Source organism: Sinomicrobium halophytocola, assembly GCF_052983395.1.
On the sequence record NZ_JBRKIT010000002.1, the window covers coordinates 1 to 57,671 of the forward strand.

General features: G+C 41.1%; 52 protein-coding genes and 2 pseudogenes (1 of these 54 running past the window's edge). 31 read left to right on the forward strand and 23 right to left on the reverse strand.

Going from position 1 to position 57,671, the window contains the following annotated elements; translation table 11 throughout:
- The 5 genes and pseudogenes from ACVBDY_RS00545 to ACVBDY_RS00565 form a co-directional block, all read left to right on the forward strand.
- Positions 1 to 852, forward strand: a pseudogene (locus ACVBDY_RS00545) (hypothetical protein); the annotation flags it as partial.
- Between the two features lie 99 nt (positions 853 to 951).
- Positions 952 to 1,776 carry a phage tail-like protein gene (locus ACVBDY_RS00550; RefSeq protein ID WP_123217825.1) on the forward strand — a complete coding sequence of 275 codons (825 nt, stop codon included), beginning with the start codon at positions 952 to 954 and terminating at the stop codon, positions 1,774 to 1,776.
- Between the two features lie 137 nt (positions 1,777 to 1,913).
- Positions 1,914 to 3,149 (forward strand): T9SS type B sorting domain-containing protein, encoded by a 1,236-nt coding sequence (locus ACVBDY_RS00555; protein WP_123217826.1) that lies wholly within the window; start codon positions 1,914 to 1,916, stop codon positions 3,147 to 3,149.
- Positions 3,150 to 3,236: 87 nt separating this feature from the next.
- Positions 3,237 to 4,148 carry a PorP/SprF family type IX secretion system membrane protein gene (locus ACVBDY_RS00560; protein ID WP_447173538.1) on the forward strand — a complete coding sequence of 304 codons (912 nt, stop codon included), beginning with the start codon at positions 3,237 to 3,239 and terminating at the stop codon, positions 4,146 to 4,148.
- 23 nt (positions 4,149 to 4,171) lie between these two features.
- Positions 4,172 to 6,100, forward strand: a complete 1,929-nt coding sequence (locus ACVBDY_RS00565; RefSeq protein WP_123217828.1) for an OmpA family protein — start codon at positions 4,172 to 4,174, stop codon at positions 6,098 to 6,100.
- Between the two features lie 211 nt (positions 6,101 to 6,311).
- Here the strand turns inward: ACVBDY_RS00565 and ACVBDY_RS00570 are convergent, their stop codons facing one another.
- The 4 genes from ACVBDY_RS00570 to ACVBDY_RS00585 form a co-directional block, all read right to left on the reverse strand.
- A complete protein-coding gene (locus ACVBDY_RS00570) occupies positions 6,312 to 6,932 on the reverse strand; it encodes a response regulator transcription factor (RefSeq protein WP_447173539.1) in 621 nt (206 codons plus the stop codon).
- An 8-nt stretch (positions 6,933 to 6,940) separates the two neighbouring features.
- A complete protein-coding gene (locus tag ACVBDY_RS00575) occupies positions 6,941 to 9,904 on the reverse strand; it encodes an ATP-binding protein (RefSeq protein WP_447173540.1) in 2,964 nt (987 codons plus the stop codon).
- A gap of 145 nt (positions 9,905 to 10,049) precedes the next feature.
- A complete protein-coding gene (locus ACVBDY_RS00580) occupies positions 10,050 to 10,769 on the reverse strand; it encodes a helix-turn-helix domain-containing protein (RefSeq protein WP_123217831.1) in 720 nt (239 codons plus the stop codon).
- Positions 10,770 to 10,974: 205 nt separating this feature from the next.
- On the reverse strand, positions 10,975 to 11,592 hold the full coding sequence (locus ACVBDY_RS00585; RefSeq protein WP_123217832.1) for a response regulator transcription factor: 618 nt from the start codon (positions 11,590 to 11,592) through the stop codon (positions 10,975 to 10,977).
- 161 nt (positions 11,593 to 11,753) lie between these two features.
- Between ACVBDY_RS00585 and ACVBDY_RS00590 the strand changes: the two genes are divergently transcribed.
- The 11 genes and pseudogenes from ACVBDY_RS00590 to ACVBDY_RS00640 all read left to right on the forward strand — a co-directional run bounded on the left by ACVBDY_RS00590 (position 11,754) and on the right by ACVBDY_RS00640 (position 19,245).
- The gene (locus ACVBDY_RS00590) at positions 11,754 to 11,873 is read left to right on the forward strand and encodes a lipoprotein N-acyltransferase Lnb domain-containing protein (protein ID WP_447173541.1); all 120 of its coding nucleotides are present in this window, start codon (positions 11,754 to 11,756) and stop codon (positions 11,871 to 11,873) included.
- Between the two features lie 14 nt (positions 11,874 to 11,887).
- Positions 11,888 to 12,214: a hypothetical protein gene (locus ACVBDY_RS00595; RefSeq protein ID WP_447173542.1), complete on the forward strand. Its 327-nt coding sequence runs from the start codon at positions 11,888 to 11,890 to the stop codon at positions 12,212 to 12,214.
- A gap of 114 nt (positions 12,215 to 12,328) precedes the next feature.
- Positions 12,329 to 12,784, forward strand: a pseudogene (traM, locus tag ACVBDY_RS00600) (conjugative transposon protein TraM).
- A gap of 298 nt (positions 12,785 to 13,082) precedes the next feature.
- The gene (locus tag ACVBDY_RS00605; protein WP_447173543.1) at positions 13,083 to 13,922 is read left to right on the forward strand and encodes an AraC family transcriptional regulator; all 840 of its coding nucleotides are present in this window, start codon (positions 13,083 to 13,085) and stop codon (positions 13,920 to 13,922) included.
- A 101-nt stretch (positions 13,923 to 14,023) separates the two neighbouring features.
- On the forward strand, positions 14,024 to 14,674 hold the full coding sequence (locus ACVBDY_RS00610; RefSeq protein ID WP_123217837.1) for an NAD(P)-dependent oxidoreductase: 651 nt from the start codon (positions 14,024 to 14,026) through the stop codon (positions 14,672 to 14,674).
- A gap of 745 nt (positions 14,675 to 15,419) precedes the next feature.
- Positions 15,420 to 16,271 carry a vitamin K epoxide reductase family protein gene (locus ACVBDY_RS00615; protein ID WP_447173544.1) on the forward strand — a complete coding sequence of 284 codons (852 nt, stop codon included), beginning with the start codon at positions 15,420 to 15,422 and terminating at the stop codon, positions 16,269 to 16,271.
- Between the two features lie 487 nt (positions 16,272 to 16,758).
- Entirely contained in the window at positions 16,759 to 16,914 is a 156-nt protein-coding gene (locus tag ACVBDY_RS00620; RefSeq protein WP_447173545.1) for a DsbA family protein, read from the forward strand.
- A gap of 115 nt (positions 16,915 to 17,029) precedes the next feature.
- Positions 17,030 to 17,230, forward strand: coding sequence for a hypothetical protein (locus ACVBDY_RS00625; protein WP_447173546.1), 201 nt, complete (start codon positions 17,030 to 17,032; stop codon positions 17,228 to 17,230).
- A 104-nt stretch (positions 17,231 to 17,334) separates the two neighbouring features.
- Complete coding sequence (locus tag ACVBDY_RS00630) at positions 17,335 to 18,078, forward strand: GLPGLI family protein (protein ID WP_447173547.1); 744 nt, start codon at positions 17,335 to 17,337, stop codon at positions 18,076 to 18,078.
- A gap of 94 nt (positions 18,079 to 18,172) precedes the next feature.
- Positions 18,173 to 18,643 carry a M23 family metallopeptidase gene (locus ACVBDY_RS00635; protein WP_447173615.1) on the forward strand — a complete coding sequence of 157 codons (471 nt, stop codon included), beginning with the start codon at positions 18,173 to 18,175 and terminating at the stop codon, positions 18,641 to 18,643.
- A 50-nt stretch (positions 18,644 to 18,693) separates the two neighbouring features.
- Positions 18,694 to 19,245 carry a hypothetical protein gene (locus tag ACVBDY_RS00640; protein ID WP_447173548.1) on the forward strand — a complete coding sequence of 184 codons (552 nt, stop codon included), beginning with the start codon at positions 18,694 to 18,696 and terminating at the stop codon, positions 19,243 to 19,245.
- A gap of 1,860 nt (positions 19,246 to 21,105) precedes the next feature.
- On the opposite strand, the gene ACVBDY_RS00645 is transcribed toward ACVBDY_RS00640, so the two are convergent.
- Together ACVBDY_RS00645 and ACVBDY_RS00650 are read right to left on the reverse strand one after the other, a co-directional pair.
- The gene (locus ACVBDY_RS00645) at positions 21,106 to 21,414 is read right to left on the reverse strand and encodes a hypothetical protein (protein ID WP_148044301.1); all 309 of its coding nucleotides are present in this window, start codon (positions 21,412 to 21,414) and stop codon (positions 21,106 to 21,108) included.
- A gap of 48 nt (positions 21,415 to 21,462) precedes the next feature.
- Positions 21,463 to 21,612, reverse strand: a complete 150-nt coding sequence (locus ACVBDY_RS00650) for a hypothetical protein (protein WP_447173549.1) — start codon at positions 21,610 to 21,612, stop codon at positions 21,463 to 21,465.
- A gap of 324 nt (positions 21,613 to 21,936) precedes the next feature.
- Between ACVBDY_RS00650 and ACVBDY_RS00655 the strand changes: the two genes are divergently transcribed.
- Positions 21,937 to 22,569, forward strand: a complete 633-nt coding sequence (locus ACVBDY_RS00655) for a response regulator (RefSeq protein ID WP_447173550.1) — start codon at positions 21,937 to 21,939, stop codon at positions 22,567 to 22,569.
- A 516-nt stretch (positions 22,570 to 23,085) separates the two neighbouring features.
- Positions 23,086 to 23,844 (forward strand): MBL fold metallo-hydrolase, encoded by a 759-nt coding sequence (locus tag ACVBDY_RS00660; RefSeq protein ID WP_447173551.1) that lies wholly within the window; start codon positions 23,086 to 23,088, stop codon positions 23,842 to 23,844.
- Between the two features lie 393 nt (positions 23,845 to 24,237).
- On the opposite strand, the gene ACVBDY_RS00665 is transcribed toward ACVBDY_RS00660, so the two are convergent.
- The 8 genes from ACVBDY_RS00665 to ACVBDY_RS00700 all read right to left on the reverse strand — a co-directional run bounded on the left by ACVBDY_RS00665 (position 24,238) and on the right by ACVBDY_RS00700 (position 33,193).
- Positions 24,238 to 24,978: a DUF6263 family protein gene (locus tag ACVBDY_RS00665; protein ID WP_447173552.1), complete on the reverse strand. Its 741-nt coding sequence runs from the start codon at positions 24,976 to 24,978 to the stop codon at positions 24,238 to 24,240.
- A gap of 407 nt (positions 24,979 to 25,385) precedes the next feature.
- Complete coding sequence (locus ACVBDY_RS00670) at positions 25,386 to 26,312, reverse strand: siderophore ABC transporter substrate-binding protein (protein ID WP_447173553.1); 927 nt, start codon at positions 26,310 to 26,312, stop codon at positions 25,386 to 25,388.
- 24 nt (positions 26,313 to 26,336) lie between these two features.
- Entirely contained in the window at positions 26,337 to 27,098 is a 762-nt protein-coding gene (locus ACVBDY_RS00675) for an iron ABC transporter ATP-binding protein (protein WP_447173554.1), read from the reverse strand.
- A gap of 1 nt (position 27,099) precedes the next feature.
- Positions 27,100 to 28,041, reverse strand: a complete 942-nt coding sequence (locus tag ACVBDY_RS00680) for an iron chelate uptake ABC transporter family permease subunit (protein WP_447173555.1) — start codon at positions 28,039 to 28,041, stop codon at positions 27,100 to 27,102.
- Positions 28,038 to 29,030, reverse strand: coding sequence for an ABC transporter permease (locus ACVBDY_RS00685; protein WP_447173556.1), 993 nt, complete (start codon positions 29,028 to 29,030; stop codon positions 28,038 to 28,040). Before ACVBDY_RS00685 ends, ACVBDY_RS00680 begins: the two co-directional genes overlap by 4 nt.
- Positions 29,031 to 29,052: 22 nt before the next feature.
- Positions 29,053 to 29,361, reverse strand: coding sequence for a cupin domain-containing protein (locus ACVBDY_RS00690; protein WP_123216741.1), 309 nt, complete (start codon positions 29,359 to 29,361; stop codon positions 29,053 to 29,055).
- Between the two features lie 103 nt (positions 29,362 to 29,464).
- Positions 29,465 to 30,724: a DUF4374 domain-containing protein gene (locus ACVBDY_RS00695; protein ID WP_447173557.1), complete on the reverse strand. Its 1,260-nt coding sequence runs from the start codon at positions 30,722 to 30,724 to the stop codon at positions 29,465 to 29,467.
- Between the two features lie 24 nt (positions 30,725 to 30,748).
- Complete coding sequence (locus tag ACVBDY_RS00700) at positions 30,749 to 33,193, reverse strand: TonB-dependent receptor (protein ID WP_447173558.1); 2,445 nt, start codon at positions 33,191 to 33,193, stop codon at positions 30,749 to 30,751.
- A 230-nt stretch (positions 33,194 to 33,423) separates the two neighbouring features.
- On the opposite strand from ACVBDY_RS00700, the gene ACVBDY_RS00705 reads away from it, so the two are divergent.
- The gene (locus tag ACVBDY_RS00705; RefSeq protein WP_447173559.1) at positions 33,424 to 34,431 is read left to right on the forward strand and encodes a helix-turn-helix domain-containing protein; all 1,008 of its coding nucleotides are present in this window, start codon (positions 33,424 to 33,426) and stop codon (positions 34,429 to 34,431) included.
- A 243-nt stretch (positions 34,432 to 34,674) separates the two neighbouring features.
- Here the strand turns inward: ACVBDY_RS00705 and ACVBDY_RS00710 are convergent, their stop codons facing one another.
- Positions 34,675 to 35,265 carry a hypothetical protein gene (locus tag ACVBDY_RS00710; protein WP_447173560.1) on the reverse strand — a complete coding sequence of 197 codons (591 nt, stop codon included), beginning with the start codon at positions 35,263 to 35,265 and terminating at the stop codon, positions 34,675 to 34,677.
- Between the two features lie 327 nt (positions 35,266 to 35,592).
- The gene (locus ACVBDY_RS00715) at positions 35,593 to 35,787 is read right to left on the reverse strand and encodes a hypothetical protein (RefSeq protein WP_123216746.1); all 195 of its coding nucleotides are present in this window, start codon (positions 35,785 to 35,787) and stop codon (positions 35,593 to 35,595) included.
- 334 nt (positions 35,788 to 36,121) lie between these two features.
- Here ACVBDY_RS00715 and ACVBDY_RS00720 point away from each other — a divergent pair, with 334 nt between their 5' ends.
- The 4 genes from ACVBDY_RS00720 to ACVBDY_RS00735 all read left to right on the forward strand — a co-directional run bounded on the left by ACVBDY_RS00720 (position 36,122) and on the right by ACVBDY_RS00735 (position 39,013).
- The gene (locus tag ACVBDY_RS00720) at positions 36,122 to 36,739 is read left to right on the forward strand and encodes a hypothetical protein (RefSeq protein ID WP_447173561.1); all 618 of its coding nucleotides are present in this window, start codon (positions 36,122 to 36,124) and stop codon (positions 36,737 to 36,739) included.
- A complete protein-coding gene (locus ACVBDY_RS00725) occupies positions 36,667 to 37,695 on the forward strand; it encodes a hypothetical protein (RefSeq protein ID WP_447173562.1) in 1,029 nt (342 codons plus the stop codon). The genes ACVBDY_RS00720 and ACVBDY_RS00725 overlap by 73 nt, the downstream gene beginning before the upstream one ends.
- A 22-nt stretch (positions 37,696 to 37,717) precedes the next feature.
- Positions 37,718 to 38,293: a hypothetical protein gene (locus tag ACVBDY_RS00730; protein WP_123216814.1), complete on the forward strand. Its 576-nt coding sequence runs from the start codon at positions 37,718 to 37,720 to the stop codon at positions 38,291 to 38,293.
- A 195-nt stretch (positions 38,294 to 38,488) separates the two neighbouring features.
- Positions 38,489 to 39,013 (forward strand): hypothetical protein, encoded by a 525-nt coding sequence (locus ACVBDY_RS00735; RefSeq protein ID WP_447173563.1) that lies wholly within the window; start codon positions 38,489 to 38,491, stop codon positions 39,011 to 39,013.
- Positions 39,014 to 39,114: 101 nt separating this feature from the next.
- Here ACVBDY_RS00735 and ACVBDY_RS00740 read toward each other — a convergent pair whose 3' ends face one another.
- The 4 genes from ACVBDY_RS00740 to ACVBDY_RS00755 form a co-directional block, all read right to left on the reverse strand.
- Positions 39,115 to 39,351: a hypothetical protein gene (locus ACVBDY_RS00740; protein WP_447173564.1), complete on the reverse strand. Its 237-nt coding sequence runs from the start codon at positions 39,349 to 39,351 to the stop codon at positions 39,115 to 39,117.
- A gap of 154 nt (positions 39,352 to 39,505) precedes the next feature.
- On the reverse strand, positions 39,506 to 40,189 hold the full coding sequence (locus ACVBDY_RS00745) for a DUF4276 family protein (protein WP_123216752.1): 684 nt from the start codon (positions 40,187 to 40,189) through the stop codon (positions 39,506 to 39,508).
- On the reverse strand, positions 40,186 to 41,289 hold the full coding sequence (locus ACVBDY_RS00750) for an AAA family ATPase (RefSeq protein WP_447173565.1): 1,104 nt from the start codon (positions 41,287 to 41,289) through the stop codon (positions 40,186 to 40,188). Before ACVBDY_RS00750 ends, ACVBDY_RS00745 begins: the two co-directional genes overlap by 4 nt.
- Positions 41,290 to 41,326: 37 nt before the next feature.
- A complete protein-coding gene (locus ACVBDY_RS00755) occupies positions 41,327 to 41,719 on the reverse strand; it encodes a hypothetical protein (RefSeq protein WP_447173566.1) in 393 nt (130 codons plus the stop codon).
- A gap of 657 nt (positions 41,720 to 42,376) precedes the next feature.
- Here ACVBDY_RS00755 and ACVBDY_RS00760 point away from each other — a divergent pair.
- The 4 genes from ACVBDY_RS00760 (at position 42,377) to ACVBDY_RS00775 (ending at position 50,140) form a co-directional block, all read left to right on the forward strand.
- Entirely contained in the window at positions 42,377 to 42,619 is a 243-nt protein-coding gene (locus ACVBDY_RS00760) for a hypothetical protein (RefSeq protein WP_447173567.1), read from the forward strand.
- 117 nt (positions 42,620 to 42,736) lie between these two features.
- On the forward strand, positions 42,737 to 45,784 hold the full coding sequence (locus tag ACVBDY_RS00765) for a SusC/RagA family TonB-linked outer membrane protein (protein WP_447173568.1): 3,048 nt from the start codon (positions 42,737 to 42,739) through the stop codon (positions 45,782 to 45,784).
- A gap of 11 nt (positions 45,785 to 45,795) precedes the next feature.
- A complete protein-coding gene (locus ACVBDY_RS00770) occupies positions 45,796 to 47,199 on the forward strand; it encodes a RagB/SusD family nutrient uptake outer membrane protein (RefSeq protein ID WP_447173569.1) in 1,404 nt (467 codons plus the stop codon).
- 22 nt (positions 47,200 to 47,221) lie between these two features.
- The gene (locus ACVBDY_RS00775; RefSeq protein ID WP_447173570.1) at positions 47,222 to 50,140 is read left to right on the forward strand and encodes a M16 family metallopeptidase; all 2,919 of its coding nucleotides are present in this window, start codon (positions 47,222 to 47,224) and stop codon (positions 50,138 to 50,140) included.
- A 98-nt stretch (positions 50,141 to 50,238) separates the two neighbouring features.
- On the opposite strand, the gene ACVBDY_RS00780 is transcribed toward ACVBDY_RS00775, so the two are convergent.
- Both ACVBDY_RS00780 and ACVBDY_RS00785 read right to left on the reverse strand, forming a co-directional pair.
- Positions 50,239 to 50,541: a DUF6520 family protein gene (locus ACVBDY_RS00780; protein ID WP_447173571.1), complete on the reverse strand. Its 303-nt coding sequence runs from the start codon at positions 50,539 to 50,541 to the stop codon at positions 50,239 to 50,241.
- Between the two features lie 327 nt (positions 50,542 to 50,868).
- Positions 50,869 to 51,807, reverse strand: coding sequence for a helix-turn-helix domain-containing protein (locus ACVBDY_RS00785; protein WP_447173572.1), 939 nt, complete (start codon positions 51,805 to 51,807; stop codon positions 50,869 to 50,871).
- A 670-nt stretch (positions 51,808 to 52,477) separates the two neighbouring features.
- Between ACVBDY_RS00785 and ACVBDY_RS00790 the strand changes: the two genes are divergently transcribed.
- On the forward strand, positions 52,478 to 52,588 hold the full coding sequence (locus ACVBDY_RS00790) for a transposase (RefSeq protein ID WP_447173573.1): 111 nt from the start codon (positions 52,478 to 52,480) through the stop codon (positions 52,586 to 52,588).
- On the opposite strand, the gene ACVBDY_RS00795 is transcribed toward ACVBDY_RS00790, so the two are convergent.
- The gene (locus tag ACVBDY_RS00795; RefSeq protein WP_447173618.1) at positions 52,543 to 52,683 is read right to left on the reverse strand and encodes a hypothetical protein; all 141 of its coding nucleotides are present in this window, start codon (positions 52,681 to 52,683) and stop codon (positions 52,543 to 52,545) included. The two genes, ACVBDY_RS00790 and ACVBDY_RS00795, sit on opposite strands and share 46 nt — an antisense overlap.
- A gap of 899 nt (positions 52,684 to 53,582) precedes the next feature.
- Here ACVBDY_RS00795 and ACVBDY_RS00800 point away from each other — a divergent pair.
- From ACVBDY_RS00800 to ACVBDY_RS00810, 3 genes are all read left to right on the forward strand, one after another.
- A complete protein-coding gene (locus tag ACVBDY_RS00800) occupies positions 53,583 to 54,587 on the forward strand; it encodes a terpene synthase family protein (RefSeq protein WP_447173574.1) in 1,005 nt (334 codons plus the stop codon).
- A gap of 27 nt (positions 54,588 to 54,614) precedes the next feature.
- On the forward strand, positions 54,615 to 55,613 hold the full coding sequence (locus tag ACVBDY_RS00805; protein WP_447173575.1) for a terpene synthase family protein: 999 nt from the start codon (positions 54,615 to 54,617) through the stop codon (positions 55,611 to 55,613).
- Positions 55,614 to 55,974: 361 nt separating this feature from the next.
- On the forward strand, positions 55,975 to 57,671 hold the beginning of the coding sequence (locus tag ACVBDY_RS00810) for an alpha/beta fold hydrolase (RefSeq protein ID WP_447173576.1). It continues 3,061 nt past the right edge of the window; the window shows 1,697 of its 4,758 coding nt (coding positions 1-1,697); its start codon is at positions 55,975 to 55,977; its stop codon lies beyond the right edge, outside the window.

Genomic DNA, 57,671 nt, shown 5'->3' on the forward strand with positions numbered 1-57,671 from the left:
ATAGCGACCACGATCGACATCAACAGCATCGTGGATGATGAGACCGTGACCAACCTGGTGGACAACGGCGACGGTACGATCACCTATACCAACGAGGAAGGTATAGCCCAGACGGTGGACATGGCCTCGATCATTGCGGCCAATGAAACAAATACCATATTGGCCCTGACAGACGGCGAGTTGATATATACTAATGAAGGTAATGACAACCCCAATATACCACTGATTTCAACAGATGCCGACAATGCCATTACAGTCGGCACGGATGGATCACTGTTTACGGATACTTCTGCTTTAACTGTAGAACCCTGGTTGGTACAGGGCACTACCGACAAGGCCACCGAAAATGACCAGGACATTTACCAGATGGGCAAAGTGGGTATTGGCACGGACGACATGTTGGGTACGGAGAACCCGGATGTAGCACTGGCTGTTAACGGGGCCATACTGACTACTTCTGCCATCTATGCTGACTATGTTTTTGAAGATTATTTTGAAGGTTTTTCAGAACTGAACAAAGACTATACGTTCAAATCGCTGAAAGAGGTCGAGGACTTTATCAACAGGAACAGGCACCTACCGGGCATTACCAAAATAGATGCCCTGTGCAAAAACCAAAAAGGGGAGTATGTGATCAATCCTTCGGAGCTTTCGGTGCAGTTGCTCGAAAAGGTAGAAGAACTCTATCTCCATACCATCGAACAGCAAAAAGCCCTGGAGGGCAAGGACAGGGAAATAAAAAGGCTCAGGCAACGGCAGGAAGACAAAGACCATGAAATAGAAAGGCTCCAACAACAGCAGGAAGCCATGGAAGAGCGGTTGAGCAGGTTGGAGAAACTTTTTAAGGAATAATCATAATGCCTATGTACAGGCCTATCGGCAGGCACTAAAAACGCAAATGCCGGCAGGCTTATCAAAATAGTCTAAAGGAAAAATAAACAGCAGAAAGAAATGAAACGAATTGTATTAATACTATTGCTCGGGCTTGTTTTTAAGGTTGGATACGCCCAGCAAACGGGAATAGGCACAACAACCCCCGACTCGTCATCCGTACTCGATATCACAGCTACGGATAAGGGAATATTGGTGCCAAGGATAGACCTTACTTCCGGGACATTGGATCTGGATGGGCAACCGGGGCAGGCCACCGGGCTGTTGATCTTTAATATCGGGAATACTTTTGAACAGGGGTTCTATTTCTGGAACGGTACCGAATGGAAGGCCATAGGCGGCACGGCCGGTAATGGCAGTGGTGGGGGTGAAGACCCTTTCAACCCGAATGAAATACGATCGATAAGGTATATAGTGCCTGCAGCCGATTTTATAGAGGATGTATGTTGTATAAATGAGATGACCGGAAAAAGCTTAGGTGATACCAGCAATTTTAGACAGGACAAATCGGCTTATGAAATGGTGGGCGATTCTCAGGGGGAACCTATTATTATCAACGGATTGCGGATGGATTTTCTGGCATATGACGCTACCCGAGTGTCCCCAAAACTGTTCAATACCACCGCCAATGCCATCGTATACAATATATCCTCGTTATCTACCAATGACGCTTATATTGATGGTATCGGTACGACCATTGCTTCGAATCATTATAATTATTTGGTGGATGGAGATGATATTTTTGGGGCATCACCAAATGGTAACGGTGAATATGTGAATGTAATGTTGACCTTTGATACCGGCGAATGGTACCAGTGTACTTGGTTTGCTACTCAGGATGCCAACAATTTTTATTTATATATGACCGCTCAAAGGTTAAATTGATAAAGGAATTTAAATGTTATCATAAATTAAATAGCCTCTTTAAGAGTGATATTGTTATCACTACTGACGCTTTGGCTCTTTTTTCAAACAGGTAAGTTATACCTCCTTAGTCCCTCATATAAGCAAAACATTTAAAAATGGAAAAAATTACAACGATAAGAATAATAAGTGTCTTTACGGTGTTGAACCTGGCTTCTTATGTGTGTGGCCAGACCGTCAATACAGGGGAGCTGGTTATTGCTCCCGATACCCAGGTATCCACTCTGGGCGATTTTGAGAACACGGAAACCGGCGATGTTATCAACGACGGGGAGTTATTTGTTTACAACAACTTCCACAATGATGGCATGGTGAGCTTTAGTCCCGGCCAGGCCACCGGCCTGACCCTTTTTGAAGGAATACATGGCCAGCAGGCCATATCGGGTGACATGCCTTCCGGTCTTTTTCATGTGCTGTTCAACAACCCGGCCTCACAACCGGCCTTTGCGCTTTCCGGGGATATTTCCATTTCCGGGAAGGCCGAATTTCAGGACGGCATCGTGGACGGCGATCAGCACGGCGGGCTGGTCACCTTTGAGCAGGGGGCTTTCCACGCACTGGTGTCCGACCACAGTTTTGTCGACGGCCAGGTCCGGAAAACAGGGAACGAGGCTTTTGATCATCCCATAGGGGATGAGGGCTATTACCGGCCGGTACTCATGTCCGCCCCTTCCGGTAACGCAGACCATTTTACCTCGCAATACCTGCTGGAAAATTCCAATTCCCTCCATCCGCACGCCGACAGGGCGAAAAGCGTAGAACTGATAGACAATGCGGAATATTGGGAAATCAACAGGACCAACGGGGCCTCCAATATCGTACTGACCCTGACGTGGAACGAAGAGACCACCCCTTTGGATATCTTAAGCGAAGAAGAGGGTAAGGAAATACACATTGTACGCTGGGATGACATCAACGAAACATGGAAAGACGAAGGCGGTGTGGAAAACCGCGATGAAAAGACCGTGACCACGGCAGTATCCGGGTATGGCATATTTACCCTGGCCAAGGTCATGGCCGAAGAAGAGCCGGACGGCAGCCTGGAGGTGTATAACGGGGTGTCTCCCGACGGGGATGGCCGGAATGATTTCTTTTACCTTAAGGGCATAGAGCACTACCCGGACAATACCGTGACGATCTACAACCGCTGGGGCGTAAAAGTGTATGAAGCCAAAGGGTATAACAATACCGACGTTCGTTTTGAAGGTTATTCTGATGGCCGTGCCACTATAAACACAGGAAAATTACTGCCTGCGGGAACCTATTTCTATATCCTGGAATACACCAGTGACAACCGTGTCAAAGACAGGTCGGGGTACCTGTATATCAATTAGTGCCCTGAAATAGAAAACAGGAATGTGAAAAAACAAACAAGCCGCCGGGGACACGAGAGGGCTCCGGCAGTACTAAAAACAAGACAGATGAAGAAAACTATCATAGTATTGGCGTTGTTGGGTTCCTGGATCAGCTACGGGCAGCAGGAATCGCAATATACGCAGTACATGTACAATACCATGAGCGTAAATCCCGCCTATGCCGGGACCCGTGGGGTGATGAGCATCTTCGGCCTATACCGTTCGCAATGGGTAGGTCTGGACGGGGCGCCCAAAACGGCGCAGCTATCGGTCCATTCTCCCATTAGTAGACAGGGGCATGGCCTGGGGTTGTCCGTGATCAATGATGAGATCGGCCCCTCCAGGGATACCTATGTCAATGCCAGTTTTTCCTATAAGCTCCAACTGGATCCTTTTACCTGGCTGAACCTGGGGATTATGGCCGGGGGAAGTTTTCTGGAGGTGAACTATGACAAGCTGAACGTTCATGATCCGGATGACCCGTCGCTTAGCGGGAGGCTGAGCAGGTTCTCTCCCAATATAGGGGCCGGCGCCTACCTGCATTCCGATCACTGGTATGTAGGGCTGTCGGTACCTGCACTGCTGGAAACCCGTTTTTATGACGACATCCAGCAATCCATGGCTAAGGAAAAAATGCATTTTTACCTGATCGGAGGCTATGTGTTCGATCTGGATCACAACTGGAAGTTCAAGCCTGCAGCACTGATCAAGGCCGTATCCGGGGCACCTTTGGCGGTGGATGTCTCTGCCAATGTCCTTTATAACGAGAGCTTTACCGTTGGGGCGGCCTATCGCTGGGATGCAGGGCTCAGCGGATTGGCAGGGTTTCAGGTCAACGACAACCTGATGATCGGTTATGCCTATGACTTTGATACCTCCAGGCTGGGGAATTACAATTCGGGAACGCACGAAGTATTTATCCGGTTTGAGTTTGTGTCCTCAGGGCGAAGCAGGATGCGTTCCCCCAGGTTTTTTTAATCTAACCCGACAAATCACAGGATATGTATAAAAAATTACTCATTACTCTAATATTTGTTATCACGGGAAGCCTGTATGCCCAGGAAGCCAGGAAAGCCAGGGCCGATGCGAATTACGAAAAATTCGCCTATATAAAGGCCCGTGAGCTGTATAAAAAACTCCTGGACCAGGACAATGCATCCCGGGACCTTTACGGCAAACTCGCCGATACCTACTACTTCAATGCGCAATATCCGGAAGCACTTGAGTATTATAAAAAAATGTTCGCCCTCGACGGAGAAACAGGCCCGGAGTATTATTTCAGATATGCCCAGTGCCTGAAAACATCCGGGAACCATGAGGAGGCAGAAAACATATTGAACCGGTTTTACGAATTGACCGGCCGGGAAAACGTAGCTAAAATGTCCCTGACCGAAAAACTTGAGGAAGTCGGACGTTTATCCGCGAGATATGAAGTCAAGGATGCAGGCATCAATACGGAATATACAGACTTCGGCCCTGCTTTTTACGGTAAGGACAAGGTGATCTTCGCTACGGCAAGGGATACGGGGATATTTGTAAAGCGGACCCATCAATGGAATGAAAAGCCCTTTTTAAAACTCTATAGTGCCGCGATAAACAGTGAAGGTACGCTGGAAAACCCGGAAGAGCTCCGGGGAAGCCTCAATTCGAAGTATCACCAATCCACTCCAACCATGAGCAGTGACGGCAGGACCATGTATTTTACCAGGAACAATTATATCCCCGGAACGTATGGAAGAGGGGAAGACGGTGTCAATCATTTAAAAATATACCGGGCCACATTTAAGGATGGGCAGTGGAAGGATGTTGAAGACCTGCCCATTAACAGTAATGATCATTCATCCGCTCACCCGGCCCTGAGCCCGGACGGCAAACAGTTGTATTTTGTGTCCAACCGTCCGGGTACGCTGGGATTGTCAGATCTGTTTGTCACAGAGATCCGTGAAAACGGTAGCTTTGGCCCGGTACAGCACCTTGGAGACACCATAAACACCAAAGGAAGGGAAACCTTTCCCTTTATAAGTGATTCCGGGGTGTTGTATTTTGCTTCTGACGGGCATCCAGGCCTGGGGGGGCTGGATATTTTCGCCACGATAAAAGATCCCTTCGGACAGTATCATGTGGTGAATGTCGGCAGTCCGGTAAACTCATCTTCAGACGATTTCGGATATATTATCAATGAGGATACCGGGCGTGGCTTTTTTTCATCAAACAGGGAAAATGCTATGGGTTTTGACAATATATACAGCCTGTTGGATAAAGAGCCTGTTTCCCTTAGGGCAGCCTTATGCGGGCATGTACAGGATAGTATGACCAGGGCGCCTTTGGCCGGCACCAGGATCACTCTCTATGATGAACAAAACAGGGTGTTGAAAGAAGACAGTACCGATCATAAGGGCGATTTCTGTATGGAAGTGCTAATGGCAAAAAATTATAATCTCCGCGCTGAAAAGCAGGACTATCAGACCGCAGAAGAGTTTGTCGACAAACTGGCCGAAGGCGAGAAACGGAAGTTGGTCGTAGCACTGAACAAGGAAAATATTGCCGTAACTACGGGAGATGATCTAACGGAAAAACTGAGACTGAAGTCCATCTATTTCGATTTTGACGGCTCCGCTATACGTAAACGTTCTGAAATAGAACTGGCCAAAGTCATCGAAGTGATGCGCAAGCACCCGGATATTGATATAGAGGTACGATCCCATACCGACAGCAGGGGCAGTGATACCTATAACACGCAATTGTCAGAGCGTAGGGCCAAAGCCACGATAGATTATATTGTTAATAAGGGCGGTATTTCCCGGGAGAGGGTTTCCGGAAGGGGGTATGGAGAATCGCAATTGACCAACAGCTGTTCCGATGGCGTAAAATGCAGCGAGGGAGAACACCAGTTGAACCGGAGAAGTGAATTTATAATCATTAAGATATAAAGAAAAACCTTATTTATTGTTTTCTTACGATTTGTTTAGATCAGGTTGTTTGGTAAATTCAGAGGGGCGGTCAAAGATTGAGATGATCTGTTAAAATACCGCCTCCTGAATTGATTTTGTGGAAATGATCTGAACAGGGTTAAAAGTGTAGAATGTGTAATTTCCCGGAAAAGCCGCTTTGAGTGTGTAGTGTTGACAGGCCCTGACCCCATTATAAATATTCTTTATTTCGCAAGGCCCAGAATAATAAGGAATTGTAAGAAGAGGTGAGGTTCAGCTTTTTTCTCATTTTGGTCTTTATTCTTTCGATATTTTTTTCACTGCAGAACAGGTTTTGTCCCAATTCCCTGTTCGATTGTCCTTCTATGATCCCTTTTAGTACTTTTACCTCTCTGACGGTAAGTTTGTCAAAGTCTTCCGGGATGTCGTTCAATTCGTCAAAACCCTTCAAATAGTTTTCTCCGGCCAACAGCATTTTTGTGCATTCGCAGATCTCTGCCAAGGCGTGTGTCTTTAAAAGGAATCCTTTGGCCCCCGCTTCCACGGCTTCCCGATAGTAATGGATATTATTATGCATGGTTAAGATCACAAACACGGTTTGCGGAACTTTACTTTTTATTTCTTTTAAGATCTCCAGGCCATCTTTACGAGGCATGTTAATATCCAGAAAAACGATATCCGGTTTATAATTCATGACCTTATGATAGGTATCTTCCCCGTCTTCTGCTTCCCTGACAATGATATCCCTGAAATTATTTTGAAGTATCTCCCGTAACCCTTGTCTGAGTAACAGATGGTCGTCTGCCAGTAATATTTTGATCAGTTTATCCATAACAGGCATTAAAGGGGTATTTTACAAAGGATCTCAAAGCCTCCTTTTTCCCCTTTCCTTTTCATTTTATATGTTCCGCCGAGTAAAAAGATGCGTTCTTCAATGCTCTTAAGCCCCAAGGAGTTGACTTTATTCAAAGTTAAGGGGTTGGCTTTCATGCCCTTTCCATTATCTGCGATCCATATCTTTAACCGCTGATTTTTTATTTTGAGACATATCCATGCATCGGGGGCATCGGCGTGCTTTATGATATTGTTCACGCATTCCTGTACGATCCGGTATATATGTAACGCTCTTTCTCCCTCGTAATGGTGATCTATATCGTCATCTATCTCACATCTGAAATACGTATATGAAACTTCATCCATATTTTTTAGAAGGTACTTTATGGCTTTGGTCAGCCCTAACCGGCGGATATATTCCGGATGCAGGTTGTTGGATATTCTTTGCACATCATCGATCAACAGGTCAATTTTAGATTCGTATTCCGGAGTGCTTCCCTCATTCTTTAAGAGGACCAGGCTTTGACCGACCCCGTCGTGAAGTTCCCTGGCCACCCGTTTTCTTTCATCTTCCTGCGCCTCAATGAGCCGGTGTGAATATTTTTGTTGTACCCTGTTGATCTTCTTTAAATAATTGACCCTGATCTGATGCAGCGTATATAATGCCAATAAAATTGCTCCTCCCACCGCTGTAAAAAACCAGGGGGTCTTCCAAAACGGGGGGGACACGCTAAAGGTATATTCGGTATGGCCTTCAGACCATCTCCCAAACCTGTCCGTAGCCCTTAATAGCAAGGTGTAATTTCCCGGCGCCAGAAAGGAAAAGTCAAGCGATGTTTTAGTAGTAGGTGCCGACCAGCTTTGGGCAGAAAGAGATTCCGAAACAAGTTTATAACTATAATCTATCGAAGCCGGAAGAAAAAATTCGTTACTCGAAAAGTGAAGGGTTAAATGGCTTTTATTATAAGGAAGTTCTATATCATATGGAATTCCGCTTGCGTTTATAGTATCATTTTTAATTCCTTCCGGAAGATCAACATGCTTTATCTCTGGGGGCAATGCAGTCATTTTTTCCGTAAGTTCCCAGATAATGAGCTCTTTATCCGTGGTGATGAACAATTTGTTTTTCTCCTTTAATACATCGACTATTTTCTCTGTTTTAATATTGGCGTTCTTTTCGTGAAGCCGGTATCTATGGGTTACATTTACCTGGCCCTTTAAAGAGTCGATCCGTATTTTATATATACTGGAACGATTAACCGCCCATATATTATCGCTGGAATCTATCGCAGAAAACCCTAGGTTTTTTAGCGGTAACCGCTCGTTCTTTAATGCTGTTTCTTTAACCTTCCAATCTGTTTTGGCCGAAGTCTTATAGAGTTCTCCAATACCTATGGTATCTGACTGCACATAGAGGTATTTCCTGTCCGATATTTTAATCGGTATCGTTACAGACGTACTTTTCTTTACTAAATGTTCTTCCTGATCCGGATCCGGAGTGAAGAATTTGTGAACATACCATCCTTTACGATCAATATAAAAATAAGTTCCGACGTCTATGGAATCTGCAAACATATAGATCCTCGGACGGTAGTCCTTATATTTTTTCATTTCTTTTTTTGGGTTTATATTCAGAACAAAACCTTGTTTGGATGTAGTTCCAAAAGCAATAGCCGACTTATCGTTATTTACCGGTAAAAGATGAAATATATCGGCGTCTGTATTGCGATTATCCGTATACGCGTACAGTGAATCTTTCGCTACAAAAATCCCGGCATCTGTCGCCACGAGAGTCTCTTTATTTTTCAAATAGCAATAATCATAAAAAGTTGTAATACGCGGCTCTACTGTTTTGGATACCGGTAAGGTATCTATCTCTCCATTGCCGAGGTTGATCTCCTCCAATCCCTTTTTGGCATTTATACAAAGTAGTGTACTGTCATTTTTTAAATTTAACTTAAAGGTATACGCTTGTGGTTTTAAAGGGTGTTTGTAAATATTCAACCGTAATTTAACGAGACTGCTTCCTGTAACGGGAAGCAACCAGTAATTTTCTTCCGAATCCTTGAATATATCAGCGTAAACAAGATCAAATATATCGACACCGGGATTCAATTTGGCCGGTCTTTTATCCGGGTTCAGGGAATAAATGCCTTTTTCAAAAGTACTTAAAAGTAGCGTATTGTCTTTAGTGGGAAGAATGTCGATTATTCGTAATGAAGCATTGTCAGGGCTCCTGTAATAGGCTTCTATTTTTTCCTGCCCCGACATTTTTAACACCACACGATTCCCTCCTATCCATACATTTCCCAGCTTGTCTTTGTTTATGCAGTAAAAATTTGATTCCGAAAACGGGGTGATCTTTTTAACCGTATTTTTTTCGCTGTCAATGACAACAATGCCGTCATTCATATCCGCGATCCATATTTTACCGTTAAAATATTCAAAGCGGCGGGCATACCTGAATCCGTCGAATTCTTTTGCGATCTCGTTTTTGATATAGTTATATTCGATAAATCTTTCGGTGGTCAATATGTGCAATACGCCTTCGGAAATTTCATTGACCTGCATGTAAAGCTCTTCTGTATTGCGATCGACACCCGAAACAGGGATAAACGCTTTTCCCGTAAATTCATGGAGGCCGTCTGATGCTGCCAAAACAAAAAAACGGCCATCCCGTGTGATCACGGCATCACTTAGTTCTGCATGGCTTAATCCATTTTTATAGCCCGTAAATTCCTTGCCCTCAAATGAGAATAATCCGTTATAACTGCAAAACCAAAGCGTTCCTTCTTTATCCTGTATTACTTTGCTCATGCTCTCTGAACCAATCTCTTTGGTGTCGTACTTCTCATAATAATATTCCTGGCCGTGAATATTTTCCGTACACAAAAGAAAAACAATAAGTATAACGCTCTTTATAAGAACCTGATGTATACGGTTGGACAGTTTATGTCTTTTAAAACACATTTTTAGCACTTCTACAAACAGTCGATTTTTTTGAAGATTTAGCCTGGGAAATACTCCAAAGTGGGGTCATAAAATTTTTCATGATCATTAAGGAAATTCCGAATTAATCTCATAATGTGTTATAAAAATAAGAAAATTCCGGTTGTTATGATGCTGAAGCCCCCTCTTTTTTAACAAAATGTCTTGAAAAAACCACGCTGTACACTTTCCATATCTCAACAATATCGCTGATGTATATTTTGGTCTTATAGGGCATTTCTCCTGCATCTTCATTGATCAGGAACAGGGTGCCGGGAATGTTATTATTGATGTCCACCCTACCTATAAACACGCCATGCGTCCTGTTCACTAATATGTATATTTCACCATTAAGTATGTCTTCAGTGTGTCCAACCCATTCACCAATAGCATAAGAAGTTCCCTTATCCGTAGAGAATAGCGAAAAATCCAGTACCTGGAAGGCTCTTGTATTGTGATTTCCTATATAAGGGAAGTTATACCGGGGCATTTCGTTAATAAAGGAATCCTTATTCCTGTTATTTACATACTGGTATTGGTATTCCCTGGGAATTGCCACCATGCTTTTATGATATGATCGCGATATGTCTACGTTGGAAAACAGTATATTTAAGTCCAGGCCATATTTTCTTCCAACAGTTATGATACGTCTGAAATTCAGGCTGTTCCTTGCTTTCCATGTGGATAACGTATTGGATTCAATCCCTAAAAGCTTAGAGAGTTTTACATCCGTCCTGATCCCCAGGGTCTTTTTAAGCCTTTCCATAATTTCTGCTGCATTAAAGTCTTCCGTACAGTTTATGGCATTAAGCTCTTCCGTAATATCCATGGCATCCGACGCTTTCATATTCCTGTTTTTTTATGTAATTCTAGTTTTTTTATTGCTTTGAATAAAAAAAAGGATAATTAAATACCTTAAAACTACAAGAATATAAAAAGCTAAAGAGTAGGGGGCTCCCTATTTCTAACACAGGATAGGATCGTTGCAAATTGAAGTAAGAAGGGGTATTATATTCAGGGAAACCACCCTTTGATGCGCAAAATTTATACTTTTATAAGTAAACTTCATTGTGGATAGCCCAGTCAAGCAAAGCTCCGTAAGAAGGAGGTATATCCAGTTTTTTCCTTATTTTGGTCTTGAATTTTTCAATGTTCTTTTCGCTGCACAAAAGGTTGCTTGCAATTTCCCTATTGCTTTTTCCGTGTATTACCCCTTTTAACACGTCGGTTTCCCTTTTTGTTAAACCCGAAATAGCGGAATTTGCTGCGGTAGCTTCTTTTTCCAAAAAATCATCTACATACGTCTCCCCCCTTAATACAGCGTCCAAACATTCCTGTACCTTATTAAAGCCAGCCTTTTTAGGCAAATATGCTATGGCCCCGGCAGCCATAGCCTCCTGGAAATGCGTAGGGTCATTGTGTATAGTGAGTACAATGAATGCTATTTCCGGGAGTTCTTTTTTCACCTTCCTTATGACCTCAATACCATTTACACGAGGTATGGATATATCAATGAACACAAAATCCGGCCTGTGATGAAATATCTTTTTTAATGCCTCTTCCCCGTTTTCTGCTTCCGCAATCGCAGTGACATCTGCCATTTTTAAAACCAAAGAACGAATTCCTCTTCTTATAAGGGGGTGATCGTCTACTAATAATACTTTAATCATTTTTATCTGAATCTTGTAATCAGCACTTTACAAAAATACGAATTAGATGAATATTGAACTGTGTATACGTTTGAAAACCGGTTCTTTTATATTATGCATCAACGACTACTTAAAACAACATGATTTTCAGGTCTTTACACTCGTGTTCTTAGAGGTTATCGTTGTCCGTTAATCGAGATTTAAGAAAAAGAAAATATTTATATGATTACTTCGATAATAACTGTACTACTAAATTAGTGGAGTTATTTCAAGTAAATAATAATTTATTCTTTAGTATATGACAAAACAAAAACTAGTGTTTATAGGACTTATAGGTTCGGTGGTATTATTTATCGTCGGCTATGCCTATTGGAAGTTTGGCATGGAGGATTGGGAAGTTACTGAAGTAGAAACCGTAGCAATACCGGAATTGGAAGTTTCTGAACCGGAGTTTGATAATAAAAAAGAAGCGGTAGATGCCTTAGAGCCGGAGCGGGAGTTTACGCCACCCAGTATATATGATGATAAGGAATTGGATAGTATGGGAATTACGATAGATTCTTTGCAGGTTGTGGAGGAAGGTGTTGCTGAAGGTGATGGTTCTGTAGAGTATACATCGTATGCAAAAGAAGAAATTCCTTAAATTACTTGGCTCAAAGAAGCTCGTGAGGAAGGTAATGGGGAGGTGCATCAAGAAAAAGATAATGAGAAGCTTCTAAAGGAATTGGCTAAACAACAAGAGGTATTGTTTGCAGGAGTGCAGTTGGAGGATGCGGATTTGATTGCAGATACGGATGCGCTGCTATATGTAAAGGTTCGAGGAACCCAAACGGTACAAAGTAAGTATCGGTTAGAAATGGAGCTTATGAAATCTGCAAGGATTCGTGGGCAGAAGTTTGAGCGGTATACGCGGTTGTATGGATTTGTGTCTTTTCAACCGAATCGAACTTTGTTACATATTACCCATATCGGAACGATGGAAGTGAGTCTCAAAGCATATGACAAGTAGGATGGGAGTGAAGGTATCTATACCGTGAATTCCTTTCGGGCAGAGGCGACCAAGGAAGCGGTCACTCAGACTATTGGAGAGATTAGTATTCCGGCGTTTCCGACTCAAACCAGCTTTTTACAGCAACTATTGCAACGCAACAACCGAAGAGTAAAGGTCACCATTGATGATGGGTATGAACTCATTTTAAAACCAGAATTATAATAGTTAAAAATGAATTGAATTAAAAGAAAGATGAAAATGATGATGAAATATATAAAAATACTATTAGGAATGATAGGCATAGGAAGTGGTTTACAGGCGCAAGCCACCGGGTATTGGTATTGCTTAAAACAGTTGTGGGGGCTCATGAGGAGTTGAAATTAGAGGTAGGTGAATTGATGGGGAATAGGAGTTTGGAATTGAAGATAGAGTAGCTATTGCTGTATTGAAATGGTAGTTTTACAGTTGTGTTTATTCAAGTTTATCAAAAGTAAATTATAGAAATAAATACCTTTGTGCCATGAAAACAGATATTCAAACATTTGCTTTTAAAGCACTGCCTATTGATATTGAGGTAAAAGATTTGAAATTTATAAAAGAGTTACCTGAAATGTTGGGGCAACCACACAGGGTTGCTTTTTATCAAATTTTATGGTTAGATAGAGGCTATGCTAAAATGAATATTGATTTTCATGAAATTGGGGTAGAGAGCAATGAACTTTTAATGATTACTCCTGGACAAATATGTGCGTTTGATACAGAATCAGCCTATGAAGGCAAACTGATTCTCTTTACCGGTTCATTCTTTAATGGTAGTGAAATCGATGCTAATTTTTTATATTCTTCAGAATTATTAAATCCCATACGACTGCATAAGAAGATAGCTATTCGTCCTGATCAAATGAGACCTTTGGTATATTTATTAGAAAAAGAGCTGATGCAAGGAGAAACCAGTTTTCAAATAGCTATAGCACAAAGTTATCTTCGTATTATTCTTTTTGAATCGGAACGGCAATTTTCGAAAGATGCTACAGTTTTAGTTAATTCTATTGCCAGACGCTTCTACAATGCAGTTGAAAATCATTATAAAAAAAATAGAACTACCGAATTTTACCAAAACCTATTGAGTGTTAATGAAAAGAAGCTAGCCAAAGAAATTAAAGTTTTTAGCGGAAAAACACCTAAAGTATACATAGACTCTAGAATAATTCTGGAAGCGAAAAGATTGCTTATATATAGTGATTTAAGTATTCAAGAGATTGGCTACAGCCTTGGTTTTGAAGAACCTTCCTATTTTAATAAATATTTTAAGCGACATGTCTATTCTACACCTTTTGAATTCCGTAAAAAGCATTATTGAATTCGAAATTGCGGATAATTACCATTTTTAGACGGGAAATTATTATAGGGTTGTAACCACTGCACAGTACTTTTGTTTCATTAAACATTTAAAAGTACAAAATGGAAAAAGTTGTTTTAATTGGAGCTAGCGGATTTATAGGATCTGCACTTCTTAGTGAGGCTTTAGAGAGAGGAATACACATCACAGCAGTTGTGCGTAATCCTGAAAATATTAAGATTACCCATACCAATTTAAAGATTGTAAAAGCAGATGTTTCTGATGCGGCCGTAGTTACTGAAGTAACCAAGGGAGTCTCAACTGTAATTAGTGCGTTTAATCCAGGTTGGACAAATCCTGCTATTTATGAAGAAACATTGCGCACGTACCCAGCTATTTTAAAAGGAGTAAAAGAAGCCGGAGTAAAGCGTATTCTTATTGTGGGTGGGGCAGGTACTCTATTTGTAGCACCTGGAGTTCGCGTAGTAGATACAGACGCATTACCACAAGAAATTATGGGAGGTGTACAATCATTAGGTGAGTTTTACCTAAACACCTTAACAACAGAAAAAGATATAGACTGGACATTCTTTTCACCAGCAGGTATCATAGAACCTGGAGAGCGTACAGGAAACTACCGCTTAGGGAAAGATGATTTAATCATCAATGACCAAGGAGAAAGTAAAATATCTGTTCAAGACTATGCAAAGGCAATGATTGATGAGCTAGAAAATCCTGCACATCATTATGAACGATTTACTATAGGTTACTAAGTTAGTATAAACGACTTCTCAATATGGCAGCACTTAGGTTGACCTAGTTTTAGGTGCTGCCCCTTTGAGATGTACAACCATAATTTAATCTTATTTTCTAAGTACATAACAAAAAATCCATTAAGTTGATGTTGAGTTTGTTAAATCCTGTCAACAGCCAATTTGATAACCAATCCAATCCAATCCATATTTAAAGACACTTACGGCTCTTCGTCCGTGTTTTTTGAAGGTAATGGGCTTGATCTTCCTATCCACAAAATCCCCAATTTTGTAGCACCAGACAATGGCGATCATGGTCAACATGAAAAGCTTTTCCAGCCTGTCCAGTTGAGTGACATGGGTATCCTCTTACAATATCTTGAAAGCGACTATTCAAAATTCTCCCAAATTTGACGAAGAATCGGTCACTACAAAATATCCTGTTTTGAGTAAGTAATATAATTGAACAAAACCCCTGGATAGACATTTATGACAATTTTTGTCACCCGTTTTTGAAAAATTGTAATATATAAACAGGGGATGAGATCGATGATATTATTGGACTTATACTACGGGAGAGATTGAGAGAAATGAATTCTTTAGACAATCTTTTAATAAAGTGAGCCTATTGAAAAAGTTTAAACGAGTTCGATATGCAGGTTATGCAGGTAATAGATTTTAGTATAAAGTTGATTTTAATGAGATATATTGGTTTAGCAATCAGGATTTCCCCCTTCCTTTATTATTTAAATTAGCCTGATATGTTATGGATCATTGCGTTCGTATTGCAAAGAAAATATTGCAATTGCTTGATATCAAGCATGCCAATACATTCTTAAAAGATTCCATATTATCCCACCCGGATCACCCCAGTCTATTGTGTATTTCTGATACTTTGGAAAAATACGGCATCGAAAACCTCACCGTAAAAGTGGCTCCCGAAAAATTATTGGAACTTCCCCTGCCATGTATCGTCCAATTATCAGACCGCGGTGGAGTTTTTGAGATTCTTGAAGAATTCTCGGAAGAAAAAGCCATTATTAAAGGCAATAAAAAAGAATCTGTAGAATTATCTACGAAAGAGTTTTCAGATCGCTGGACAGGCATATGTCTTTTGGTAGAGGTCTCTAAAGAATCTGCCGAACCTGGTATTGAAAGAAAGAAGTGGGAAAACAACATAAGAACTTCATTAACATCAGCAATTATAATTTTGTTGTCCTTTGTAATAACTCCCATATTGATGAAATCTTTTTTGATAGAAGGTTCGTCTACCATCTTTTTGATCGGCAGCATATTATCAAAACTTATCGGACTGGCAACAGGTGTATTATTGTTGTGGTACGAAGTGGATAAATACAATCCCACTTTACAGCATTTCTGTTCGGGAGGAAAGAAAATCGATTGTGATGCCGTTCTCGGTTCAAAATATGCCAAAGTCTTTAATGATAGTCTTAGCCTGGGCTTGTTGGGCTTTTCCTATTTCTTCGGGTCATTATCGTATTTGATAATGACCGGGTTTTCTTCGAGCACCTTTTCCGTGTTAGCTATGTTGAGCTTCGTCACCTTATCAGTGAGTATACTTTCGATTTATTATCAAGGGGCTGTGATAAAACAATGATGTAAGTTCTGTATAATTATCACAAGTATACTAACCTTTGAGATCATTTTTGCATTTTTAGGAGGATTCCTTTTGGAATCCATACACTGGGAAACTTTACCTCTTTTGCTATTTCTGACATTACTTCCAATTTGGGGCTGGACATGGTTAAAACCCCTGTTGAAAGCCAAAAAAGAATCCAACATATATCAAAGAGGACTGAAAAAAATAAAGAACAACCCAAATGTATTTACTGGACTTTTGGCTAAATCCCGGAAATTAAAAATACCAACTACGGGACTGGGAATTTTCATAAATAAAGACACGGTAAAATCAATCTACAAATACCTTTTACAGCAACCACTCATGAAAAGGACCCAAGGACAAAACCAGTAAAGCATTTTTTAGCTATCCATGCCAAAAGGGATAATGATGTGATGCAACGGGCCCTGGATGATTGGTATAAGGCAGAACAGAAAGATTACGAGTTGTTTGCTAAAAATATCCCATGAACGGGGAATTGGAAGAACAGCGTATAAAAATCACAGCTATGCGACAATGGTGTGATATTGAAAATATAACCCAAACCCCTACAATATTTATCAATGGGTATGAATTACCAAAGGAATATCTGGTAGAAGACCTTAAAGAAGTATTGGTTTAAAGAAAAATGGCCAAAGAAACCCTTGGGCCATCAACGATATGCTTTCGCGAAGCTCGACCGAAACCTTGACGGTCATTAAATGTTCAGGGCAAAATTAATTTAAAATTTATCAATAATGAGAAAGTTAGGTTTAAAAGGCTTAGGGATCCAAAAGGATGAATTACTTCATCGGGAGCAATTAAAAACTGTTATCGGTGGTTATTATGACCGGCTTTGTGGGGAAATAGCCGATGGTTATGCCAAAAAAGTATATGAAGAGACTGGGTCTTTGGAAGCAGGAGAAGCTGCTTTTGGAGAAGCTTATCGCCATTGTTAGTATTATATGTAAAAAAAGATACTCAAAGCTTAAGATAAGGGAGAGGTGTAACACATTCTCCCTTATCTCCATCAATAACATTAATGCATATTATATTTAAGACCATGAAGCTTTATTTATTTTCTATTATACTCGCTTTTCTCCTATTACCGGTGAATGCATTTGCTCAAAAGAATGGTAATGTTACTTATGTTACCTATGGAATCAGGCTGATTAATAAAGTAGGGCCCGGTTCGCAGAAAGAGAAAGATATGGATGAACAAATAGTTAACGGATTGAAAGATGTAGAATGTGAGCTTTTCTTTGATGAAACATCCAGTTTATTTCGTCGTAAAGAAAAGTTAGGGTTTGGTTGTGATTTTGGATATACGATGGCTGCAGCTCTTGCCGGGGGAATTCAATATAAGAACCTAAAAGAGAAGCTGAAAATCGAACAACGGGAGTCTTTAGGGGAGACTTTCCGTGTAATCTATCCTTTTGAGCAATACCAATGGGAGATAACCAAGGAAACTAAAAAAATAGGAGATTACCTGTGCTATAAAGCCGAAGCCCTGGTGGAGGGGGAAGACCTTATAAAAGCTACAAAAAAAATGAACAAGATGATTGCCTGGTTTACACCGGAAATTCCGGTCTCCTTTGGTCCTAAAGGAATAGATGGTCTTCCGGGGTTAGTGTTAGAAGGCATATCGAATGAGAAAGTGCTATATTATATGAAAACAATTACGTTTAATTATTCGGATGTCAATCATGATCTTCAAAAACCTAAAGGCGGAATAGAGATTTCAGATGAAAAATATCAGGAATTACTGAAAGAAAAGATGCTCCCAATTCTTAGAGGTAAAAATTAATATTTCTTAATTATTTGGTGGCGGAAATAGCGTAAGCAATGATGGCAATGGCATAGATACGCCTTGTAAAGGCGATCCCATAAGAAATCCGAGTATAGCTCCGTCCAGTGCCGGGAATTATAAGGGCGGCACATATGGTTATACAAGAAACGGAGGGACCAAATTTCACGATGGCATGGATATTGTAGCTGAACCCAATAGCAAATTGTACTCGATGTATGATGGAGTTGTCATATCTACCAGGACAAGTTTTTCTGCCGGGCAATATGCTGAAAGGAGTTATGGAAATTTTGTAACTGTTAAAAGTATTGTTAATAACAAAGTTGTTTATTTAAAATATAATCATTTGAACTCCGTGAATTCAGATATTAAAGTCGGAACCCAGGTAGAGCAGGGGGCCGTCATAGGAACTACAGGGACTACGGGAAATGCCGCAGACAAAAGAGTGGTTCCTCATGTACATATACAGGCAAGAAATGAAGAAGGCGAATCCATAGAGCCGGACCCCTACATAGCTACAACTTTTAATAAAACAACCGGGGAGGGAACTTCTCCTTGTTATTAAATAAATTATGGAATTCGGGTTATAAAAATCAATATTAAAAATATTCTTTTATGAAGACATTTTCTTATTTTACAGTTTTAGCATTAGTTAGTGTAACGGTAAGTGCACAAACGTTAGAAATTAGCACTGCTTATCTTACGAAAGCCGGCTCCCGGACTAAAGTTTATCCTGATGATAATATATCCAGGGCAACCCAGGTTTTTGGTGCACCGAGTGACATTGAGGACTACATTTTTGAAATGGCCAATAGAAAAGGGAAAATATATACATACAATAGGAATAAAGTGTATACTATTGATAACAAAATCGTACGTTTTGATATTAACACCAATACGGTATTATTGGGCATTGATGGGAATAAAACCTTTAAAATAGGAGACAAAATAGTGGAAACCAAAAGGGTGATACCGCATGGCCCCGATAGAACCACTACTTTGATAGATTTAAAATTTTTGGGTAAAAAGGTAGAAAGCGAAGAGGGATCCATAAAAGGGTTCAACTATGCTTATTACCAGGTTTTATATTTGTCCAATACAGACAGGCGATTAGTGCTATATTTCAATTCTTCTAAAGCCTTAGTGAATGTTGGATTGGAAGAATAAGTATAGTAAGAATTGAGCCCTTACATAAAAGGTACATCTTATTGATGAAAAGCTAAAAACTCAGGTAGTCTGAAATGAATTATCTGAGTTTTTTCTTTCAGGAAAATATCTCTACAATATAATTCGTATCCTTAAGCAATAAAGACAACTAAAGTCTACCAATTCAAATGTTCTTTTAGGTCGCAGTGAGTCACGAATTGTCAGATATTGTTTTTACCGCAATAATCACCGGAGCTCTATTTTTGCTTTTAAAATTTTTTATCCCGCTGTACCGGAAGACCTTCGCCATGAGGAACATTCAGGAGAAAGATATAATTAAGGCCCACATATCTCCGGGATTGAACAATCGTCCCATCTGCTTGTGCCCCGGCAATTGATTTGTGCCGGCGAATTACGCATTGATACCTGGAAAACCACTGTAATTTCTACAGAAGTTCCTCTCATGCTCATGGAAGAGGGAATGACCTTGGAATTTCATACTTTCCCCGGCGATTATAGTTGTATTCTGCAAATAAAGCGTTGTTATTAATATTCCAGAAGTGGCACTGATGTATAAAATTTAAACAGTTTCCTATATTTGGGAAAATCTGCTTTGTGTACGTGCCTGCTTTGATATTCAGCTGCTTGTGTTTACTTTCTTTGAGTTTATCGTTATCCGTATCTGTAAACCGTTTTTTACAGGTGTTTTGCCCGGAGGGAACGGTCTGAAACCTGTAATGTTTCGCAGGTTAAGCGACCCGGTTTCTGGTCGTGTTCCATGGCGGTGAAGTGATAAGGGATAATAGCAGGCAGAACGTGCCCCTTGCGGTACGACAAATCTCCCCGGCCCGGCAATACAGGTTCGGGAACACCTCCGGGCCGCCACCGTAAGCATCTTGGCAAGCCCGGCACCGGGGGCAACAGCACTGCCCGGCGGATGACTCCGCTGCCGGGGAGCCGGCAGGTTGAAGACAGGTGACCTCCCGGTAAAGGTTTACCCTCCCTTGCTGACGGACCGGCATACCGTATTCCCGGGCGGATAATCCGGGGTCTGTTTCTGCCATTTAAGGGATTGTGTATTCACTGAACCGGGGTGGGTTTGCCACATATGCATTCCCTGAAGCTGTAAACCTGACCTGGTATGCGGTTTAAGTAACCGGGTACGATTTTATAAGTAATCCGGTTAGCCGTTTAAGCAATGACGTACAAATTCATAAGCAGCCCGGTAAGCGGTCAACGGAAATGCATAAGTGGCCGGCAGGGGCCTTTATACCGCACCCCCATTTCTTTAAACTGCAAAGCTGACCCGGTAAGCTGTTTAAGCAATGGCCTTCGGATTCACAAGTAACCCGCTAAGCCGCCAACCGAACCCTGTATGCCGTAAACCGGGTCCCTTGTGATTTCGTACCCATTCCCTTAAGCCGCAGATGTAAGCCAGTATGCCGTTTAAGCAGTTGCCTGTGAATTTACAAGCAAGCCGGTAAGCGGACGACGGGACCATATATGCTGCTAACCGGATTTCTCAGGCCGCGGGGGTAACCTGTTTTGCTGCCCAGGCAGTTATGGATAAAATCATAAGCAGACCGGTAAGCGGCTTACCCTTCCCCGTTAGCCGCTTACCGGTGTCCCTCCAGTGTATACACAATCTCTTAAATGGCTGTTTTCCGGGCTTTAGAGCGGAAAAGCATCCCGGTCCTTCGAAGACAGGTGGACCCGTTGGTGTAACAGGGGAAGTGCCTTGAATATCAAATCGCCACATCATAAAAAAGTGTCGAAAACCGTGCGTAACAAGAAGCTTAAAGAACAGTGATTTATTTTGCCTCTGCAAACTTTGTGTAAACCTTTGTGGTATATGTGGTTGAAAATCAATTATGAATAGTGCTAAGCAGACCTGTCGTTAGAATTTAACACATCGGTAATAAAGTGAGATTTAAGATGCTCCGATGCTTGCGTCGAAAAATATTTTCTCGGGATTTCCCCGAGGTTGTTGACTTTTTGGCATAAGTATATAAAAGCCCGGGCCGTCAGTAACAAATCGGCATGGCCTTCAATGTAGAAATAGCGGATTTGGAATTTATCTTTAAAAATGGAGGGCGGTTGCAATATGGGATGATAATCTTTAACATAATGTTTCCGGCTTTCAATCAGTTTTTTCTCATAGGTGTTCATAACGACTGTTTTTAGGTTCATCGGTTTTGTGATCTGTTTTTCTTGAGTTTTCAGCGGAAAAATCTTTGCTCAAACAACAGTTTCTATACAATGCAGCCGCTTTAGGCGTTGGAGTTCTGCTTCGGACACCTTCCGAGCCTGTACCATAAAATCATTATAGAGGACAAAGGCTTTTTCGTCTTCCTTTTTCGTGATACCGGGTTTGGATTTAAACCGCATTTCGTGGTGTTTATTGGACAATAGGCGGTATAAGTGATGCACCTTTAGCTACAGAACTGCTTAAGCAATTATATGCGAAATCATAAGCAAACAGGTATGCGGTCAACGCGGTATACAGTTCTCATTACGCAGCTTTCCCATTCCCCTTCTGGTGTAACCCGAGATACGTTAATGGCTGTTCTGAAGTCTTTAATGGGATGCCTGTTGCCGGTTTCCCAACTTCTGAACCTTTTACGTTAATTGTTGTCACCTGTTCCGGGTTTTTGGAATATATATAGTATAGAATGTTGGTCAATAGTTATGGCCTGCTAATTTAAATGACTTATGACTGAAATTTTAATTGCGGATAGCACATCTATATTCAGACAAGGGTTATACACCGTTATTTCTACCCTTCCCCGAAGTGTGGTTGTTGCAGAAGCCGGTAATGGTAACGAAGCCTATATCAAAATAGTGCAGCACAGGCCGGATATTGTGATCATAGATCTTAACATGTCCGGGATCAGTGGGTTTGAAGTTATCAGGAAGTCGAGAATGAGAAGCCCGGACACACGGTTTATAGCCCTGACCCTGCATCATAGTATGCATTATTATAAAAAGGCGATGAGTGTTGGAGCAGACGCCTTTTTATCAAAGGGAACTTCCCTGAAAGAATTGCACGAATGTATGGATTGCCTGATAAAAGGAGAAGAATACGTCAACAATTTCTTCAGGAAAAATATAAAAAAAACAGTGACTTCCATGGACCGGTTGACCAGAAATGAAATACAGGTTTTAAAAAAGCTGGTTGACGGGAAGACCAACCGCCAGATGGCTGATGAACTCGGCTGTGGTGAGAAGAACATCGAAAAATTAAAAACCAATCTCAGAAAAAAACTCCATATCCCCTCTTCTTACGGAGCATTGTTGTCCTGGGTATTTCAGAATAAATCTTTAATACTCGATCTTCCGGATTGATTCCGGGTACTTTCGCGAAGACTTTCTGTGCCGGGAAAGCAGGTTACGGGTAAAGTATCTTAAAAAAGGTTATTTTTTGTCACCTGTTTCCGGTCTTCGGGAATATCTATAATAGAAGAAAGACAAAACTGCTTTCCTGAGATGGCAGTGCCTTCTTTTTGCATGAGGTCATTTAATTTTACTAACCTGATAGTAGTCAGTGATGCGTTAATTTTTGATCAATCCCAGTAAAAGTGTTGGTGCAACTGGCTTTAAGTATGCACAAGGAGCTTTGAGAAGGCCTTGGATCGGAATTTAACACATCGGTATAATTTTCAGAACGGATTTCCGGTCAATGATCTGTTTATGATGGTAAACAATACATCAATAGCAGGTCCAAGCCATCAGCCCTCCCCGCGAGGACATCCAATACTATGTGTAAAGGAAAAATGCTATTATTCCGGAAATCCAAGGAATAGATAGCCTCATTTGTATTCACATAATAAATTTATCCACAAGCTAAAAATAACAACAGCTATGAAAGTACATCATTTGAATTGCGTTAAAATAGAATCGCCATTTGGCTCGGCAATCGGACATTGCATACTGATTGAAAGTAATGAGTCCCTTACACTTATAGATGCAGGTATCGGAATGGCGGAAACAAAAGAACCTGAAAAAATTCTCGGGAAAGAATTGGTGGAAATAACGGGATTCCAATTTGACGAAAGCCTTACTGCAATTAAGCAAATAGAGCAATTAGGATTAAATCCTGACAAAGTAGCGAATATAATCTGTTCGCATCTTGATCCGGACCATGTTGGCGGGGCTGCGGACTTTCCCAAAGCCAGATTACACCTCTCAAAAGAAGAATACAACAGCTTTAAAGATGGTCATGAAAGGTACCTGAACCACCAACTGTCACATAACCCGGAAATTCGCTTATACGAAAAAGACGATAGCAACTGGTTCGATTTACCCGCCCGCAAACTGGATCTGGATATTGAAGCCTATTTAATACCACTGTTCGGGCACACTCCCGGACATTGTGGTGTGGCCTGTAAATTGAATAATCGCTGGACTTTTTATGTTGGCGATGCATACTATTTAAGAGCAGAACTGGAAGACAGAAACCATCCCATTGACCGGTTAGCGACAATTAGAGCCGTAGATAATAAAACTCGGCTTCAGTCCCTGGATAAAGTACGGAAGGTAATCAGCAACTTCGGTGGTGAGATGGAATATTTTGGTTATCACGACCCAACAGAGTTTAAAAAAGAAAAGGTCAGTGAATAACTGTGTGTTTCATTTTAAATTCCGGAAATCCTTCCTTATGGTATTTCCGGAATTTCTCAGCATCATAAGACAGCATAGCTATTTCTCTGCGGTTTTGCGGGAAAATGGAAACAGGTCTCACAAAGATGCTAAAGGGCAGCCCTTTGTGATAATCATCTTCCCGGTATTAATGGTTGTTGTATTAGATTGTTTTACCGGACAGGCTTCATAACAATATACCCCGGCATAAAAAAGCTGGGGCACCTGGATAAAAAACCGCAAGGCAAAAGGTATAATCATGGACTGTAAAATCATAAAATCCGTTACAATAGTGATTTTTCGCGACAATCAATCAATCCAGCTTAAACATGCTCTGAATGAAACAACTCAAGATGAGTTTATTGTGTGTTGGTGCTAATTTTTAATCACTATTTCATTTATCATCGTCATAGGTATTTTCATTCTATTTAGTGTTTGAGGACTTTCCTTGATATATGTATCGCCTTTTATCTCTTGATGGATTTTGGCTTCAATAATCCAACCGGTATTTTTATTCACCTTAATTTCGGATCTCATTGAACCTGTTAAGTCGTATTTCGTGAGTATTCCGTTTGATGATTCGGTATAAGCATCTTTATCGGTTGTCTTAATTTTTGAATGCCCTTTTATTAAAGCATAATCTGGGGTCAATTCGGCAAATTCATAGTCCGTGGTTACTTTTGCAGTCATCAAAGATTTAAATTCAGTTTCTATAGTCCATTTATCTTTTTTGTTTACAGGTTTATCCGGATAAATTGCTGTAACCATTTCAATAGTTCCTTTTAGCGCATCATCTTTGTATGCATTCATGATCTGCTCTTTTTCAGTTTCAGGAAGTTGTTTAAACGGCGTCATAGCAGTTCTCCAAATGGTTTCAACATTTTTAACGTCAGTGACCTTCCCCGTTTTACTCATTGTAATTCCAAAAGGTTTATCTGTCACTGCGCCTAAAATTGTAGAAAAGATATCATCGGGGTCATGTTTCTCAGAACTAAAATCTATGGTCGCTTGTGGCATTTGCATAGCGATATCGATTTTCTTGAATTTGGCATCAATGTTATACCCGTTTTCAGTACTGTCTTTGACCAAAAAGGCCATTGTACTGGTCGTTGCCACAACCATATTCATTTTTTGTTCGTTAACCTATTGAATTATAGTTGCTTTAGAGCTCGAAATTTGTTGATACTCTTTTCCTTTCCAGAGCTTTAAAGATAAACCGGTGCTTTGAGAATGGCCCGGGATAACAATAATCAATGCAAAAATCAAGGTAAAAATTGATCTCATTTTATATGTAAGTTTATGGTATTCAGTCGTTTTAATTAACGCCAGGTCGTTATTCAATATTAATGCAGCTATTTAGGTACTTTCGGGAGTGAACAAACATTTGTAATTTAGTGTATTAATCTGTAAACCAGCCTGCAGGCTGGCAGGTTAGAAAAGCTTAGCCCCGAAAAATGGGCAAAGCACCAAAAACGGGATTTTTCTTTCAATTCTCTTCTTCCTCAAATCAAATCTCATTATAATTATTCATATCCTTTTAATATATCGTCTATCATCCGGTTCAGGGAATATGTTCCACCTCCGGACAGATACCAGACGTTCGGATCTACATGAATAATACGGTTGGTTTTGAACGCATTGGTTTTTTGAATTAAGGCATTTTCTATTTCGCTTTTATTGGTCTTCTGCCCTAACATAATCTCATTTCTGTCTATAATATAAAGAATATCGGGGTTGACATGGCTGATATATTCACTTGATACTATAGTACCATGTATACCTGTTTGCTTATTGTCATCGGCCGGTACAGCCTTCAGATCGGTGAACACAAATCCATATCTGGAATTATTGCCGAAGGTACTGAAGGCTCCGGCATTGTACATTAATATCATAATTTTCTTCGGACTTGCCGTTATGGTTTTTATCGCTTCCCCGATTTTACGTTCTATTTCCGCCACTTTTTGGTCGGTTTTCTCTTTTACCCGAAAGATGTCACCAATAGTGTTTAAATTATCGATAACAGATTGTTTGTAATTGTCGTTCCGGACACCGAGATAAACGGTAGGTGCGATTTTTGATAATCGCTCATATGCACTGGACGTCACGGCCGATATGACAACCAGGTCCGGCTTTATGTCGTCAACCAGTTCCAGATTGGGTTGAATGATCGATCCGGCATCCTGTACGTTGGTATCATTTTTATATTTTTCAAGATGTTTGGCCACGTAATCTTTGGGAATACCTGCTACCGGGATGTTCAGTTCATCAAGGGTTTCCAATGTTCCCGCATCAAATACCACCACTTTCTGAGGTTGCACAGGAACCTGAGTCGTGCCCAATTCATGCGTCACTGAAATGGTTTTGGCCGATTGTGTTCGTTTTTTGTTTTTACAGGCCGTAAAAGTTACTGCAATTGCGGCAAATATTGTTGTTAAAAGTTTTATGTTCATATTAGTTCATTTGAAAATTATACATTATATTTTGTAATAATTGCATAGGAGCGTTGCGTTATCCCTCGTAATTCTAAAGTCAATCCCATAAAGTTTTTTAAGCATATCCTCTCTCACAATTACCGTTGTTTCGTCATCGCAAATGACCTCTCCGTCTTTAAGGCCGATGATATAATCTGAATAATTTGCCGCGAAGTTAATGTCGTGAATGACTATAACGATCGTTTTGCCTAACTCCCTTGCCAAACGGGTTATGGCCTGCATGATATCAACGGCATGCCTCATATCCAGGTTGTTGAGTGGCTCGTCCAATAAAATATACTCCGTATCCTGGGCCACTATCATCGCTAAAAATACAAGTTGACGTTGTCCCCCGCTTATTTCATCGATATACGAATCCCGGATGGGCGAAAGATCCATCATAGCAATAGCTTCCTCTATCTTTTCGTGATCCTCTCCATTCAAATGGCCCTGACTGTGTGGAAAACGTCCGAAAGCAATCAGTTCGGATACTTTGAGTTTCAGGTCAAAAACATTGTGCTGTTTGAGAAACAAGAGTTTTTTGGAAAGTGTTTTCAACGAATAAGTGCCCAAACCCTTACCATCAATGCTTATATTTCCCTGTTCGGGTTTTTCCAGGCCGGCGATGAGCGACAAAAGCGTGGATTTTCCGGCCCCATTAGGACCGATAAGGGAAACCACCTTTCCTGCAGGAACGGAAAGATTGATGTCTTTCAACACCGGATGCCGCCCGTATTTTTTACCTATCGAATGGATTTCTATCATATTATTTCCGAAGCTGTTTAATAATAAGGGCAAAAAAATAAACCCCGCCAAGTAAATTTATAAGTACGCTCAGGCTGTGTCTGTAATTCAGGATATGCTCTATGGCGAACTGGGCACCGGTCATCAATACCAATGCAATTCCGAATGCCAGTACGATGGTTCGTGAATGTGATGCCGTATTGGATAATCTATACGTGATACCGGAAACAAAAATACCGACAAAAGTAATCGGCCCGATCAGCGCAGTAGATACGGATACCAATACTGAAATAGCCAAAAGCTGTTTTTTAGCCATGTTATCATAGTTTACACCAAGTCCCATGGTATACTCCCGGCCGAGGTTAAGAAGGTCGAGGTACCTGAAATAGCGCTTTAAATACAGCAACAGGGTCAGCACGACCACCGAAGCGATAAGAAGGGTATTCGCAGACGCCCGTCCAAGTGAGGAGAACATGGCACTTTGCACATATCCGTATTCATTCGGGTCGATGGCCATTTGCAGAAATTGCGTTGTAGTACTGAAAAACATACCTAGCACCAAGCCGATCAAAAGAATATAGTATACGTTCTTCTTCTGATTGCGAAACAGAAAAACATACAGCACAAACGAGTATGCTGTCATAACGACCGTCGAAAAGACAAAGCCCCATACTTTTGACCGGAACAGTTCACTTCCGGAGCCCAATGTCATCAGCATCAACACTTGTGATAACACAAACAGATGTTCATACCCCATCAGTGAGGGAGTCAGGATCTTGTTTGCCGAAATGGTCTGAAACACAATAGTGGAATACGCCACGGTCAGGCTGACCAGTACCAACGTAAATAACCGTTCCAGTCTGCCTGTTATAATGAAACTTTCGGTAACAGTAGCGTCAAAGAACACAAACAACACCATCAATAGAATGGCTGTCAGACCTATGATAATTTCCTGTTTTCTCACCTTCCTCTTTTAATTAAAATGAACAGAAAAACCAAGGCTCCCAATGAACCTACAATCATACTGCCCGGTATCTCATAAGGAAAAATAATGGTCCTGCCGATGATATCACAGACCACGAGCGTTATCGCTCCGTAACAGGCCGTATAAGGCAGGTTTTGACGCAGATTATCACCATGTATAAGAGATACCAGGTTGGGGATAACCAAATCGATAAACGGTATGGAACCAACCGTTAGCATGGCTGTACTCACCATTATGGATGTGAGGATCAGTCCGACGCTGATTACTACCGGATAGTTAACGCCCATATTGGCCGTAAAATCTTTACCAAGCCCAACAATCGTAAAGCGATTGGCATATAAATAACAAATGACAAATAGCGGGATCAGGATATAGATCACTTCATATTGCCCTTTTAGTGTTTTGGAAAAATTCCCGATCATCCAGCTTTCCATGTTCTGAACCATGTTGAAATGCACACCGATTACATTGGCGAGAGCATTCAATGTATAACCGTATATCACCCCGAAAATTGGTATAAGTACCGTGTTTCGTTTCACAAAATGAGCTATGGAAAAAGTAAAAAGAGCGGTTAGAGAAAAACAAAAAAACACGCCAAAAACAAGTTTTGGCAGTAATCCGGATTGGGAAAAGAGCAGCAGGCCAAACAATATCCCCAACTTTGCCGCATCCAAAGTTCCGGTAGTAGTAGGCGATATAAATTTATTTTGAGCGAGTTGTTGGATGATGACCCCACAGATAGCAAGACCTGCCCCGGTCAGCACCAGCGTTACGGTTCGCGGAACGCGGCTGATCAGCAGGATCTCGTTATCGTGTGTGTCGGGACGAAACAGGTTTCTTACATCCGGCGGTTCTACACCTATAAACAGCGAAAAAACAGAGGCCAATACCAAACAAAACATCAGTACCGATAAGATCAGCACTTGATGGTATTCGGTATTTCGGGTACGTCCTGATCTTTTGATCATTCTTTCCAGACCTCGTAATAAATTATTTCGGCTCAAATAACATAAGGCTTACTTCTTCCGCGGCAAACGGTTTCTGAGCTACATTTTTGGGGATCACTACAAATTCACCGGTATTGACCTCCTGAGTATGCCCGTCGGCAAATTCGACAAACAATGTTCCGTTTACCACATAAAACAACTTGTCGCCATTGTTATGTCTGTGCATTTCAAACGCTCCTTTCAGCTTTATGATCCTGACCAAATGGTCATTTACTTGTGCAATTTCTTTTAAAACCCAATGCTTGTCAACCTTATCGACTTCCGATTGGAGGTTTACTTTGTGTATGTTCATTATATCCTTTTTTATTTGTATCAGTGCTATTACTTAAAATACCGAACCACGTAGATTTATCTGGAGCAAATAAAACCCGTGCGATTCTCTTGTAACCTATTCGTTATTCATTTGCTAACCGAATGAAACCGCTTGCTTCGCCACCTCTGGTTACATTAAAGGCAGGTGATGCGGTGTTATCCTCCAAATCGACCTTATAATATGCATTTATACCGTCTGGCCTGTTAATGACCCGCAAAAACACCTGATCGTCCACGACCTCCACATTACCGGTGGAAAGCCCGAATACCGTCAGGGGTACGTCTGTAATCTGCGTAGTGTTCTTCGTCTCGATATCAACAGCATAAAACCCATAGATATTCGTATTCAAATTGGGCAATAGGGGAGATGTTGCTTCTTGTGAAGCATCTATATACAATTTGCCGTTGAGTTCCCGGAAACTCCACAGGAGGGCTCCGTCGGGCAATCCCAGGTCACTGGTATTCAATTCCCAATTCGGGTCAAAATCGGTTTCTCCCGCTTTAATCCGGAAAATAAAAGAGTTCTGCTGTTGCATCACATTGGATTCGTCAAAATCCCACCCTACCGTCATGAAATATAGCGTGCCATCTTTTGCTTGTATCCAGGCGGGATATTCAGACACGGCGTAGCCATGATTTTTGGCTTTAGGATGCACGATTGTTTTCTCCAGTACTCCTGTCGCAATATCAACAACGGCCAACGTGTATTTTCTGGTGTTATCGAGATTGCCACTACCATTTGTCCTCGAATAAGTCACACTTACATACAGCTTGCCTTCTTTTGCTGCTAAGGTTTGAATACCTGTAAACACATTGTTGCTGATATCAGTTCCTGTCTCAACGGCCGAAGAAAGATCGATCTCTCCGGTACGTTGCATGGTACTCGGATTAAATTTCTGAACCTTGGTCTTTCCACGATTTCCGTCAAAATAGAACCCTGTTGTTTCGTCTACCACGATGTGTTGTGCCGAAGTTCCGCATTTGATAAAACCGTTTTCTTCGAGTCTTCCGCTCGATGCCACACTATAGCGCAATATCCCGACCTCACCGGCTAAGTTGGCCCTGCTGAACACCCAATTTTTGTAATGCCTGAATCCGCCGAAGTTCCTGGCTTGAATGGAATATCCCTCAATATTGTCCACATCACCTGTTGGCATATCTGAATAAGTAGCATAATATCCGGAACCATCCGAAACCTGCCATTCCGCGGTCAGAAGCACATACTTTCCTGATGTACCTCCGTTATCATCATCTGTTACAGGAGCATCATCATTACTGCATGATACCAATATTGCGGATGCCATCAGTAGAAATGCTCCTGTTTTTAAGAATTGCTTTCTCATGTTCTGTTATTTCAATGTTTAAGATTAATATTTCAGTATGTAATTAAATTTTAAGTGAAAACTCCGACCTGCGTTCTGGATTTTAAAGTTGTCATACACTTCCTTGTCAAACAGGTTCTTGCATTCTAAATTAACCGTCAATGGTAATGTGTTTTTGGGTTTCCATAGAAAACCCAGCGAATGAACCGTTTGTGACGGGATGATATTCGGGGCATCCACCTTTGCTTCTCCCCATAAACCCAGAAAACCATCGGGTTCCGCATTCCTGGGAATGTAATTCAGATAGAACTCGTGCACGTAGCTCATGTTGTAGTATGCCTGCACCCGGTCATTTGCCGAAAACACCTTTTCAAACTGTAACGACGCCCCGATATTGGAAAAGAAGTAGGGTGTATTCCGTAACCTGGCCCCTTCCAGGTATTGCATTAACGGAGCCTGAATGCGAAACAGGCGGTAATCCTGGTAGGTGCTGTTTCCATTGAGCGTCAACCAGGACCAGGGCTTAAACCGTACATCTGCTTCAAAACCTATTCCCCTGACCGATTCGACGTTTACATTTTGTGCAAATATCAGGTTGACCGGAACGGAAATAATAAGATCTTTTGTGACCCGGTAGAAACTGTTTAATTCTATATCCCACCTGTCGTCCGGACTGGTTCGGAACCCAAGATTACCATTGGTGCTTCGCTCCGGCTTAATGTTGAAGTTTGACAATATGTACGAACCATTTCCCAATATTTCGGTCTGTTCGGGAAGACGGGTAGCCAACTCGACTGATAGCCGGAAATACGTACGGTTGGAAAGGTTCAATTTTACCGCTTCCGCCAACCCGAACCTGGAGGTCCTGGCACTGTTGGTTTTTTCATTCAGGTACCCGGTACCGGCATCAACTTCCTGTCCTTTTGTTTTTGCTCCATAATATTTAAGCTGGAACAGGTTTTCAATGCGTCTGTCTGCAAACTGTCCTTTCCAGCCAATCGTTCCGACAAATTTGGTATAGTCTGCCGGCAGGCTTTGCAAATCGACCGGGTTCTCCCCAATACTGGTGGGGCCGTAGGGGTCCTTACCTTTACGATTATAGTCATTAAAAACAATATTCAAGGCTAAGGTGTGGTGAGGATTTATCCGATAAGTCAGCCCTGTTCTTGATGTCAGGTTGCTATAGGTAAGCTCAGCCATGGTCGGTCGCCCCGATTCACCCCGACTGTTTACATCTGTAGGAGGGTGAAAATTACCATACCAATCGTATGAACCGCGCAACGTGTCTGTTTGCTGTCCCTTTATCTTGCTGTATACCAGGAATTGGTCCATAGAAAACTTCTGGTCTGCAAATCCTTTCCTGTATCGTAATGTAGGAATAACAGGAGCGTTTTCCTGTGCGAAAGAGGCACCGAACGGCTTTTCCATCAATGCCGCAAACTGGTTATCCCTGCGGATGGAAAAAGCTGTAATGCCAAGCCGCAATTCGTCTGCCCACGAGAGATCGGTCAAACCACCGTATATTTCCGTATAGGCATGTCTGTACCGGTTGTGAAACAGCTTAACGCGCCGGGGAGATACGGTTGCCGTTTCAGGATCAGGAACACTAGCCGTTACTGTATAATCGTTGTCTGAGTAATTATAGAATGCATCCACTCCCCAGAACGTATGATTTTTAGCATTCGGATGTTTCAGATTCAGGGAAAGGCGGTGGGTATTGAACGATCCGATCTCATACGATAAGGCTACGGACCGGCTATTCTGCATCCTGGAAACCATATTGATGGCTCCGCCCAAAGCGTCTGCTCCGAGATCGGTAGGGAGCACTCCTTTATAAATTTCTACCCTTTCCAGCATATTTGCAGGAGTGGCGGAAATATTATAACCTGCCCCGAGATAGTCTGTGGGAATGCCATCTTTGAATATCTTGATGGATTTGCCCTGAAAACCGTTGAGCATGATATTGGTATTGCTTCCCAGCCCGCCTGCCTGTCGTACGCGTATACCGGCCGACCTGTTCATCAGCTCTACCAGGGTTACCGATTGTGCCCGGGCCTTTTTTGTATCTACGATTTCCGCTTTTACGATTTCATTCCGGGCTTTTTGATTTTGGGTTTGCCCTGTTACCGTCACTTCCGAAAGTTCTTGGGTGTCTTCTTCCAGAACAAACCGGACCTCGGCATCTTTACCCTTAGGCAGGTAAACGGTTTTCACCTGTATAGCTTTACCAATAAAACTTACCTGCAGCTGATATGTAGTGTTCCCCGGCAGGGAAATTGAAAAATGTCCGTTTTTGTCGGTAATCGCGTATTTCTTCTCAGCTTCCGGCCCCGATCCGTCTATTATCATAGTGGCGCCCATTGCTGCTGTCCCGTCTTCAAGGAATACATAACCCTTGATATAACTATCCTGCGATTGGCATAGTCCCTTTTGCAGAAAAAAGAGAAGAAAGAAGGGGAACAGGATATATCCGGTGTAAACTTTCCTCATCCGTCTACTTATTTAGAATTAATTTAAATTGCAGGCAAATTTACCTATCTTTGGATGCGGAAAAAGCAACAAGATGTACGCATCTTGCAATATTTAAGGATGAAAGCCCATGATGGGCACCTGCCTGCCGGCCAGGCAGGTTTAGCGAAAATGGTCGACGCCTCCCGATATTATCGGGATCGGGAAGATATAAACAAAGCTAAACCAATGGCTTATGAATTTATGTATCGATGAAAATTGAGGTAATAAACAAGAAAAGGAAAGAGCTTAGTGGAGTTATGGAGATTCCGGATGGTTACCCTGTGCCTGAGGGCAGGCAAATTATGGAATCGCAGGATTATCGAAAGGGAAAAGAATTTTATGAAGAAAGAAAATGTATACATCTGGATGGCGTAAATATCAACTTCTTCAAGAAGTCCTGGGCTCATCAACAGGAGGTTTCAGTACGGTCGGACGGCCCCTATATCCAGATGCATTTTGAGCTTTCGGGAGGAGCTGCATACTACCATCACAATGACACACAATTTACGGTGCCTACCGCCCAGGGGGAGTTTAGTATGTTCTATATGCCACAATTGGACGGTACCCTGATCGATCCTCCGTGTTCAAACGCTACGAGCCTGGAGATCGAACTTTCCCGGGCATGGTTACTGGAGCATATCGGGCACAGTCCGGTCACGGCATCAGATTTTGTGAAGGGCATCACTTCATCCCGTCCCACATTGCTCGGAGGGAAAAGCTATAGCATCACCCCTTTTATCTCTCATACCATAAACAGCCTCCGTAACTGCCCTTATACGGGAAACATCCAACGATTGTATACCGAGGGAAAATTATTGGAGTTGCTGGCCCTCCAGCTCCAACAGGCAGATACTACGGAAACAATGCCCCGTCGGCACGTTCTCACAAAACAGGATGTGGAACGCCTGCACTTTCTCAAAGAAAAAATAACGGCAGATCCTTCAAAAAGCTACACCATACAGGAACTGTCTTATTTGACTTTTATGAACCGCACAAAGATGCAGGCGGGATTCAGGGAGTTATTCGGTTGTACCATCCACCAGTTTATTGTTGAAAACAGGATGACAGAAGCATATCGCCTGCTAACGGACGATTATTCCAACCACTGGAACATTTCGGAAATAGCCCGTCGTGTGGGATACCGGTATTGCAACCACTTTTCGATAGCTTTTAAAAAGAGATTCGGTGTTCCGCCGAGTTGGTTTTTGAAAAAGTAAAAAGTCTTCCAAAATCGTTTACCTTAAAGAAGTAATCAAGAAAGGCAATATTAGCTCATGACAAAAGAATTACTTGGAATAAAATTACCGGAGACATTCAGAGCTTGCAACACTTCGAAGAGCAGGGGTATAGGACATAAAAAATCACCCGACACATGTTCAGGTGATTTTTAAGCATAATTTAATCCTTCTGTCTTTTAAATGCTGTTTGGTAAGATACGATGAAGCCCACGCATTGGAAAACTATTGTTCCGGAATAAATTTATAACGTATTGTACCCCAGAAGATATATTCTTCTTCCTGAATTAAATCTGAAGGTGAACCCACAATAACAGGAAAAATATCTTCCTCGGTAATTATTCCAAAATCATTACTTTTTTCATATACCACTTCATTATTGTCTTTATCCGTAACAATAAGATAGGCGAGGTATTTTTTATACAAGTACAATTCCTTATTACCGTTCTGTACCTGTCCTATTAATATTTTCTTGTCCCCCTGGTATATGAATACATCATTTTTTTCCACCTCGTATCTATAGGCGTATCCCGCAGGTTCCGTTCGGATTTGGATGGAATCTTCCTTAAAGTTGATTTCCAGTACCCCGGGATCTTTGTAAAAACTCCATTCCTTTTTCAGGAAGGCTGTACCATCTCCTTCAACTTCTTCGCCCTCCGGCCCCGCAAAATGCTTCGCCTCCGTGATCTCATAAGTGCTGTCAAACACAAAGTTGTTATTATCTACCGGGTCAACGGGATCAACAGGGCTGTCATCATCGTTGTTTGAACAGGAAAGAAGCAGCACTATAAACGGGATAAATACTAATCGATTCATAATTTAATGGTACGGTAAAAAGGCAAAAAGTTAAGGAGTTAAAAACACTTACAACCCCAAAATGACTTAAACGAGTTCGATATTATATATTCCCAAAAGCCGAAAACAGGTGACAAAAAACAACCCTTTTTTATCATAAATGATGAAGTAATGATCCTCCATCTGGTTCCCGTTTGTAACGGGGTCCCATTTTACCCCGGGATCTTTAATGTTTTTTTATGGCAGGTCCCCCGTTTTTGTTGCGCTCAAACGAGGGCCTGTTGGAAATTTTCCACTTATATTACTTCTTACTTTTCTTTACAGGATATTTTTCAACGTATATTTTTATCATTTCACCGGGTTCTTTTCCCACGACTTTTTCGATAAGCAGAAATTTACATAAGGCTCAGGCGCACCGGTATTGAAATGGATATTGATTAATTGTTGTTTCTCTATTCTTATCTTGCCCTGGATTTCCTCAAACGTGTTATCCCCTTCGAAATTTCCGTTTTTCACCCCTGCTTTTTCCCTTGATCCCTGCATTTTTGTGAGTTTGGGGTAATGTTTTTCTCAACTGTTTAAATTTTCTCGATTTTTTGTCACCCGTTTTCCTTTTTCGGAATAATATAGTGTAAGAGGGCGAAAAAAATAAAATTTAAACAGTCACTTAGTATTATGTATAATGAACTTGTCCTGAGTTGTTCTATTACCTACAAAATCATCATTTTGCCCCCTAATTTCGTAATTTTCTCGAACCGTAGCGCTGCTATGCTCCCGATAAAATCGGGATCCAAAATTACTTCATTAATGAACAAAAGCATGACTTTTCGCTCAAATACAACAACTCAAGACGAGTTCAATTTAAACAATTTTTGCAATGAAGAAAATTACCTTATTACATAATTTCAGATTTTCCTTTTTGTTTATTCTAACCATTTCAATTTATTCTTGTTCAAAAGACGATAGTATATCACATGAAACAGAAGCAAGTGGAAGTGTTGGTTTTTCAATACAAAAGGACAAACTCCACTTTAGTAGCAAGGAAGAACTTAAAGATTTTATTGATAATAGTAGTGAAAAAGAGTTCACTGAACAGATCAGGACATTACAAGAAAAAGGATTTAGACCGCTGACTCCTATTTTTTTAGAAAACGAAACAGAAGCCTATAATGAATTTCTGATTAGAAAAAGGGATAGATTGGCTTCTAAGTCAAAAAATATACTTTCTTCCCGTGGGGATTCAAATATACTGTTGGAAGAACTGGATGAGGATGATGAAATTATTGCAGACCCCAGTTTTGCAGCGGTATTGAACGAAGACCGTGCTATTTATGTTGGAGATTCTTTGCATGTTTTTACTAGCAGGGGGCATATAGCTGTACAATTGAAGATGAGCAATATCTGTTTGATTATCTTAATGGGTTGGAAAATGGGGATACAAATACCAAGCAAAGTAATACATCATCAAAAGTACCACCTGAGCCTCAGGATATGAATTGTCCAAATGGTACACAGGTTATTAGCGAAATTATTGATGGAAGAATGACACATCGGTATGTATGTAGACAAAGCACGTTTACTCCCCCAACAAACACAGGTTCCAATATTCCCTCAAAACTTCCCCATGAAATAAAGCAAGGTTTAGGGTTTTGTGCTATTGAAGGTGAAAGTTTATGGCAAAAAGTGTTTGGGGAGGCTGAAACTTGCCATGATTATTTTGATAGTAGAAGACGAGTAAAAGTAAAGTTCTGGAATCAAAACTATTTCGTGTATTCGTCCATTGGAGTTATGGTAAAATATCAAAAAAAATATACATTGGGTTGGCAGAAATCAGATGCGGTAGATTATACAGAATTAGGTATTAATTATGCGGAGTATACTTTTCCGATGAATATGACGGGATATAATGCTCTTAAAGAGCAGGGTGTTATTGCTAAATATAAGGGAGTGACTTATAAGGCAGATGGCACCATAGTAAGGGACTATAAACCAAAAACTTCTGGCTGGCCTTTTATGAACGAGGCTTATTTACCTGATGGATTAGAATTATATCTGTTTGATAATAAGTTTCAGGGTATAAAAGGAAAAGAGTTGAACAAACAAGTAGGGGAATTGATAAAAAAGGGAATTCCAGACGTATTAAAAGCGACCGGCTTGATGAAGGATCTTAAGGAAGGTAAAGTTAATATTACGGCTACTGCCTACGACCCCACTAAGGAAAGAATTAAGTTTATGCAAATAGGGAAAGTAAAGCAAAGTTCTGGAGGCAAAATAAGACATACTTTTGACAAGAATGCGATATTTACTTTTGTATTTGGAGATGGCGGGCTTGAAAAATTTGATTTTGGTGCAGAAAAGTATAAAGATGTGCGAATTGATTTTTATGGTGTTGCGAGAAGGGATGGGAGAATATATAAAGGTAAACAAATGGGATTCCGGGAAGAAAAATAAATATTACTTAACTAAATTCGACATGAAAAATTATTTGTTTGTATTTGCTTTTTTTTTAGCTATTATACATATAGAAGCACAGGAGGTTAGCATAGAAAAATCTATTTTTGGTATTCAAACAGGCTTCCTTGGAATATGGGTACATAATGAAGCAAAACTTTCCTCAAAAATTTCCTTACGGAGTGAAATTGGCTTAGATGCAGGTTTTCAGTCAGGCGAGTATTACCAAGCCGTAGGAGTATACAAAGGGATGGCGTTAATACCTTCCATTACTTTAGAACCCCGGTATTATTACAATTTGGAAAAACGGAATGGAAAGGGAAGATCCTATGCCAAGAACAGTGGTAATTTTTTAACGCTAAGAATGAAATATTTTCCGGATTGGTTTGTCATTGCGTCAGATAAAAACAGAGTGCATACTACGGAGCAAATTTCTTTTATTCCAAAATGGGGGTTAAGAAGAACTCTCGGGGAACACTTTACTTATGAAGCGGGGATAGGAATAGGTTATTATCATAATTTTGATGAAAGTAATATTGTTTTCGATAAAAGCGGAGTGATGATGGATTTTCATCTTAGAATAGGATATACTTTCTAATCTGTAATGAAAGCCAATAAGAGAATATTTTTTATCTGCTTCCTCTTCTTATTATCGGGAGTAACCACTCCGATAATAAGCCAAACATTAACTCCACCCCGATTCTATACTGGTGTGGAGTTAAACAATAAAAATATTTTTTTTCGGGATGATGGCGGTTATGCAGGTTTTTTTGTGGGGACAGAATTGTTTTCTGTGTCCTTTATAGCCCCGGAAATCGAAGTAAAATACCTTACCGGAAATATTGAATATGAAGAAGCGGATGTAGAAGGTATAATTTCAGGGCAATTAAATCACGCTATGCCTTCTAAAAGTATCACTTCCGGTGAATTTGATAGTTGGACATATAGTATAACTCCAAAACTTGCATTTGGCGATGAGGATTTTCGATTTTTGATATTGCCCAAATACTCCATTGCATCTACATCTGTCAGGGCAAGTTATCATGTAATAGATGATGCCAGAGAATATTATAGCCGGGTAGAACAGGATGAAAAAAAGGAAAGGCAATCTTATTTTACATTTGGAATAGGGGCTGAAGGACACATTTTTGACACTGATAAACTTTCTTTTGCCCTTACCCTTCATTATAGTGCATGGAATATCCGGGAATTGTTTGATGGCCTTAATGTAAAAGGCCTTAGAGGTGAAGAAGGTAAGGGCGCTATTGGAATCGGGTTTAGAGTATACTTTAACCCTTTCGCTGCTAACGACGACTAAGCTTCTTCCATTCTTTCACTCTTCCCAACGTTCTCTTTCGCCTCACCTAAAGCCTGAGCCGGGATTTTTTTATAAGCTGAAAATAATACGGTTTAAGCCCTTTACTTACTTTTCTTTACAGGATATTTTTCAACGTAAGCTTTCATCATTTCACCTGGTTTTTTTCCTACTGCTTTTTCGATAAGCAGAAATTCATAGGGCTCAGTTGCACCAGTATTGAAATAAATATTGATTAATCGTTGTTTTTCTATACCTGTCCTGGCTTGAATCTTTTCAAAAGTGTTTCCTCCCTCAGACTTCTCCCGCATAAATACTCCTAAATTGGTCCGCTTTTCCAATTTGTATTTTTTCTTTAGTTCCAAACTACGATCGGAGTAGACCGCGTTCCGTACATTTTTAATCGTGTCACCTGTATTGATTGCTATATTATAGAAGGAATAGGATCCTAATACATAATTTTTATGGTAAACTGTATTTGATAGGTATAAGTATTTAGAGATTTTCCAGCTTAGTAATCCATTCATTAAAATGTGGGCATTTGGTTCTAAGTAATGATAAACCAATATCTTCAGCTACCATAGGGCCAACTTGCGCTTTTTGACCTTTATAAGTAGGTATATATTTGATGATTCTCTTTGATGGTGCGGTTTGCGGAGATTCGTTAATTTCTTCGGGGGCTGTTTTTCCTATATCTTTTTTGAGTCTTTCAATTCCGGTTGGACTATCTGGATACATGAGGAAGAGCCGATCTGGATCAACCAACAGAAAAGTTTCAAACTCATGTAATTGAACGTATGGAATACAATTCGGATGATTGATAGATTTTCCAATGGCTTCTTCCAATGCTTTGACCTTTGCATAATGGTCTGGTATATTTTGAATATCTTCGGTGTATGGACTTTGAGAGTCTTTTGGGAATGCGTATAGATCAATAAACGTGGTATACCAGGTATTCGGCTTATTTCGATCTGATTGTATCCATCGGACTACATCATTTTTTAACCAGTTGTACCGTGAAAGACCACCTTTATGTCGTTTATTACTATGTTTAGACCATCCGGTGGTAATTTTTCGTACTGAAACAAAAATGTTTAATGAAGCAAAATGTTTTACTAAAACATCATTGACAAATGCTTCTTCTGTACTTCCTTCTACTATAATATTTAAGAACTTCATGGTCTGCCTCCTATGATATTTTTTTCCCAGATTTGGCCGGTAGAAAATTCATCTAAATATACTTCTAGTGCTTTGGCATCCGGTCTGGTATATTCGGAAGCCCTTCCTTTTCGCTCAATAACAACAATGTCATCCAGTTCAAAATTATTAACCATGCTTATAGATTGTGTAGCTATGAATACTTGACAATGAGTAGAAGCTGCTTTTATTAATCCGGCTACAGCGTCTATGGCGCTCGGATGAAGACCAAGTTCTGGTTCATCCAGAAATAGCACGGTAGGGAGGTCTCTTGGATTTTGGGCCAAAAGACTTATTAGTGCTATCGATCTGAGCATACCATCCGAAGCTTGCCCGGAATTAAATATTTTATTCGTGCCTTTTTCTTTCCATCTCAAAAGCACTTGCCCGAATTCTTCGTACAGCTCAAAATCATCAAAGAAGGGCAATACTAAACGAAGGTATCTTACTATTCTTTGATAATACACTCTTTCTTCGTTTTGTAACTGAAAGAGAAAGCTACCAAGATTTTCTCCGTTTTGCTTTAACCAACGGCCATCTGCTGAAGACCATTTTAAACGCATTGCGGAGGTATCACTGGTATTATGAAATTGGTATACCACCAATTTTTTAAGGGAGTTAAGAGTTACAAGAGCTGACTTGTCAGACAGTTCAATTAATCTCGGTTCTTCGTGTCCTACACCACAAGAAATCCAATCACCCTTTTTCACGGATTTACCTTCTGTATGCCTATAATTTTCTTTTTTGAAAACTAACTTATCCGGTTTAGCAAACATTAAACTAAATTCATATTCGTTATAACCGCTTTCTGTTTCAATTTCTATATAAGCATCAATAGAATTTGTTACACTTGTCCCATCATGTAAAATATCATTAGACCCCCCAAGGAAAGACACATATTCTTGTAGCTTTCCATCCGAGTCTAACATCTTACTCAAAAAACGAAAAAACGAAATAAAATTACTTTTGCCCGAACCATTCGGACCAATCAAGACATTAATCGGTTTTGGCTTAAAGCTTTCTATAGCTTTAATAGATTTAAACCCTTTTATTGTAAAGGACTTTAATTTTATATCTGGCATATTTTATTGTCTAATAAGTTGACTTATAGGTGTTGGTTTAAGTTTTTTTCTTTGATTCTAGCTCTTGAACTCTCTTTTTTAAAAAATCTTTTACTTCCTTTAGTGCTTCATTAGCTTCAGTCAGAAGATCAATTCTTTTTTCCAATTCTTTTACTTTTTCCTTGCAACCATTACCTTTTGAGGTTTCTTTATGCATGGAACCCTTACCCACCAATAGCCACTCTGAATTAACTTCTGAGTATTTAAGAATAATTTTTTGAATGATATCAAAAGATGCATTGGGGTATTTATTACTTCTTTTATCTATGGAGAATAACCTTTGTACCCTTTGATGGTCCACGCCAATAGCATTACTGAATGCTGAAACATTTCCTTTATGATAATAATCAATTAACTCTCTAATTCTTTTATTCTCCTTTGGTAAATCCATAAATTGCAAAAATGTTTGAATAATAGTTGTTTAATTTCAAACATGTTTGTATATTTGTTGTCACATACAAACCAAAACTCATTTTTCCTTTTATTGGAACTAAAAAGGTAAGAAACAAATTTACGCAAAAATGAAGAGAAAGTATAATACTCAAATCGTAAATACACTTGCTAAACGGTATGATGTAACCACACGCTATATTCGAACTTGTTTGAAAGGAGAGGGAAATTCCTTGTTAGCCGATGAAATACAAAACGAATATAAAAGGCTAGTAGGCAAATTGAATGTTGTGCTGGATTCTTTAGGTATTGATAGATAGGTTGGTTTTATTACTAAAATCAATCTAATTCATATGCCACTTTAACTACCGACCAATTAAATTATGTCAATCTTTTTAAGAAATGTTCGAATAACTATATTTTATTTGCTTTTCAGGAAGAAACCGAAAAACCCGGTATAAACTGTTCTTAAACAGCATCTGCCTGGCAACGCTAATTTGCTAATCTTTTTGAGTATAGGGGGAAACCCGGTTTTGGTTGTACTCCGTATTTTAAAATTTTGCTTAGGCAAGATATAGGATTTTTGGTAAAAGTACTCATGTTCAGGAGAGAACTTTTCCCCCGGAAACCAATTTTAGCAACCCTTTAAACTATACCAATGACTGAAACCATCATAGTGCCCCGTCGCTGGATAGCCGAGGTTCAGCAATTTATAACACTACAGTGTACGCGAAATGATCTTATCGATGAGATTCTGGATTACCTGCTAGAAGTAAACCCCTCGCCGGAGGTCTTGCGGAAAATTATCAATCAGCAAGAGGCAAACAAACAATGCCTTTTAAAGATGTCGAAGATCATTATAGAAGGTCTAACCGTTCAAAATAAGGCCTATGATGTATAGAAACCATAATCACCCCAACCCAAACAAACCTTCGCTTTAAAAATAACGCGCTATGCCAAGATTTGCGCAGCCTGCGGTATAGCCACTTTATACACTAACACTCAAAATATTTAAATTATGAAACACGCGACATTAGCGGGGTTCCCCTGCTGGTGCCCCATTACTATTGCCTTAATTTTACTTAGCCTACCTGTATCGCTTATAGCTTCACCACCCTTTCAGTCTATTGCTCAATATCAAATTACGGGAATAGTAACGGACAGTAACGGGGAGCCTTTAGGTGGTGTTAACATTGTAATATCCGGAAAACGACAAGGGACGATTTCTGATTTTGATGGCACTTATACCATTACAGCGATACCACAGGACACCCTCACCTTTTCTTTTATCGGGTTTAAAACCATGAAAATCCCCGTAAACGGGCAAACCAATATTGATGTACAACTGGACGAAGATGTTACCACATTGAATGAAGTTACGGTGAATGCAGGGTACTATACGGTAAAGGAACGGGAACGTACGGGGAGTATTGCTAAGGTTACTGCCGAGGAGATTGAGTTGCAGCCGATTGTCAGTCCTATAGAGGCGTTGCAGGGGCGAATGGCCGGGGTGGAGATTGACCAGTTTAGCGGCATGCCGGGGGCGGCTCCCAAGATACGGATCAGAGGGACAAATAGTTTGAGGGATGAAGGGAATTATCCATTGTATATTATAGATGGTGTACCCATCTATTCGGAACCATTAAGTGATTATACGTTGTTGGGAGGCCAATCTTATTTAATACAAAATGGAGTGGGAATTGACCCTTTAAGCACCTTAAACCTGTCTGATATTGAAAGCATTGAAGTATTGAAAGATGCAGATGCTACAGCTATTTATGGCTCCCGGGGGGCTAATGGTGTCGTGTTGATAACCACGAAAAGGGCTGGAGCGCAAGCACAAAAAACACAGGTGCAAGCGAGATGGTATTCCGGGATTGGCCAGGTAGAACGACGCGAAAAGTTACTGAACTCAGAACAGTATGTAACTTTTCGCAAAGCTTATCTAAATAACAGTGGATTTGATGAGGACCACCCTTTGTATTCCTTTTACGCGCGGGATTTGTTGAATTGGGATACTTCCCGGTATACGGATTGGCAGGACGAGCTCATTGGTGGGACTGCCCAATTCTCCAACATCAATGTTTCTGCTTCCGGAGGAAACGGTAACACCTCCTTCAGGTTAACCGGGGGGTACTCCGGTCAGGGTACTGTATTTCCCGTGGATATTGACTATAAAAAATTAACTGTTGGCGTAAAGATTAACCATACCTCCGATACTAAAAAGTGGAACCTGCAATTTTCCGGCACCTATGGTATAGACAAAACACGATCGACTCCCACAGCCGATATTATGAACGCCATCTACCTCCCTCCGATTGCTCCAAAGATAAATAATGAAAATGGTTCCTTCCATTGGGAAGAATGGGAAAAAGTGGGTAGTTCCAGTATCTATAATCCCCTGCGATCGAAATATAAAATGACCGAAGGCAATGTAAATAACCTGGTAGCTAACCTCACGGTATCTTACAATATATGGAAAGGGTTAACTTTTAAGGCCAGTATGGGCTATACGGCCAATAGAAGGGAAGCCGTATCAAAACGCAGTTTATTGTACTTTGCCCCTTCTCAGCGGGGAGTAGGGAATAACCTGGCAGCCACATCCATTGACCATGCTAAAAGGACTTCCTGGATTGTGGAGCCCCAAATAACCTATAGCACCAATTTATTTCAGGGAAAATTAGATATACTCATCGGTTCTACTTTTCAACGTAACGAAAACACCGCTACAACAGCATACGGACGTGGATTTGTCGATGAATCCTTGTCAGGGGATCTTTCCGCTGCTGACTATACCCTTAGCCTGGGAGGCAGCATAGAGGAATACAAATACCAGGCTGTATTTGGGCGGATAGGTTATAATTGGCAACAAAAATATTACCTGAACTTAACCGGCCGGCGGGATGGTTCATCCCGTTTTGGCCCCGGTAAGCGTTTCTCCAACTTTGGTGCAGTAGGCGCTGCCTGGATTTTCACCGAAGAATCCCTGTTCAAAGAACATTGCTCCTGGCTTAGCTTTGGTAAATTCAGAGGGAGCTATGGCATTACAGGAAATGATCAGATCGGCGATTATCAATATATCGACAGTTACCAGGCAACCGTTGCCCCAGGGGGGCTATATCCTACCCAACTGTATAATGATGATTTCGCCTGGGAAAAGAACAAAAAGCTGGAAGCCGCTTTGGAACTTGGATTCTTACAAGATCGTGTGCATCTTGGACTAAGCTGGTATCGCAACCGTTCTTCCAACCAATTAGTAGGGTACACATTACCTGCGATGACCGGGTTTTCCAGTGTTCAGTCCAATCTGCCTGCAACAGTGCAGAATACAGGATGGGAAGTGGAATTTTCTGTTATACCTATTAGGAATAAAAATTTTCGATGGGAAACCTTTTTTAACCTTAGCCTGCCGAAAAACGAATTAATAGATTTTCCGGATATAGCGTTGACCCCTTATGCTTCCCGGTACCGTATTGGAGAACCCCTGAACATTACTTTTTTGTATGAATATATAGGGAAAAATGAGTCAGGACAATTTGAGTTTACGGATATCGATGAGAATGGAAGAATAGATAATACTGATCGTATTCTGGTTCAGAACCGGTCGAGGAAATATTTCGGGGGACTTCGCAATAGTTTGTCTTATAAACAGTGGAAATTAGACGTCCAATTGGATTTTGTAAAAAGACAGGCTCCACGACCTTCTTCTTTGTTTAATCCTTTACCCGCGGGCAATACAAAAAACTATGCCATTGAGCAATATAAAATGTGGGAAAACGGGGAATTAAACCCGGATGCTACTGATAGTTCACAGTATAGCTACTACTTATATTCCGGTTACAATACAATAGATGGGTCCTATTTGAGACTGAAAAATGTGTCATTGGTATACAATGTGCCAGAGTCCTGGATTCGGGCCATAGGCATGAGTGGAGGGTCGTTGTTTGTCACTGCACAAAACCTGTTGACCATGACTTCCTACCCGGGGCTTAATGTGGAAAGTGGGGGAGTAGCTACGCTACCCTCCTTACGTATGTTATCTGCCGGATTACAACTCACATTTTAAATTGAAAGACAATGAAGAAAAAAAATGTTATTGGGATCATTGGCCTGTCCATTTTATCCTGCCTGCAATCCTGTGAAGACTTTGTAGATATCGACTCTCCCAATTTTCAGATGGTTACCGAAGATGTCTACAGTAAGGAAGAAACGACCATAGCTGCTATTAAAGGTATTTATAATCAGTTATATGTAGCCAACTTCTCCACTTATGGAGTTTCGCTATTAGGAGCAATGAGCGGTGATCTGCTTTTTGCACGAACAGACACCTATCTTCCTTTTGACCAGCATGAATTATTTTCTATGAATACTCCCGATGCGGCATTTAACCTTAATATATGGAGTAGTGCATATAATATGATTTATATGGTTAACCGCGCCCTGGAAGGGTTGGAAGACGCTAATATCGGTGATGAATTACGTAAAAATCTTCGGGGGCAAGTCCTGTTTATACGGGCATTCACCTACTTCTACCTAGCCAATCTTTACGGGGATGTCCCTCTTTTGCTTACCTCTGACTACCACATGAATGCCGTTGCTCCACGCAACCCCGCTGAGGAGGTATGGCAACAGATCGAAAGCGATCTGGATGCGGCAGTCTTACTACTAAATGAAGAAACGGAGTATACGAATGGCGAGAGGTACTATGTGAACCGGTCTGTGGCGGAGGCTTTGCGGGCACGGGTATATCTCTATCGGGAAGATTGGGCAAATGCAGAAATTTTCAGTAGTAAGGTGATCGATCGTACCGGCTTGTACGGTTTGGAGGCTAACCCGGAGGACGTTTTTCAGACAAATAGTAAGGAAGCCATATGGCAAATTGCACCTGATGGGGTCAATGATTTTGTTCCCAGGGAGGCGAACCATTTTGTGTTGCTTGTTAATAGTACCGGCACCACCATAACAGGTAATACGGCACTATCTGATGATTTTGTCAGTTCCTTAGCTGCTTTAGATAAACGGCGTTTATGGATTGGAGAGGTTATGACGGATACGGAACATGCCTATTTTACAGAAAAGTACCGGTTTGACAATGATGGAGAAACCCATCAATACAGTATGGCAATGCGCCTGGCTGAGCAATACCTGATACGGGCCGAAGCCCGTGCCATGCAAAATAAATTGGCAGAAGCTATTTCAGACCTGGACCGTATTCGGGAAAGGGCGGGCATTGATTTATTAGCCGACAGCAATCCTGACATGGAGCAGCAAGCTTTGTTAGACACTATAGTAATAGAACGAAAACGAGAGTTGTTTGCCGAATGGGGGCACCGTTGGCTGGATTTAAAACGAACAGGTAAAATGAATACCGAATTTGGTCATAGCCCGACCTGGCAGCATACTGATGCTTTATACCCCATTCCGGGAGAAGAACGCCTGAAAAACCCCTTTTTAACCCAAAATGATGGGTATGGAAATTAGATTAATAACAAAATCTGTTTATATGATGAAATCTTTAATACCATTAAGCCCACTCGCTTTAGTTTGTCTGGTTTTATATTCGTTTACCTCCTGCCATACCGGGAGTGCTGTACAGGACTCGGTTGCATTGGATCAAGGTATCCGCATGGGGCGTTTGCCTAATGGCTTTGCCTATTATTTAAAACCGACCGGTGATACGGATAAAATAAGTTTGCGATTTTATGTAAAGGTCGGTAGGTTTAATGAAAGATTATGGGAAACCGAGCAATATGCCCATTTACTGGAGCATTTTGGGTATATAGAAGGCTATCGAAAATTCTATTCGGAAAACGATGCAACATTTAAGAAATCAGGTGGTACTACATTTGCTCTTACAGCCCGTATGTATACTCCATATTGGAGCAGCGTTCAGGGCAATGATTTTAAATCTTTAAAGGATCGTCTACAGTGGTTCGCCAATATTTCCAGTATGGAGTTGGAAGATACACTTGTTTTACGTGAGGCCCGTTGCGTAAGGCAGGAAACATTTTACAAGGGACAAGGATTTGGCTTAAACAGGTTTATTAATGAGAGTGTCAGGGATGCCGCAATATTTTTTAATGCTGATGGAGAAACCCCGTATACAAGTTGGCTGACCACTTATGATATGGGAGGTATATCCGTAACTTCAGTACGTGAATTTTACCAACGCTGGTACCGTCCGGATCGTATGGGATTGGTTATCACCGGTAATATCCGGGATATGGATAGCCTGGAACAGCAACTTATTGCTTTATACGGTAAGATTCCAAAAGCGACAGCAAAAAAGGATGATTTTGATTTACGCTTTTTTTACCATTCCGCTCCTCCTAGGTTTAAGACCGTGCAACGGATGGAATTAGGCCGGTTTACCGACTGGAATAAGGAAAACTCTGAAATATCCCTGTTTTTCCGGGTGAAAAAATTCCATAAGCACCTGGACACCAAAGAAAAATGGCTTAACGAACAACTGTATAAGGCCATGTACAATATGATTTTCCAGCGACTCAAGGAAAAGAGAGTACCTTCATGGACGTTCGAAAAGGGTTCGACCGTGGAGATGGAATTTCCTGATAAAGATTATCCTTATTGCAGAATGCCAGCAATAGACAACAAACCGGGGACGGAACGGGAAAATATCCAGCGGGTAGCCAGCATACTGCAACAACTCCGGAAAGATGGATTTACACCACAGGAGTGGGACAAGCAAAAGCAGGTGATGCTAAATCGCATAACAGCCAAAGAGACCAGCAGCAGCGAGTATTGGGAAGAGCAACTGAAAAACCATTTTGTATATGGAGAGCTCCTACCTGCACAAAAAAATGTAGTGACCAAACAATGGATAGATAACCTTTCCCTGAAGGACATCAACATCTATTTGCAGGACAATTTTTCCGTCATGCCGGATGACATCTATATTACAGCTTCCGCCGGACATCCTGCGTTATCCTATACAGAAAAGCAGGTACGGGGATGGATCAAAGAAGCTATAAAACAACCTGTTGAACGGAAAGAAACCATCGATATGGCATCCTTAACCCCGTCCGGCGAAAAAAATTCTCCCTTAATGAGTGCTAAGGAAGTAGAACAATTAAAAGAGCAAGGATATAAGAAGGCGGGAAAGGACCCGGATACGGGATTAGAGGTATTGAAAATGGATAATGGTGTAAAGGTAATACTTGACCGGGACGAACCTAAGAAAAATGCATCCGGGAGTATCTCTATTATCGGAACCAGCCCGAGGGGAGCGTCCTGTTTCCCGGAAGACGAATATTATTCCGCAATCAGTGCCCCGGAAATTGCTAAACTAAGTGGTGCAGGTGTCTTTAATAGAAAGACACTTCGAAACAAATTGGGAAAAGCGTTTCCCCTCAATACCGAACCTGTACAATTACAAATTAATGATGCTACCTCGACAGTAAGCACAAGGGCAAAATTCGAAGACCTGGAAAAATACCTGCAACTTGTTTATCTGTATTTCACTTCACCGAGGGAAGATCCTTCGGTGTTTGCACAATGGCAAGGTCAAATTCGAAGGCGTTATTTCGATAAAATAACGGAAAAAGTATCCCCGAAAAGGGATATGACAAATGCCATCGCGAATTTTTTGGGAGTTGCAGCCTTTAAAGTTCCAACCAATTTAATGAGTACAGAGCAATTTTACGAAAAGCAAAATGTGAAGTATGGAAAGGCTATGGAATGTTATAGCGCTATTTTTGGTAATGCTTCTGATTTTACATTTGTAATCAAGGGCAAGTACAGAAAAGAGCAGGTTTTACCCTTATTGCAAAAATACCTGGGAAATTTACCTGCTGATGATTGCACGTCTTGTCCAACAGTCAATACTTTTAACAAAAATGTTATTGAATTACCCCAAGGGCCTGTTTACCACACGTTTTATGCCGATAAAATGAAGACGGGATACAAACTCTATACCACACCTTATATGTTATCTTATGTGTTTCCGATTCCAGAGGATAACTGGAAAGACCGTGTTATCATGGATATGATCAATATATATCTACTTCCTAAGGTCGGTCGGGAACTCCGTTTTATAAAAGGGGCAAGTGTATATAATGAAACTCTGGAGGGTCGGTATTCGAAAGCAGATGCTTTGTATAGCCTTACTGTTTATGTGGATGCCCTGGATGACGAACTGGAATGGATACGATCGCAGTGCAAAGCCATGATAACCGACATCAAAGATCATGGGCTGGATATGGAAGCAAAAGATATCGTTTTGGAGGATCCACTTTTTTTTGGCAGATATACGTCCACCCCGAAACTTAAAACAAAAGTGATGCAATATGCCCGTTCGTTAAATGCGGAAGACATCAAAAAAGTAGCTGCAAAATATTTAAAGGAAAATCACCAATATGAGTTTGTATTCCGGGAGCATAAGGAAGATGTAGAAATACCATAAAAGCACATATAAACAGTAATAAGACACTCAGGTCAAACATGGTTTATGACCTGAGTATCTTTCTTTACAAATAGCCTTTTATAAGTTTTTATGACTATTTAAGGGTTTACCGGGGTCAACGAAGAAAATGGAAAGACTGTGTTGTTTGGTGCACTTGTTTCTTCTGGTTCATAGTCCCCCGTAGCGGTCTCTCTCAGCACTTGGAACTCCTGCACGGCACCATCTTTTAAGATTTGTGCAGTACAGTTCTGACCAGAACCATCGCAATCAATCGGAGAATTATAGAGAACTCCATCAATTTCCAGGACAAGATCTCCCGGGGCTTTATGCTCGATGGCAAAGGCCAGTCCAATAGCTAAAACGAATGCCAATGAAGGCAAAATCAATTTAAGACGTTTCATGACTAAAAAAATTAAAAATTACGCCTACTCTATCAGGTTTTCGGCATCCCCTGTATGTATTGCGCAATACATATATTGTACTCAGTTGGTATTCATTTTTCCGGGATTGCTATAAGCAGTCCCAATGAATACAGTAAAATTAGAACCGGGTTTTACGATGCGAAAGGAAAATTTGGTAAAAATTGTGCAGACTTTGCTCAAAACGTTCCAATTTTTCCAATTAAATGTTAAAGTTTGTTAATGGTCATAGCGATAGGTGGCTTTTTTTGTGTTGAAATAGGGAAAAGGAAGGAACTTTTGGAGATAAAAAAACAGGGGGGGTGAAACTTATTTTAGAAACTTCTTAAGCGCATAACGAAAAGTACTTTCATCACCATATCCCACCGACAGGTAAACATCCTTGATATTCAGGTCATGGAGTTCCATTTGCCTTATAGCATCGGTGATCCTGAGCCTGCTGTAGTATTCGTACGGGGTCATACCGTATTCCCGTTTAAAGTGGTTGCGGAGCGTACGTTCGGTAACCTGAAACTGCAAAGCAAGGAACCTGGCATTTAGAAGGTTGCTGCGGTAATGGTCGTCCAGGTATATCTTCACCCGGTAGGCCAGTTTGTGGTACTGTGGCCCCAATACGGAATTATAGTGCCCCAGTATATACGAAAGATACTTACGCAGGTTGCCGTCCAAAGCGCCCGTATTGTTCTTGGAATAGCTATATACCTTATAAAGCCAGCGTTGTACCTTGCGGTCTATACGGCAGGGGTGCATAAGGTGGTAGGGCCTGGAACTATGCCTGAATTTTTCGAGCATAAATTGAAGGCCGGGAAAGTCCATGCTGATGTTTTCCAACCATTCCGGGGTCATATTTGCAAACAGAACGGTGTGATGGCCTTTGTCGGTGTGTGCCGTATATTGCCCCTTTCCATAATACAACATGGCAAATGTATTGGTGTTTACCTGTGTAACAAGGCGCTTATTTACGGAGGTGATGGACAGGGTACCGCCAAGCATAAAATAGAGAAACAACTGTCGCCTGGGAACTTCAAACGGGACAGCCATGGGCCTGTTGGCCTTGATCTCAAACATATCGATATAAAATGGGGGATGATGAATATATTGGCTTAGGATTTCCATCTCCCGCAAATGGTAGTAATGGCACCGCTCGGCAAAGGACATTGGGAAGCGGCACCATTCGGGCAGCTTTTCAACGGGGTTAGCGTATACTAATTCTTGCGGTTTAAAGATTAGGTCGTATGGTGTTTTCATATAGCATAGGGGTTTATGCTTTGTTTGGCAGTGATGGAGTCGATCATTTTTAAAGTTTATGGACCACGCTTCGACTGCCGGTATATCAAAATAAAATTACTGCTTTCAATATTAAACCCGGTATCCTAAGTGGATACAAAAAGTATAACGGGGGAATACTTTTGTGTAGGATTTTTAACAATTTCACTTACATGCACATCGTATTTCAGAGGCCTGATTCCCGAAACTCCGAACTTGAAATCGGGGATCTTGTTTAAACAGGCTCTAATACAGTATAAAGTTCCCAAATCCAAAACGAAAACATTTATGCCAGAGGGAGAAAGATTTATCTCTCAGGGAGTTTTTTGGGCAGGAAAATTGTCAATCGATGTGTTATCTTTGAGTTTTGAGGGATTTTTCGACATAGTCGATACAAAATCCCAATTTAGGGTATGTTCTATTTATATAAAGGAGAAAAATCAGGTTCACTTAATTTCTTTCTGGTCGAGTCCTTTGGCGATTTGACATGCTTAGCTGGAAAGAACGGATAAAGTGAGCCACCCAAGACGGATAAAAATGGGCAATGAAAATTTTGTTGCCTAAAAAATCAAAAAACCAGTGAAATCAGTACTTCATAAGGTTTTTACGTATCTTGGGCGAATTTAAATGAATTATCATCAAGATTCTTGCCTTGCAAGATTCGGGTCGTTCGGTTTCTGATCTCAGCCGGGAGCAGGGCATCAGTCAGGCGACATTTTACAATTGGAAGGGTAAGTATTCGGTGGTACAGCGTCCCCAGTAATGGTTTTGTCCATCGCTAAGCATTGGCTCCCCGTAATTTTCCAGTTTATGGGCCAGCCAGAGGGTTACTATCCACCATTCATAGATCTCCCACATCTACTGTTCAGCATTTTGCAGGGCTTCAATGTCATTTTCAAGGGCAGAGATACGGCTGATTAAAGCTGCATTATCCGGCTCGTCTTCCAGTTTTAATTCCGCTTCCGGAAGCTCTTCAGACCAGGTTTCCAGTTGGTCGTCTTTTTCCGTTTCACAGTAGGTATTTCCCGCTGCATCCCCACAGGTGCTTCAGCAGCCCTAAGCCTACCTTTGTACAATGATTCATGTGTAGATCAAACTTTTTGGTATTTTAAAAGTATGTACACGATGCGTACATCGTTTATACTTTGTTTTAAGTTTAGGAATAAATTCTTGGTAATTTGGTATATGGGAATCGGACTAAAAAATCGGTTTTCATATTAAGCCTTGTTAATCGGAAATAGGCCACCTTCTTGCGAATGTCCTATACCATAGCCGGAAGGGAACAACCCAGCTAGCAGACAGGCTCCCTCCCTGTGATTCTTTTTTTTGTTGTATTCATAAGAGAGGAATTGGATATTTATTGCTTGTCTTTATCTTTCCGAAAATAATCTTCCATTTTGAGCAACAAACTGATAATCCCTGGACTCACCTTCATACTTTTCAGAAGGGATTAAGGATAAACGACGAAGGAACGCGGGAATGATATTTTCGAAATTTATCTTAAACAAACAGGAATAGGTCTTAGTAGAATTGAGAGAGTAGAATATGTATTAGGTGAACTATATAAAAAGTAATTTTTTACCTGATTACGGAAATCCATAATGAAGATCCCGAATATTCACTTAATTTTATCTGAAAACCATTACAATATAAATTGTTTTGGCCTCATTGATCCTTACTGCTCCCCGTCTGGTGTTTTTTTACCAGGGAGTTGTTGCTCTGATTTTTATATTAAACCTGCTCCAATTCATCATATTATGAACATTAAGAAAATTCTTCAGAATGAATTCCGCTACCCCTTTCCCTGTTTTAAAAATCCGTATGTAGACACCTTGCAACACATTACGGATAATGAATGGATAGACGGGGCCTATCTTTATCTCTACCAAGAGAATGAAGCCGTTCGTAAAAAATACAAAAACACCCGAACGGCGCATATTGCTTCACATTGGTTTCCCACAGCGGGCCACGAACGCCTTTTGCCGGTATGCCGGCTGATGCTCTGGACGCTGTATAACGATGATATGTACGAGGAGATCACCCCCGAAGAACTTCCTTTCATACGCGATCGTTCCCTGGCTGTGCTCAATGGAGAGATGACAGGAGAAAACTCCCGTATTCCCTTGGAGCCTTTACTAGGCTCTTTAAGAAAAGAGTTTTTGCTATACCTCGCCCCGGCTTCCTACAACAGGTTTGTCACCATGATAGACCGTTATTTTCACGGTTTGGAAAAGGAGTTGATATATAAAGCCAATCATGAATATCCTGGCATTGCCGAATGCCTGGCCATACGGGAAGCCTCCCTTTGTCTTTACCCGTTTTTGCAACTTACGGAGATCGACACCGGGGTGACCTTGCCCGATGAAATTCATGACCACCCTGTGATCAGGAGGTTACAGACCCTGGCCAGCCGGATGATGCTTTTGTACAACGACGTGCAGTCTTTACAGAAAGACCAGCTTACCGGGGGGATTTATTACAACATGGTAAAGGTCATCGAATATCAGAAAGGGATTTCTATCGAAGCGGCCTGTGCCGAAGACATCCGCATGCATAGCGAAGACCTGAAAGAATTTTTGATGTTGCAGCGAAGCCTTCCCGATTTCGGAGAGTGGCATAGCGCTGTAGTTAATTGGGTGCACTATATGAGTATTACCCTGAGCGGATGGAAAACGGTCTCCTTTGATCTTGCCCGTTACAATACCACAACGGGATTTCCCTCAGCGGACATGTTAAAAAACAATCGGAACATTATAACTTAAGGATTCATACTATTAAAAATTAATACCATGCAAAAAACAATACAGGTACCTAAACCCACCTATCCCTGGCCAACCATTCAAAGCCCCTTGAGCGGCACTTTCTACGAAGAAGAGAACAACTGGTATGACCGGGATTATCAATTTTTATCATCGGAAGCGTTGGCAAGATATAAAAAAATGCGATTGGTTGACGTAGGGCCTTATATGGTACCCACAATTACCGACCGGGACAAAGTGCGTGCCATTGCGCGTTTTGTAATTTACATGACAATAACAGATGATTATGTAGAACTTTTACCGGTAGCGGAAATAGCGGCTTTCAGGGACCGGATTTTTGATGTAATGATGGGGGACGATCCCCGGCCGGAAGAAATGGGGATACTTCGTCAAATGCAAACCGGCAGAAAGGAATGGATCGCCCTCGGGATGCCCGACTTCTGGATGGAACGGATAGCCAGGAATTATAAATACCGCTTTATTGCCGATGGGATCATGGAGGAATCACCGTATAAGATCAGTAAAGACATTCCCCCCGTTTCCCTCTTTCATTTGATTCGCGCCAATTCTATTGGAATGATACCATTTATTGACCAGATTAGTCTCTTGACCGGTTTTGCTTTGCCTGACTTTATTTATAATCATACGGTTATCCAGCGCCTGGTAATGCTTGAGGCCATAATTGTTGCACTTCAAAATGATTTTGCCAGTATCAAAAAGGAGATACCGATAGAATCAGAGATGTTCAATATCATCACATTATTACAGCATCATAACAAACTGTCTTTTGATGAAGCCTGTGCGGAAGGGATGAGGATTCATGATGAATTTGTAGATGAATTTGTAACATTATCAAACCATCTTCCGGATTTCAGTCCGTATCAAAAAGAGACAGAAGAGTTTATTTACTACATAAAGCTAATGATCAGTGGTTTGAATTCCTGGTATTATAGAAGCGGAACACCACGGTACGAACCAGGGGGATATCCCGTACCACCAAAAAGGAATGGTGAAACGGATCAAGATTAAGTTTGATATCGTTCCCAAGAGCGGGGTGGGGATAAATGTTATTCTTCCTTCCTAGCGGGATATAGATGAAGATTATATTCTTTTTCAGGATTGAACTGCCGGTTTTTTTAGCTTCTTGACAGAATGAGGGAGAGAATATTATGTATCTCACAAATCTTAAAGTGTCATTGGTGTGTTGTTTGTTTTTTCCTGCATTTAGTGTGGGTTAAATATTTATAAATTTATACTTGGATGTTGCCCCAAAAGAAACTACATAATATATGTTTAAAATATTTTTGTTTTAACCAGTCAACGGATTCTATTTTATAATCAATACAGATGAAAATACTTACCTGACTTATAAACTTAAAACTGATTTTTCATGTATGAGAAAGCCCCAACTTATTCAGACAGAAACGATTCTTCTTGTCAAAAAGCCATTGCCATAGTAGGCATGTCCTGCCGTTTTCCCCAGGCATCTACATTATCGGAATTCTGGGAATTATTGAAACAAGGTAAAAATACGGTTACCTCCATACCCAAAGAAAGATGGGAGGTGGCGGATTTTTATGACCCTTCCCCCGAGGCCGTGAATAAAACCTATCAGCGGGAGGCTTCGATGCTAACGGATATTCACGATTTTGACCCTTTGTTTTTCCGTATTTCCCCGGCGGAAGCTTCCGAAATGCACCCTTCCCAGAAATTAATGCTGGAACTGGTATGGGAAGCTATAGAAAATTCGAATATACCGTTCGATAAAGTACAGGGAAGCCGGGCCGGAGTGTATATAGGAAACATATGGAATGATTTTGAACATTATTGCCGGCAGAAAAATGCGTTGGTATCCTCACATTCTGCATTAGGACGGGCTGCCAATATCATTGCCAACCGGATCTCGTTTGTTTATGGTTTTACCGGACCCAGCCTGGTCGTGGATACCGGTTGTTCTGCCTCCCTGGTAGCACTGCACCTGGCATGCAGGAGTTTGTGGGAAGGAGATACGGAACTGGCTGTTGCGGGTGGGGTCAACCATCTTCTCGATCCCGGGCAGTATGTGTTGCTTTCGAAGTTCGGCGGGTTGTCTGCAAAAGGACAATGTAGTGCATTTGACAGGGCAGCAGATGGCTTTGTTCGCGGAGAGGGCGGAGGGGTTCTCCTGTTAAAAGAATTGTCACGGGCTGAAGCGGATGGAGATCAAATCTATGCGGTTATACGCAATACGGCCGTCAATAATAACGGCCATAATACAAACCTGCCAGCCACCAGTATTCCCGCACAGGAACAACTACTCCATAAAATCTATAAAGAAGGAGGAATATCCCCACATGAAGTACATTATGTGGAAGCTCACGGAACCGGTACCAAAGTGGGGGACCCTACGGAGGCTAAAGCCCTTGGAACATTTTTTTCCAGGGGAAGAGAAGAGAATAAGTTGCACATTGGTTCTGTAAAAACAAATATAGGACACCTGGAAGGCGCGGCAGGTATAGCCGGGGTGATAAAAGTGGTGCTCTCCATGCGACACAAGCAGTTACCGGCAAGCCTCCACTATCGGACCCCGAATCCAGATATTCCCTTCGAATCCCTCAAACTTGCGGTACAGCATCAACTCACTTCGTGGCCTGTTCTTAACGGGGAACGTTTGAAAGCCGGGGTCAATTCCTTCGGATGGGGAGGGACCAATGCCCATGTGATCCTGGAAGAATACCGGGAAAGTTACGCTATTACAAAGTCCCCTGCACCGATTACCCGAACAGGGTATTGCCTCCCGGTCTCGGCTAAATCCACAGCGGCCTTAAAAGATTATACAAGGGCTTATGCCGCAATATTAAAAAATGCGCCGGACACTGTTGTTCGGGATATTTGTGTTGCATCCGCTATGTTAAAACCGGCTTTTGATCACCGGGTATTATTTACGACAGAGCACAGGGATGAATTGCTCGAAGCACTGGAAAATTTTGCACAGGGGACGGAGGAGATCATCCCCCTTAATCTATCCTCATCCATAAATAAGTTGGTCATGGTGTTTCCCGGGCAAGGAGGACAATGGATTGGCATGGGAAAGGAACTTCTTAAAAA

Coding starts and splice junctions, on each gene's coding strand:
- ACVBDY_RS00550 (WP_123217825.1), top strand. CDS start 952: ATGAAACGAATTGTATTAATACTATTGCTCGGGCTTGTTTTTAAGGTT.
- ACVBDY_RS00555 (WP_123217826.1), top strand. CDS start 1,914: ATGGAAAAAATTACAACGATAAGAATAATAAGTGTCTTTACGGTGTTG.
- ACVBDY_RS00560 (WP_447173538.1), top strand. CDS start 3,237: ATGAAGAAAACTATCATAGTATTGGCGTTGTTGGGTTCCTGGATCAGC.
- ACVBDY_RS00565 (WP_123217828.1), top strand. CDS start 4,172: ATGTATAAAAAATTACTCATTACTCTAATATTTGTTATCACGGGAAGC.
- ACVBDY_RS00570 (WP_447173539.1), bottom strand. CDS start 6,932: ATGGATAAACTGATCAAAATATTACTGGCAGACGACCATCTGTTACTC.
- ACVBDY_RS00575 (WP_447173540.1), bottom strand. CDS start 9,904: ATGTGTTTTAAAAGACATAAACTGTCCAACCGTATACATCAGGTTCTT.
- ACVBDY_RS00580 (WP_123217831.1), bottom strand. CDS start 10,769: ATGAAAGCGTCGGATGCCATGGATATTACGGAAGAGCTTAATGCCATA.
- ACVBDY_RS00585 (WP_123217832.1), bottom strand. CDS start 11,592: ATGATTAAAGTATTATTAGTAGACGATCACCCCCTTATAAGAAGAGGA.
- ACVBDY_RS00605 (WP_447173543.1), top strand. CDS start 13,083: ATGAAAACAGATATTCAAACATTTGCTTTTAAAGCACTGCCTATTGAT.
- ACVBDY_RS00610 (WP_123217837.1), top strand. CDS start 14,024: ATGGAAAAAGTTGTTTTAATTGGAGCTAGCGGATTTATAGGATCTGCA.
- ACVBDY_RS00615 (WP_447173544.1), top strand. CDS start 15,420: ATGGATCATTGCGTTCGTATTGCAAAGAAAATATTGCAATTGCTTGAT.
- ACVBDY_RS00620 (WP_447173545.1), top strand. CDS start 16,759: ATGAACGGGGAATTGGAAGAACAGCGTATAAAAATCACAGCTATGCGA.
- ACVBDY_RS00625 (WP_447173546.1), top strand. CDS start 17,030: ATGAGAAAGTTAGGTTTAAAAGGCTTAGGGATCCAAAAGGATGAATTA.
- ACVBDY_RS00630 (WP_447173547.1), top strand. CDS start 17,335: ATGAAGCTTTATTTATTTTCTATTATACTCGCTTTTCTCCTATTACCG.
- ACVBDY_RS00640 (WP_447173548.1), top strand. CDS start 18,694: ATGAAGACATTTTCTTATTTTACAGTTTTAGCATTAGTTAGTGTAACG.
- ACVBDY_RS00645 (WP_148044301.1), bottom strand. CDS start 21,414: ATGAACCTAAAAACAGTCGTTATGAACACCTATGAGAAAAAACTGATT.
- ACVBDY_RS00650 (WP_447173549.1), bottom strand. CDS start 21,612: ATGCGGTTTAAATCCAAACCCGGTATCACGAAAAAGGAAGACGAAAAA.
- ACVBDY_RS00655 (WP_447173550.1), top strand. CDS start 21,937: ATGACTGAAATTTTAATTGCGGATAGCACATCTATATTCAGACAAGGG.
- ACVBDY_RS00660 (WP_447173551.1), top strand. CDS start 23,086: ATGAAAGTACATCATTTGAATTGCGTTAAAATAGAATCGCCATTTGGC.
- ACVBDY_RS00670 (WP_447173553.1), bottom strand. CDS start 26,312: ATGAACATAAAACTTTTAACAACAATATTTGCCGCAATTGCAGTAACT.
- ACVBDY_RS00675 (WP_447173554.1), bottom strand. CDS start 27,098: ATGATAGAAATCCATTCGATAGGTAAAAAATACGGGCGGCATCCGGTG.
- ACVBDY_RS00685 (WP_447173556.1), bottom strand. CDS start 29,030: ATGATCAAAAGATCAGGACGTACCCGAAATACCGAATACCATCAAGTG.
- ACVBDY_RS00690 (WP_123216741.1), bottom strand. CDS start 29,361: ATGAACATACACAAAGTAAACCTCCAATCGGAAGTCGATAAGGTTGAC.
- ACVBDY_RS00695 (WP_447173557.1), bottom strand. CDS start 30,724: ATGAGAAAGCAATTCTTAAAAACAGGAGCATTTCTACTGATGGCATCC.
- ACVBDY_RS00700 (WP_447173558.1), bottom strand. CDS start 33,193: ATGAGGAAAGTTTACACCGGATATATCCTGTTCCCCTTCTTTCTTCTC.
- ACVBDY_RS00705 (WP_447173559.1), top strand. CDS start 33,424: ATGAAAATTGAGGTAATAAACAAGAAAAGGAAAGAGCTTAGTGGAGTT.
- ACVBDY_RS00710 (WP_447173560.1), bottom strand. CDS start 35,265: ATGAATCGATTAGTATTTATCCCGTTTATAGTGCTGCTTCTTTCCTGT.
- ACVBDY_RS00715 (WP_123216746.1), bottom strand. CDS start 35,787: ATGCAGGGATCAAGGGAAAAAGCAGGGGTGAAAAACGGAAATTTCGAA.
- ACVBDY_RS00720 (WP_447173561.1), top strand. CDS start 36,122: ATGAAGAAAATTACCTTATTACATAATTTCAGATTTTCCTTTTTGTTT.
- ACVBDY_RS00730 (WP_123216814.1), top strand. CDS start 37,718: ATGAAAAATTATTTGTTTGTATTTGCTTTTTTTTTAGCTATTATACAT.
- ACVBDY_RS00745 (WP_123216752.1), bottom strand. CDS start 40,189: ATGAAGTTCTTAAATATTATAGTAGAAGGAAGTACAGAAGAAGCATTT.
- ACVBDY_RS00750 (WP_447173565.1), bottom strand. CDS start 41,289: ATGCCAGATATAAAATTAAAGTCCTTTACAATAAAAGGGTTTAAATCT.
- ACVBDY_RS00755 (WP_447173566.1), bottom strand. CDS start 41,719: ATGGATTTACCAAAGGAGAATAAAAGAATTAGAGAGTTAATTGATTAT.
- ACVBDY_RS00760 (WP_447173567.1), top strand. CDS start 42,377: ATGACTGAAACCATCATAGTGCCCCGTCGCTGGATAGCCGAGGTTCAG.
- ACVBDY_RS00765 (WP_447173568.1), top strand. CDS start 42,737: ATGAAACACGCGACATTAGCGGGGTTCCCCTGCTGGTGCCCCATTACT.
- ACVBDY_RS00770 (WP_447173569.1), top strand. CDS start 45,796: ATGAAGAAAAAAAATGTTATTGGGATCATTGGCCTGTCCATTTTATCC.
- ACVBDY_RS00775 (WP_447173570.1), top strand. CDS start 47,222: ATGATGAAATCTTTAATACCATTAAGCCCACTCGCTTTAGTTTGTCTG.
- ACVBDY_RS00780 (WP_447173571.1), bottom strand. CDS start 50,541: ATGAAACGTCTTAAATTGATTTTGCCTTCATTGGCATTCGTTTTAGCT.
- ACVBDY_RS00785 (WP_447173572.1), bottom strand. CDS start 51,807: ATGAAAACACCATACGACCTAATCTTTAAACCGCAAGAATTAGTATAC.
- ACVBDY_RS00795 (WP_447173618.1), bottom strand. CDS start 52,683: ATGTGGGAGATCTATGAATGGTGGATAGTAACCCTCTGGCTGGCCCAT.
- ACVBDY_RS00800 (WP_447173574.1), top strand. CDS start 53,583: ATGAACATTAAGAAAATTCTTCAGAATGAATTCCGCTACCCCTTTCCC.
- ACVBDY_RS00805 (WP_447173575.1), top strand. CDS start 54,615: ATGCAAAAAACAATACAGGTACCTAAACCCACCTATCCCTGGCCAACC.